Annotated in this window: 46 protein-coding genes, 1 tRNA gene and 3 pseudogenes (2 of these 50 running past the window's edge); 22 read left to right on the top strand and 28 right to left on the bottom strand. The window is 66.4% G+C overall.

The window, feature by feature from the left end; translation table 11 throughout:
- The 6 genes from CRP49_RS16700 to CRP49_RS16675 form a co-directional block, all read left to right on the top strand.
- Positions 1-233, top strand: partial view of a glutamate--tRNA ligase gene (locus tag CRP49_RS16700; RefSeq protein WP_097254080.1) — the 3' end only. It extends 1,408 nt beyond the left edge of the window; only the last 233 of its 1,641 coding nucleotides appear in the window; its start codon lies off the left edge, out of view; it ends in the stop codon at positions 231-233.
- Positions 234-833: 600 nt separating this feature from the next.
- Positions 834-1,295, top strand: a complete 462-nt coding sequence (locus CRP49_RS46470) for a hypothetical protein (RefSeq protein WP_143670000.1) — start codon at positions 834-836, stop codon at positions 1,293-1,295.
- A gap of 216 nt (positions 1,296-1,511) precedes the next feature.
- Positions 1,512-1,838 carry a hypothetical protein gene (locus CRP49_RS16690; RefSeq protein ID WP_097254078.1) on the top strand — a complete coding sequence of 109 codons (327 nt, stop codon included), beginning with the start codon at positions 1,512-1,514 and terminating at the stop codon, positions 1,836-1,838.
- A gap of 173 nt (positions 1,839-2,011) precedes the next feature.
- Positions 2,012-2,332, top strand: a complete 321-nt coding sequence (locus tag CRP49_RS46235; RefSeq protein WP_107487133.1) for a helix-turn-helix domain-containing protein — start codon at positions 2,012-2,014, stop codon at positions 2,330-2,332.
- Between the two features lie 371 nt (positions 2,333-2,703).
- The gene (locus CRP49_RS16680) at positions 2,704-3,093 is read left to right on the top strand and encodes a hypothetical protein (RefSeq protein ID WP_143669998.1); all 390 of its coding nucleotides are present in this window, start codon (positions 2,704-2,706) and stop codon (positions 3,091-3,093) included.
- Positions 3,094-3,118: 25 nt separating this feature from the next.
- Positions 3,119-5,659, top strand: coding sequence for an NACHT domain-containing protein (locus CRP49_RS16675; protein WP_179851646.1), 2,541 nt, complete (start codon positions 3,119-3,121; stop codon positions 5,657-5,659).
- Here the strand turns inward: CRP49_RS16675 and CRP49_RS47895 are convergent.
- From CRP49_RS47895 to CRP49_RS16645, 6 genes and pseudogenes are all read right to left on the bottom strand, one after another.
- Positions 5,565-5,894, bottom strand: a pseudogene (locus CRP49_RS47895) (ATP-binding protein); the annotation flags it as partial. The gene CRP49_RS16675 and the pseudogene CRP49_RS47895 overlap by 95 nt on opposite strands.
- 211 nt (positions 5,895-6,105) lie before the next feature.
- A complete protein-coding gene (locus CRP49_RS16665; protein ID WP_097254075.1) occupies positions 6,106-7,323 on the bottom strand; it encodes a hypothetical protein in 1,218 nt (405 codons plus the stop codon).
- A gap of 246 nt (positions 7,324-7,569) precedes the next feature.
- Entirely contained in the window at positions 7,570-10,836 is a 3,267-nt protein-coding gene (locus CRP49_RS16660) for a type I restriction endonuclease subunit R (protein ID WP_097254074.1), read from the bottom strand.
- On the bottom strand, positions 10,833-12,050 hold the full coding sequence (locus tag CRP49_RS16655) for a restriction endonuclease subunit S (protein WP_097254073.1): 1,218 nt from the start codon (positions 12,048-12,050) through the stop codon (positions 10,833-10,835). Before CRP49_RS16655 ends, CRP49_RS16660 begins: the two co-directional genes overlap by 4 nt.
- Positions 12,043-13,665, bottom strand: a complete 1,623-nt coding sequence (locus tag CRP49_RS16650; RefSeq protein ID WP_097254072.1) for a class I SAM-dependent DNA methyltransferase — start codon at positions 13,663-13,665, stop codon at positions 12,043-12,045. Before CRP49_RS16650 ends, CRP49_RS16655 begins: the two co-directional genes overlap by 8 nt.
- 17 nt (positions 13,666-13,682) lie before the next feature.
- Positions 13,683-15,857 (bottom strand): hypothetical protein, encoded by a 2,175-nt coding sequence (locus CRP49_RS16645; protein ID WP_097254071.1) that lies wholly within the window; start codon positions 15,855-15,857, stop codon positions 13,683-13,685.
- A gap of 262 nt (positions 15,858-16,119) precedes the next feature.
- On the opposite strand from CRP49_RS16645, the gene CRP49_RS16640 reads away from it, so the two are divergent.
- The 6 genes and pseudogenes from CRP49_RS16640 to CRP49_RS47890 all read left to right on the top strand — a co-directional run bounded on the left by CRP49_RS16640 (position 16,120) and on the right by CRP49_RS47890 (position 20,824).
- Entirely contained in the window at positions 16,120-16,710 is a 591-nt protein-coding gene (locus tag CRP49_RS16640; protein ID WP_257033421.1) for a hypothetical protein, read from the top strand.
- Between the two features lie 131 nt (positions 16,711-16,841).
- Positions 16,842-17,474 (top strand): ribonuclease HI, encoded by a 633-nt coding sequence (locus CRP49_RS16635; protein WP_097254070.1) that lies wholly within the window; start codon positions 16,842-16,844, stop codon positions 17,472-17,474.
- A 106-nt stretch (positions 17,475-17,580) separates the two neighbouring features.
- Positions 17,581-20,007 carry an AAA family ATPase gene (locus tag CRP49_RS16630; protein ID WP_097254069.1) on the top strand — a complete coding sequence of 809 codons (2,427 nt, stop codon included), beginning with the start codon at positions 17,581-17,583 and terminating at the stop codon, positions 20,005-20,007.
- The gene (locus tag CRP49_RS16625; protein ID WP_097254068.1) at positions 20,007-20,393 is read left to right on the top strand and encodes a hypothetical protein; all 387 of its coding nucleotides are present in this window, start codon (positions 20,007-20,009) and stop codon (positions 20,391-20,393) included. The genes CRP49_RS16630 and CRP49_RS16625 overlap by 1 nt, the downstream gene beginning before the upstream one ends.
- A pseudogene (locus CRP49_RS49110) lies at positions 20,377-20,577 on the top strand (DUF6119 family protein); the annotation flags it as partial. The gene CRP49_RS16625 and the pseudogene CRP49_RS49110, both read left to right, overlap by 17 nt.
- A gap of 61 nt (positions 20,578-20,638) precedes the next feature.
- On the top strand, positions 20,639-20,824 hold the full coding sequence (locus tag CRP49_RS47890) for a hypothetical protein (protein WP_097254067.1): 186 nt from the start codon (positions 20,639-20,641) through the stop codon (positions 20,822-20,824).
- Positions 20,825-21,069: 245 nt separating this feature from the next.
- Here the strand turns inward: CRP49_RS47890 and CRP49_RS16615 are convergent, their stop codons facing one another.
- The 11 genes from CRP49_RS16615 to CRP49_RS16565 all read right to left on the bottom strand — a co-directional run bounded on the left by CRP49_RS16615 (position 21,070) and on the right by CRP49_RS16565 (position 37,035).
- Positions 21,070-22,353 (bottom strand): hypothetical protein, encoded by a 1,284-nt coding sequence (locus tag CRP49_RS16615; protein WP_097254066.1) that lies wholly within the window; start codon positions 22,351-22,353, stop codon positions 21,070-21,072.
- Entirely contained in the window at positions 22,350-22,616 is a 267-nt protein-coding gene (locus tag CRP49_RS16610; protein WP_097254065.1) for a hypothetical protein, read from the bottom strand. Before CRP49_RS16610 ends, CRP49_RS16615 begins: the two co-directional genes overlap by 4 nt.
- On the bottom strand, positions 22,613-25,258 hold the full coding sequence (locus CRP49_RS16605; RefSeq protein WP_257033672.1) for an SUMF1/EgtB/PvdO family nonheme iron enzyme: 2,646 nt from the start codon (positions 25,256-25,258) through the stop codon (positions 22,613-22,615). Before CRP49_RS16605 ends, CRP49_RS16610 begins: the two co-directional genes overlap by 4 nt.
- Positions 25,259-25,263: 5 nt before the next feature.
- A complete protein-coding gene (locus CRP49_RS16600) occupies positions 25,264-26,040 on the bottom strand; it encodes a class I SAM-dependent methyltransferase (RefSeq protein WP_097254063.1) in 777 nt (258 codons plus the stop codon).
- A 162-nt stretch (positions 26,041-26,202) separates the two neighbouring features.
- Positions 26,203-27,207, bottom strand: coding sequence for a hypothetical protein (locus CRP49_RS16595; RefSeq protein ID WP_097254062.1), 1,005 nt, complete (start codon positions 27,205-27,207; stop codon positions 26,203-26,205).
- Positions 27,204-29,531: a hypothetical protein gene (locus CRP49_RS16590; RefSeq protein WP_097254061.1), complete on the bottom strand. Its 2,328-nt coding sequence runs from the start codon at positions 29,529-29,531 to the stop codon at positions 27,204-27,206. Before CRP49_RS16590 ends, CRP49_RS16595 begins: the two co-directional genes overlap by 4 nt.
- A 42-nt stretch (positions 29,532-29,573) precedes the next feature.
- Positions 29,574-30,005 carry a hypothetical protein gene (locus tag CRP49_RS16585; RefSeq protein ID WP_097254060.1) on the bottom strand — a complete coding sequence of 144 codons (432 nt, stop codon included), beginning with the start codon at positions 30,003-30,005 and terminating at the stop codon, positions 29,574-29,576.
- A 1-nt stretch (position 30,006) separates the two neighbouring features.
- Positions 30,007-31,311 carry a type VII secretion-associated serine protease mycosin gene (gene mycP, locus CRP49_RS16580; protein ID WP_097254059.1) on the bottom strand — a complete coding sequence of 435 codons (1,305 nt, stop codon included), beginning with the start codon at positions 31,309-31,311 and terminating at the stop codon, positions 30,007-30,009.
- Positions 31,312-33,116: 1,805 nt separating this feature from the next.
- On the bottom strand, positions 33,117-33,668 hold the full coding sequence (locus CRP49_RS16575; protein WP_097254058.1) for a hypothetical protein: 552 nt from the start codon (positions 33,666-33,668) through the stop codon (positions 33,117-33,119).
- A 507-nt stretch (positions 33,669-34,175) separates the two neighbouring features.
- Positions 34,176-35,234 carry a CBS domain-containing protein gene (locus tag CRP49_RS16570; RefSeq protein WP_097254057.1) on the bottom strand — a complete coding sequence of 353 codons (1,059 nt, stop codon included), beginning with the start codon at positions 35,232-35,234 and terminating at the stop codon, positions 34,176-34,178.
- On the bottom strand, positions 35,218-37,035 hold the full coding sequence (locus CRP49_RS16565) for a DUF262 domain-containing protein (protein WP_097257400.1): 1,818 nt from the start codon (positions 37,033-37,035) through the stop codon (positions 35,218-35,220). Before CRP49_RS16565 ends, CRP49_RS16570 begins: the two co-directional genes overlap by 17 nt.
- 910 nt (positions 37,036-37,945) lie before the next feature.
- On the opposite strand from CRP49_RS16565, the gene CRP49_RS16560 reads away from it, so the two are divergent.
- The 5 genes from CRP49_RS16560 to CRP49_RS16540 all read left to right on the top strand — a co-directional run bounded on the left by CRP49_RS16560 (position 37,946) and on the right by CRP49_RS16540 (position 42,220).
- The gene (locus tag CRP49_RS16560) at positions 37,946-38,419 is read left to right on the top strand and encodes a hypothetical protein (RefSeq protein ID WP_097254056.1); all 474 of its coding nucleotides are present in this window, start codon (positions 37,946-37,948) and stop codon (positions 38,417-38,419) included.
- Between the two features lie 279 nt (positions 38,420-38,698).
- The gene (locus CRP49_RS16555; protein WP_143669996.1) at positions 38,699-39,376 is read left to right on the top strand and encodes a hypothetical protein; all 678 of its coding nucleotides are present in this window, start codon (positions 38,699-38,701) and stop codon (positions 39,374-39,376) included.
- Positions 39,377-39,647: 271 nt separating this feature from the next.
- Entirely contained in the window at positions 39,648-40,511 is an 864-nt protein-coding gene (locus tag CRP49_RS16550; RefSeq protein ID WP_143669995.1) for an integrase, read from the top strand.
- Positions 40,504-41,931 carry a hypothetical protein gene (locus tag CRP49_RS16545; RefSeq protein WP_097254053.1) on the top strand — a complete coding sequence of 476 codons (1,428 nt, stop codon included), beginning with the start codon at positions 40,504-40,506 and terminating at the stop codon, positions 41,929-41,931. Before CRP49_RS16550 ends, CRP49_RS16545 begins: the two co-directional genes overlap by 8 nt.
- Before the next feature lie 216 nt (positions 41,932-42,147).
- Positions 42,148-42,220 (top strand) — tRNA-Arg (locus CRP49_RS16540).
- 90 nt (positions 42,221-42,310) lie between these two features.
- Here the strand turns inward: CRP49_RS16540 and CRP49_RS16535 are convergent.
- From CRP49_RS16535 to CRP49_RS16515, 5 genes are read right to left on the bottom strand one after another with little or no spacing between them, the layout of a single operon-like run.
- Positions 42,311-43,435 (bottom strand): tyrosine-type recombinase/integrase, encoded by a 1,125-nt coding sequence (locus CRP49_RS16535; protein ID WP_097254052.1) that lies wholly within the window; start codon positions 43,433-43,435, stop codon positions 42,311-42,313.
- Positions 43,435-43,653, bottom strand: a complete 219-nt coding sequence (locus tag CRP49_RS16530; protein ID WP_179851645.1) for a helix-turn-helix domain-containing protein — start codon at positions 43,651-43,653, stop codon at positions 43,435-43,437. The genes CRP49_RS16535 and CRP49_RS16530 overlap by 1 nt, the downstream gene beginning before the upstream one ends.
- The gene (gene repSA, locus CRP49_RS16525; RefSeq protein ID WP_373560352.1) at positions 43,647-45,071 is read right to left on the bottom strand and encodes a replication initiator protein RepSA; all 1,425 of its coding nucleotides are present in this window, start codon (positions 45,069-45,071) and stop codon (positions 43,647-43,649) included. Before repSA ends, CRP49_RS16530 begins: the two co-directional genes overlap by 7 nt.
- Complete coding sequence (locus tag CRP49_RS16520; RefSeq protein ID WP_097254051.1) at positions 45,068-45,298, bottom strand: hypothetical protein; 231 nt, start codon at positions 45,296-45,298, stop codon at positions 45,068-45,070. Before CRP49_RS16520 ends, repSA begins: the two co-directional genes overlap by 4 nt.
- Positions 45,295-45,669, bottom strand: coding sequence for a hypothetical protein (locus CRP49_RS16515; protein ID WP_097254050.1), 375 nt, complete (start codon positions 45,667-45,669; stop codon positions 45,295-45,297). Before CRP49_RS16515 ends, CRP49_RS16520 begins: the two co-directional genes overlap by 4 nt.
- A 228-nt stretch (positions 45,670-45,897) precedes the next feature.
- Between CRP49_RS16515 and CRP49_RS16510 the strand changes: the two genes are divergently transcribed.
- Positions 45,898-46,632 (top strand): GntR family transcriptional regulator, encoded by a 735-nt coding sequence (locus CRP49_RS16510; RefSeq protein WP_097254049.1) that lies wholly within the window; start codon positions 45,898-45,900, stop codon positions 46,630-46,632.
- Positions 46,633-47,139: 507 nt separating this feature from the next.
- On the opposite strand, the gene CRP49_RS16505 is transcribed toward CRP49_RS16510, so the two are convergent.
- On the bottom strand, positions 47,140-47,949 hold the full coding sequence (locus tag CRP49_RS16505; RefSeq protein WP_097254048.1) for a DUF6551 family protein: 810 nt from the start codon (positions 47,947-47,949) through the stop codon (positions 47,140-47,142).
- Positions 47,950-48,230: 281 nt separating this feature from the next.
- On the opposite strand from CRP49_RS16505, the gene CRP49_RS46465 reads away from it, so the two are divergent.
- Both CRP49_RS46465 and CRP49_RS16500 read left to right on the top strand, forming a co-directional pair.
- A complete protein-coding gene (locus CRP49_RS46465; RefSeq protein WP_143669994.1) occupies positions 48,231-49,541 on the top strand; it encodes a hypothetical protein in 1,311 nt (436 codons plus the stop codon).
- Positions 49,542-50,202: 661 nt separating this feature from the next.
- Complete coding sequence (locus CRP49_RS16500; protein WP_097254047.1) at positions 50,203-50,643, top strand: hypothetical protein; 441 nt, start codon at positions 50,203-50,205, stop codon at positions 50,641-50,643.
- On the opposite strand, the gene CRP49_RS16495 is transcribed toward CRP49_RS16500, so the two are convergent.
- Positions 50,640-51,194, bottom strand: a complete 555-nt coding sequence (locus tag CRP49_RS16495) for a transposase (protein ID WP_373560392.1) — start codon at positions 51,192-51,194, stop codon at positions 50,640-50,642. The two genes, CRP49_RS16500 and CRP49_RS16495, sit on opposite strands and share 4 nt — an antisense overlap.
- Complete coding sequence (locus CRP49_RS16490) at positions 51,191-51,733, bottom strand: winged helix-turn-helix domain-containing protein (protein ID WP_097254046.1); 543 nt, start codon at positions 51,731-51,733, stop codon at positions 51,191-51,193. The genes CRP49_RS16495 and CRP49_RS16490 overlap by 4 nt, the downstream gene beginning before the upstream one ends.
- Before the next feature lie 315 nt (positions 51,734-52,048).
- On the opposite strand from CRP49_RS16490, the gene CRP49_RS16485 reads away from it, so the two are divergent.
- Entirely contained in the window at positions 52,049-52,339 is a 291-nt protein-coding gene (locus CRP49_RS16485; RefSeq protein ID WP_257033420.1) for a CPCC family cysteine-rich protein, read from the top strand.
- Between the two features lie 1,689 nt (positions 52,340-54,028).
- Here CRP49_RS16485 and CRP49_RS46460 read toward each other — a convergent pair.
- Both CRP49_RS46460 and CRP49_RS16475 read right to left on the bottom strand, forming a co-directional pair.
- A complete protein-coding gene (locus CRP49_RS46460) occupies positions 54,029-54,544 on the bottom strand; it encodes a hypothetical protein (protein WP_143669992.1) in 516 nt (171 codons plus the stop codon).
- Between the two features lie 1,023 nt (positions 54,545-55,567).
- On the bottom strand, positions 55,568-56,161 hold the full coding sequence (locus CRP49_RS16475) for a TetR/AcrR family transcriptional regulator (RefSeq protein ID WP_097254045.1): 594 nt from the start codon (positions 56,159-56,161) through the stop codon (positions 55,568-55,570).
- 226 nt (positions 56,162-56,387) lie between these two features.
- Here CRP49_RS16475 and CRP49_RS16470 point away from each other — a divergent pair, with 226 nt between their 5' ends.
- The gene (locus CRP49_RS16470) at positions 56,388-57,533 is read left to right on the top strand and encodes an NAD(P)/FAD-dependent oxidoreductase (RefSeq protein ID WP_097254044.1); all 1,146 of its coding nucleotides are present in this window, start codon (positions 56,388-56,390) and stop codon (positions 57,531-57,533) included.
- On the opposite strand, the pseudogene CRP49_RS16465 reads toward CRP49_RS16470, so the two are convergent.
- Positions 57,530-57,671, bottom strand: a pseudogene (locus CRP49_RS16465) (transposase); its annotated part runs 310 nt beyond the window's last position; the annotation flags it as partial. The gene CRP49_RS16470 and the pseudogene CRP49_RS16465 overlap by 4 nt on opposite strands.

Here is a 57,671-nt window from a genome sequence, read left to right as displayed (position 1 = left end):
ATCCCCAGGCCTGGTTCGACCAGATCCGGACCCTCGCCGCCAAGCACGGCTTCGCCGCCACGCCCAAGGAGTTCAAGAAGAACCCGGACGCCTACCCCGGTTCGATCCGCGAGGCCTCCCAGCTGATCCGCGTGGCCCTGACCGGCTCGACCCGCAGCCCCGACCTCTTCGCCGTGGCCCGCACACTGGGCCGCGAGGAGGTACTCCGCCGCGTGACCGCGCTGACCTCATAGCCCGAGTTCGGGAGACGAGCGCTGCGCCCTGTGGCGGTCGGAGAGTGCTGCAGGGCCACCGAAACGGGTTGTGGTGGCCGGTGACGGCATGAACGCGGACACCGCACTACTGCGTGTTCTCCCCGGTGCGAGGCGAGCACGTCGACCTGGTGGCCGAAGCACGAGGCATCAGCCGCGGCCCCACCACCCCGACCTGATCCGCTACCCTGTCAGGGACCGTCGTCAGTGGCGGTCCCCGCCTTCGTGGGGCTTGCACGGAAGTCCTCCACCGCAAGTCAGAGCAGGGTTGCTGACCTCACCCAAAACGCGCCGAGTGCGATCTGGGAACGCCCAACGCATCCGCGCAGGCCAGCGGCTGTTGCGTCGTCAGCAGCTGACACCGGCACGACTGGCGACCTCTTCCTCCTTCGGACCGCTTGATCGTCTCCTCTGGCAACAGAGCCTGCATCCATGAGTCGACAGGCGTGCCTCATCATGTAGGCCATAGGTGGTGGACACCTCACGGTCTCTCCGCTTGAGCGCATCCAGTCATCTTTATCGGTTTCATTCGCTTGCAATTGAGCGGAGGCGCAGCAATTGACGTTGAAGGATTCTCGACCCATGAGGAGCCTTCGCAAGAAATCGCCATCCACCGCACTGGCAGTGATCGACCACCAGGAACGCGTGCTGCTATGTCGCCCGCACGGCGAGCGCACTTGGCGGCCGGTAAAAGCAAGCGTGCTCTGCGTCCGCCCTGGCAAGCTCTCTGTCGTTCACGTGCTGGACCCGCTCTTCTCTCATTGGTTCCTTGCCACCACTCCAGTGATCGGCAGGTTCAATCCCGCGGCAGATCGAGACTGCCAGTCGGATTCGATGCGCATCTTCGTCGTCCGTCACCGCAGGATGCGTACGATCAGCCTTCGCGCTCGCACCGGCGCTTCTCCGGACGCCGACTTTGTCTGGCATCCACTCTCCGATGTCGAGGACGAGCAGTTTAATGTGAATCCGCGCGAGCTCGGCCCCTTCCTGCGCGGCTATCTCGAGGGCTGGATCCCCGATGGCGTCATCACCCTCGTGGAATAACAAAGCACATTCACGAGTCGAGACAAGCATCGAGAGCAGAGCCCGCCGCGGATAGATACCCTTCCCTCTCTGAGGAGTAGGCCAGTGACAAGTGCTCAGCACCGACGGCGACCGCCGCATCGCGGTCCGCTGGTATTGGAAATTCGGACTCTTCTGGCAGCCGCGGGCCTACCCGAAGCCAACAACAGCGACCGTTATCGCGCGCACGGTGTTGTAGTGACAGACCTCGGCGAATCGGTCCGCGTGGAGTGGTTCGTTCCTCGCAGCCTGCGCCGCACAGCCGCCGACGAGCAGATGCGGGGCTTGCCCATAGCCACGGCGGACCGCGCACACGAATCCGCTCGACGCCACTTGCACGCCGCGCTGTTCGGCATCCTGTCGGAAGTCGGATACCTGGTGGAGACCCATCCCTCGGACGCCCTCGGCGCTCTGTCCGTTCGCGTCGGCCGGGTTTCCACGCCGACGACTCTGGTCGCGGACCTTAAGCGGATGCTGGCCAAGCTCCGTGACCATTGGGAAGAAACGGAAGATTCTTCCCAATGACCTTGAGGTCCCTCTACGCCGGCAGCCGACACGAGCGCCTGAAGACCTGCTACCGCAACACAGCCGAGCCCTCCATCCTCTAATCTGGTGTGTACTTGCACCACTACGGAGGCGTGTGCCGACTCACTCGGCACGGAGGGACGGGACCCATGGGGACGTGGGATCATCTCGGCATGCCCCGGAGCAACAACGACCAGCTGCCTGCGACCTATGTCGCGTCCGGCAATTGGCCGTATGCCCGGCTCGTCGAGGACGCTCCTGTCAGCGCGCACTACGGGCAAGCGTTCGCGCGAAACCTGGCAGAGGCGATGGAGACGTCCGACATCGGGTTGAGGGCACTGGGTGACAAAGCGGGGGTATCGCACGCGACCATCAGCCGACTGCTACGAGGCATGGTCCTACCCGACATGGGAACCCTCGCCCGCCTTGAGGTGGCGCTGGGGACCAGTTTGTGGCCAGGCCTGGCGGCGTGGACCAAACGCGAACTCTGCTGAGAGGCCGTTCTCTCCGAACCCCATGTGGCATCGTCGCTGGTCAGGCATGAAGTAACTGCTGCCGCGGGAGCCTCGCCGAGCCACTCTGCACCCCCGCATCAACAGTCCCGAAGTGATCCAACCACCTCGAATGATCAGTTTCATTGGAGTTCTAACAACGACTACCACAATGAGGTGTATCGCTCCTGGCCCGCCTTCACCACCTACCTCCAGATCCGCCGCGACCGCCGCCTGTCCGCCACGCACCTGAACGGAGGCCGCCACGGCCGCTCTCAGCAGGAGGCGGCTCTGACCGTTTCGCTGCCGGAGCGCGCTTCGCGTCGGTAGCGTGGGGCAGGACCGTGGCGTGGGGACGCGTGGGGGAGGCGAGCATGGATCCGGCTACCTTGAGTGCCGTGGCGGTGGCGCTGGTTGCGACCAAGTTCGGGGAGGGCGCCGCGACGGAGGCCGGGAAGGCCGCCTGGCTGAAGATCCAGAGCGTCGCGCATGCCGTCCGGCAACGTTTCGGCCGTTCCGATGTGCAGAGCGCCGCCCTGGCCGAGCTGGAGGCGAGTCCCGGGGACGAGGGCACGCGGGCCACCGTCGCCGGCCATCTGCGGCACGAGCTGGAGAGCGATGCGGAGTTCGCCGCCACCCTCGAAGCCCTGGTGACCGCCGCCCAGAGTGACCCCGCCACGCAGACGCTGATCGCCCACGCGAGCGGGAACGCCAGGCAGGTCAACATCAGCGGAAACAACAGTGGTCCCATTTCGCTTTCCTAGACGCCGGCCAGCCCGGCCCGGCACCGTGGCGCTCGCCACCGACCACGCCCGACAGGTCAACGTCCTCCGCGACAACTACGCACCGATCTATTTCACCTCCGCGCCCACCCCCACCCGGTCCCTGCACCAACTCCCGCAGGGGCCGAAGGACTTCAGCGGGCGCACTGACCACATCACCGCGGTCGAGTCCCTGACCGGCGACGACGGCCCCGGACCACACGTCATCGACCTATACGGCACCCCGGGCGTCGGCAAGTCCGCCCTGGCCGTGCACATGGCTCACCGGCTCGCCGGGCGGTTCGACGAGGCCCAGCTCTACGCCGACCTGGGCGAGCGGAACGGCGAGCCGCCCACCGCTGCGCAGATCCTGCAGCGCTTCGTCGGCGACCTCGACCCCGCCACCCTCAGCGTCCCGGTCGGCACCCAGGACCTCCCCCAGCGCTACCGCTCCCTCCTCGCCGGGCGCCGCTGCATGATCCTCCTCGACAACGCCCAGTCGACGGATCAGGTCGCGGACCTGATCCCCGCCACAGCGACCTGCCTCGTCCTCGTCACCTCCCGCGTTCCCCTGTCGGCGATCGACGGCGTCCTGCTCCACCACGTGGATCTGATGAGCGAGGCCGAGTCGCTGACCCTGCTCGCCGAGGTCTCCCAGCGCCACTGGTCAGGCACGCTCGACGAAAACGCCGCCCGCACCCTCGTCCAGCAGTGCGGCCGTCTCCCGCTGGCCCTGCGCATCGCGGGCGCCCTCCTCAAGAGGAAGCGCCACTGGACCGTCGGCAAGCTCGCCGACGTGCTCACCGACGAACGCACGAGGCTCGCCAAGCTGGCCGACGGCTCCCTCGACGTCCGCGGCAGCTTCGAGATCAGCTACCGCGGTCTGCACGAGGACGAGGCCCACGCCTTCCGCGTCCTCTCTCAGCTCCCGCTCAGCCGCTTCGAGGCCCGGCACGCCGGCGTCTTCCTCCAGGTGCCGGAGGCGCGGGCGGATGAGCTGCTGGAACTCCTGGTCGACGCCCAGCTCGTCGAGACGAGCGACGGCGTCCACTTCCGCTACCACGACCTGCTCAAGCTGTTCGCCCGGGAGTACTGCGAGACGGCGGGCGACGACTGCGACGGCGAGCACGTCGCCCGCTTCCTGGACGTCTACACCAGTGACTTCCTCGAGAGCTACCGCAGCCGCCTGCTGGGCAGCCAGTGGTCCGGCGTCGACCCCGTGGCCTTCCCCGGCCGTGAAAGGCGGCTCTCCGCCCCCGACGCGCTGTACATCCCCCAGCGCCTGACTCCCACCGAAGGCACCTGGTCCGGTGCCAGGCACGCCCCCTGGCAGGAGGTCGCGGCCGAGCACCGCAAGGTACTCGTCCTCGGCGGCGCCGGAACCGGCAAGACCGTCCTGGCGGACCGGATCTGCTACGAGGTCGCCGCGAGGCACGACGGTGGTCGGCTGGACGTCGCCTTCACTGTCCCCCTGCGCCAGCGCGCCGGCCGGCCGCGGCCCCTGGAGCGGCTGATCGCCGACTCGGTCGGTCTGCGCCATGACCTGGAGCTGTCGTACGAGACGCTCGAACTCCTTCTCACCGAGCGCCGCACGCTGATCATCTTTGACGGCCTCGACGAATTGTCCGTACGCGAACGCGACCGCGCCCAGGCCGACGTGGCCAGGTTCTGCGCGAGGTACCCCCGGGCCGAGGTCGTCGTCTTCAGCCGCCCCGGCGCCTCCGTCTCGGGCCTGGTGGCGAGCGAATTCGCCCCGCATACGATCGACGCGCTGGCGCCGGGCGACGTCCGCACCTACCTCTCCCAGTGGGCGCGAGCGACCCACATGCCCCCGTCGGACGCCGAACGATTGCTCACCGAAGTCACCTCCTCCCCGGAGATGACCGACTGGCTCGCCACCCCGCTCCTCCTGGCCCAACTGGCCGCCGTGTACGAGCGCCACGGTCATCTCCCGCATCGGCTGATCGACCTGTACGACAGCACGTACACCCTGCTCTTCGGCGTCCGTGAGCAGTACCGGGGCATCTCCCGCTCCGCTCTCCGGCCCGAGGAACTCGGCCAGATCGTGTGCCGCCTGGCCTACCGGTTCGTCATCCGGCCCGGCGGCTCGCCCGACATGGCCGGTCATGAGTTCGTCGCCGCCCTGCGCAGCGCACTGCGCCACACCGTCCCCGAGTCGTACGGCTCCGGGCTCGCCGACGAACTGCTGACTCTGTTCTCCGAGTCGGACTTCCCGGTCCGTCCGGCGCCGGCCACTGCCTCCGACACTGAGCCCCGCTGGACCCTGGTGCGGGACCCCTTCGGCCAGTACCTCGCCGCCCGCTACATCGCGCGGTACAGCCGCGAGTGGGAAGTCGCCGACACGGTACGCAGGAGGGTCATGAAGGCGGTCGGTGCCACGGGTTTCGTCGAAGGCGCCGTCCATGCCGTGCGCCTGCTCGACGAGCGGGTCCCGTCCGCTGCGGGCCAGCTCGTCACCGCCCTGGAGTACGAGCTCGGCCGGACAAGGGACCCCGACGTCCGCAAGTCCCTGGAACAGATCCTGAACGAGCTGCGAGCGGCCCCCTAGGGCCCTGACGACGGCGCAGAGGCTGCTGTTCGGTCCAGATGATCATCTCGCTGCCGGCCCACCGGGCACCATAGCGGTCAGCGCACTGAGCCACCAGGAACAGACCCCGGCCGCCCTCGTCCAAAGTGCTGGCCAGGCGCAGATGGGGCGAGACGCTGCTGCCGTCGGGCACCTCGCAGATCAGGCTGCGGTCGCGGATCAGACGCACCCGGATGGGCTCGGTGGCGTGCCGGATCACTTCGGGGCCCGGGGCAATGCCTGAGCACCCACCGTCACCACGTCGGAGTGCCTCTACCACCACTCCCTGTCCGCCGCCATGATGCGAACGCATTGTTCGAGCGCCGCGCACAGAGGCGGTACAGCGGCCCGTAGAGGCATATCCAGTGAGAGAGAGGCGCTTGTCCGGTCCAAGCCGAGAGTCCACACGGCTGACGGCCTGCGCTCGCTCACTCCTCTTCGCCGTGTTCTTCACGGGCAAGGGCGACGCGGCTCGCCAAGACCGCAACCCCCACGACCGCCACACCCGCTACGGCGGCTTTGCGCCCCGCCTCTGCGGCCGCGTTCTTCAATTGCACCGGGTCCCGGGCCGCGTCCCACCATCGTGTCGCCTCCAATGAACGTCGGCCAGACCCGATTCCGAGCGGCCTATGGAATTCATCGACGGCGCTGCCGACATGGTTGATCGAGCCCACTACAGTCCGGTGCGCGGGCAAGTGCAACAGCACATTGGAATTGGCCGTGCCGGCAGCCGCATCCATGCGTGCCATCAGGTGCTCAATCTTCTGCGAGATGAGTTCCCGGCGCTTCTGCCGGTCATCCTTCAGCACTAGCCGACGCCCGTCCAGCTTGTCCGGAGACTGGTCCAGTACCCGCTGCAGTCGCAGCACGTCGAGCGCGTCTTGCAGTTCGAAGCAACGAGCCACAACGGCGAGCAATTCCTGAACCTCGGACTCTCCTTCCTTGGCCATCTTGGCGAGATCACCGATCTTGGTCGTGCTCTCCACTCTCTCCGCGAGTGCGTCGAGTCGACCCAGCGCCCAACCCAAGGCGTCCGTGATCGTATGGGTCCTGCCCTGCACGGTCGACCACGTATCGTCGTCGACCTGGCCCTCCCGGTCCAGAACGGTCATGGCAGACTCAATGTCGAGGCCCGCTCCGAACACCTTCCCCAGCTCGACGTTCTTCTGGGCGCGGAGCACGTCGTCGACCTTCTTGTCGATCGTAGCGAGATAGCTCTTGATCTCGTTCATCTCATGCTGCCTCGCGAGCTGCGCCATGATCCCTGCGGCACCAGCAAGAATTGCCGGGTTGGTCAGGAGTGAGCCTGACCGCTCCACCACCTGGAGCCATGACTCGATTGAGCCTCGTTTCCCCACCATCGCGTAGCTGATGCCAGGCGTCTTGGTTTCCATCAGTCCGTGCTTCTTGTAAAGATGCGTAGACTCCTCGGTCAGCTTCAACCAGCGACCTGAGTTGGCGGCAATGTCAGAACCCGCCTGTGCGACTCCAGCCGCAGCACGGAGGAGAGGGCCGAGCCGTCGCAATGCGAGGTCCTTCGACAACGACAACAGTCCCTCTGATGCGAGGAAGCGCTCGACATCCGTCGGGTCCCCGATGACCGCAAGTCCATCGCCGTCACTGATCAGCTGAATCTCGTTATCCATCGCTCGCTCCTGTAGTGACTCCTCGCAGTTGAAGGTAGGTGGGGTGAGCGGTGCAAGAGCTTCCATCATCGAAAGGCGTCGTCCCCTACCCGGCCACCGACGGGCGCACCGCACGTCCTGCGGCTACACCCTCAACTGCGAAGAGCCGTTGAAACCCAACACCTGCCAGGGGGTCGAACCCTTGGCCTCTTCGGCCCGGCGAACCTTCCCGTCAAAGCAAACGGACACCCTGACAGCCAACCCCAATCAGGCAGCCGAAGAGCCTTTTGCTGACCACTCGTTGGCGAAGTACTCCATCTGCTTGATGACCAGGTCGATGGCCGCCTTCTCCCTGTCCGGCGGGTAGTTGTTGCGGACCAGGAGGCGCTTGATGGCACTGCGGAGACGGGCTCGCACCGGTTCGCGGGCGATCCAGTCCGGCTTCAGCTTGCTGCGGACCTCCGCAACCAGCTCACGGGCGATGCCGGCCAGTACCTCGTCGCCCATCAGCTCCCGTGCGGTGCCGTGGTCGGCGACGGCGTCGTAGAAGGCGAGCTCGCGCCAGTCCAGCGGCGGGTTGAACTTCTCGCCGCGCCGGGCGTCCTCCATGACCTCCTTCGCCATCTCGACCAGCTTGGCGATGAGTTCGGCGCTGGTGTACTGCTGTCGCATGTACCGCACCATGAGGTCCTGAAGCCGTTCGGAGAACGTGGTGCGGCGGACAACGTTGTGACGCGTCACCTCGCGCATCTTCCGCTCGATGAGCCGCCTCAGTGCCTCTGCCGCAAGGTGCGGGGTCTCGCTGTTCTGGAGCTGCGCGACGAGCGCGTCGTTGAGGTGGGTCAGGTCGGCGGTCTCCAGGCCGGCCTCGGCGAACAGGTCCGTGACCCCGCCGGTCTCGACGACCGAGGACGTCAGCTGGGCGAGGTACAGCTCGACGTCACGGGCGATGGGCAGACCTCGGGCCTCGCGCTCCATCGCGTCGTACTTCGCCATGTAGGCGCGGACCTCGACGAAGAACTGGATGTCCCGGCGCCAGGTCGGGGTGTCGGGGAAGCGCTCGCCGATGTTCTTGGCGCTGGCGGACAGCGCGTAGAAGCGCTCCAGGCGGTGGGCATGCTCGCGGTAGCGGCGGCCGAGCGTCTGGCGAGGGTCGTCGAGCTTTTCCGGGTCGTTGCCCGGCGTACGCGGATCCCTCAGGTACGCGGTGGCCTTGCGCGCCGCGTCAATGAAGGCCGTCTTCGTCGGCTGGGCCAGCCGCGCCCGCCAGTCGAGGCCGCGCAGCATGTCGTTGAGGATGTCGTACTCGTTGCGCAGCTCGTCAAGCGCCCGGTCCAGGTCGTCGCCGAGCGTCCGGTCGTCCTGGTCGGCGTCGGTGTACTCGGCGATCGCGCGCTGGAGGTTCTCGGTGAGGGGGGCGTACCCGACGAGGAGGCCGTCCTCCTTGCCGCGGAAACGGCGGTTGACGCGGGCCAGGGCCTGCATGAGGTTGGCACCCTTGAGCGGCCGGTCCAGGTACATCGTGTGGATCGGCGGGGCGTCGAAGCCAGTCAGCAGCATGTTGTTGACGATGAGGAGCTGGAGCTCATCGTCGGGGTCCTTGGCGCGGTTGATGACGGCCTTGCGGCGGCTGTCGCTCAGGGCGTGCGCGAGGAGGTGCTCCTTGTCCTTGCGCGAGTTCGATGAGAAGACGATCTTCATGGCACCCTTGTCGATCTCGTCGCTGTGCCACTCCTCGCGCAGCTCACGCAGGGCGTTGTACACGCGGACGCAGATCTCGCGGGTCGCGCACACGATCATCGCCTTGCCGGTGGCGCCGCCCTCCTCGGAGACGCCGACGAACGGTTGCATGGCCGTGCGCCGCGCCTCCCAGTGCGTGACGAGGTCCTGGACGAGATCCCTTATGCGGGCGGGGGCGCCGTACATCGCGTTCATGGTGGCGACGGCCTGCTCGACGCGCTGCCGCTCGGTTTCGTCGAGCCCGTCGGTGATGAGGTCGGCCTCTTCGTCGATCTTCGTCGGGTCGACGTCCTTGTCCAGCACGAGCTGGATGACGCGGCCCTCGTGGAAGACCTTGACCGTCGCGCCATCGTCGGCCGCGCGCTTGAGGTCGTAGATGTCGATGTAGTTCCCGAACACCTCGCGGGTGTTGCGCTCGGCCTCGGAGATCGGGGTTCCGGTGAAGGCGAGCAGTGTGGCATGTGGGAGGGCGTCGCGCAGGTGGCGCGCGTAGCCGTCGAGGGAGTCATAGTGGCTGCGGTGCGCCTCATCGACGACGACCACGATATTGCGTCGGTCGGAAAGGAGGGGGTGGTCAGCGCCGGACTCCTTCTCCTCCTTGGTGCGGCCGAACTTTTGGAGGGTCGTGAAGAGGATGCCGCCCACACGCTTCGCGGCCAGCTCCTCGCGAAGCTCGGCACGAGTGAGGACCTGCTTGGGAGCCTCCGGGAGGATCTCGCTCTCCAGGAAGGTGGAGTAGAGCTGATCGTCGAGATCGGTGCGGTCGGTGATGACGACGACGGTCGGGTTGAGCAGAGCCGGGTCGCGCATCACCAGGGTGGTGGTGAGGACCATCTCCTCGGACTTGCCTGAGCCCTGGGTGTGCCATACGACGCCGGCTCGCCCGTCGGTCGCGGCGGCGTTGCGTACCTCCTCCGCAGCGCGTGTCACCGCGTGGTATTGGTGCGGCTTGGCGATGCGCTTCATCCGCTTAGCCGGAACGAAGTTGATGAAGGACCGGACGAGGGAGAGGAACCGCGGCTGAGTGAACAGGCCGTGTAGTGCCAGGTTCTGTCCCGAGTCCCATATGCCTTCGGCGTCGAGCAGGTCGACTCGGGCGCCGAACTCGTCGGTGTTCCAGGGCGCGAAGTGCTCGTACGGGGTGAAGGGGGTGCCGTACTTGGCGGTGATGCCGTCGGAGAGCAGGACCACCGCGTTGTACCGGAACGCGGTCGGGAACTCCTCGACATACCGGGTGACTTGGGAGTGGGCATCCTGAAGTGTGGCGTCCTCGTCACCGGCGCGCTTCAGCTCCAGGACAGCGAGAGGGAGACCGTTGATGTACAGGACGACATCGAAACGACGGTTCTTCTCGCCGTCGATAACGGTGACCTGGTTGAGGGCACGGTAGACGTTCGCGTCCGGGTCGTCCAGTTCGACGAGGCGGATGGTGGGGTTGTGTTCGGCACCGAAGGCGTCCGTGTACGTGACGGAGCGGATACCGGCGGTCAGGTAGGCGTGGGCGGTGCGGTTCTCCTCGTACGTGTCCTGGGAGGACGGGGTCACCGCGGCGGTGACAGCGTCCCGGACGGCATCCGGAGGCAGCTCCGGGTTGAGCCGCTCGATCGCCTCACGTAGATCGGGGTACAGGATCAGGTCTTCCCAGGACTTGCGGTGCCCGGAGCCGGGGGCGAACTCGTTGCCGGGAGACGGCTGCCAGGCAAGCTCGGCGAGTTCGTCGAGAGCGAGGAGTTCCCAGTCGGCCTCATAGGGGCGGTGCTGGTCGTCTCTGTCGTGGTCTCCGGCTTTGGTCACGTGTGGTCCTCGACAATCTTCTCGGCCTTCTTGACACGGAGGCGACCGGACATGAGCTGAGGGAGGAGGGTGTCGCGGAGGCTGGCGAGGTTTCGGTTCTCGCTCCCGAGCGACCTCATGTGGGCGAACGCCGTCTCGGCCTGACAGCCAAAGGCGGCGAGCACATCGGCGCCAGGGCGGTTCACGACGTAGTTAGCCACGTCTGCTGCGCTGACCCTCTGACGCCCAGAAGAGCCAATCATGTTGCGAATCGCGTGTTCACGGAATCTGTCGTCACGTGCCAGGAAGTAGCTGAGTTCAGCCGGCACTCCCCGGCGGGAGCGCATCACGATAAACTCGGTCGATCCGAGCCCCACCTCACCATCCTCCATGAAGTCGACATATCCAGTTTTTCCGTTCTCCAGGCACGGAGTGATGCGCGCCAGAAGTGTGTCGCCATTCATGAACCGTGGACCAGATTTTGGTGGACGCCGGGTCCAGCACGGAATGCTGGCCTGATTAGTCGGCAACGCAGCCATGTCCACGTATACCGGTTCCTCGGCCGAGGGTTTGGCCATCTTCGGGTTGAACTCGACGAGCTCCGTGACAGCGACGCCAGCGCCCCCGTTGGGCTCGCGGGATAGGCCCAGTTCCGCGAATTTCAGCTGAAGCAACAGTTGGTATGTAGCCGCGATACGCTCGTTAATGGCGATCTTGCCGTCTAGCGCTCGGAGAACCGCCGCAATCGCTTGCTGCTCCGTCACAGGCGGCAAAGAAAGAGTGTACTGGCCGATTCTCGTGGGGCTTGTGTGTTTTACTGTGGTACCAGTTGCTCCGCCTACAACATGCTGACGGTATTTATCCGTTCTGAGCGCATAATGCAGAAACTCCTTCTCCACCCGCCCCGGCTTGAGGATGACCACCTTCCCAATTCGCTGATTGTGAAGATATGTTTTCCCCCCGGGGATCAGGCTTGCATATCCGAGGGTGTCAGCCGCCTTACTCAGATCCGTCATTGTAACGACTAGGTCACCCTCGGAAAGAATGAACCCCTCCGGAATGACACCTGAGTAACTTTTCGGCTTCCCTTCCTTAAATCCGCCGCCAATGGCAAAGTTTCCTGGAGTTACAAGGATGGGACCATCTGGATCCTCGCCGAAGTACTCGCCTTTGAATGCGAACCCGTGCTTGATGTCGATAAGCTCCGCCAGCTTGTGGGAAGTCCACTCAGACATCGATCCTCCCCAACTGCTGCCGAACCGTCTCCTCCAGCTCCGCCGACCTCTCGAACAACCCGTACAACTCCTCCGTCAGCGTATCGATCCGCTTCGCCACCGCCTCCGCGTCCTCTTCCTCCGCTTCGACGGCCCCCACATACCGACCCGGGGTCAGCACGTACCCGTACTCCCGCACCTTCTCTAGATCCGCCGAGAAGCAGAACCCAGGCTCGTCCACATAAGTGAGCCCTTCGGCACGCGCCGACGCCGTGCCCCGCCACGCGTGATACGTGCCCGCAACCTTCACAATGTCCGCGTCAGTGAGGATGCGCTCGGTTCGATCAACCATCTCGCCCATCCCCCGGGCATCGATGAACAGGATCTCCCCGCGCCGGTCGTCCAGCCGACGTGCGCCCTGCGGAGACTTATCCATAGACAGAAACCACACACACGCCGGAATCTGCACCGTCCGGAACAACTGCGGCGGCAAGGCAACCATGCATGCCACCATGTCCGCTTCTACCAGAGCCTGTCGGATCTCGCCCTCACCACTCTGCTGAGAAGCCATCGACCCGTTGGCCAGGACGACACCCGCCGTCCCTTTCTCCCCCAGCTTCGAAATCATGTGCTGGAGCCACGCATAGTTGGCGTTGTTCCGTGGCGGCACCCCGTACTTCCACCGCGCGTCACCCTCGTCCCGCGCCCAGTCCTTGATGTTGAACGGCGGGTTGGCCATCACGAAGTCGGCCTTGAGGTCAGGGTGCTTGTCGTCGGCAAACGTGTCGCCCCACCGGGAGCCGAGGTTGCCGTCGATGCCGTGGATGGCCAGGTTCATCTTGCCCAGCCGCCAGGTGCGCTCGTTCAGCTCCTGGCCGTACACCGCGATGTCGGCCTTGTGGCCCCGCCCTCGGTGTGCCTCGATGAACTTGCTGGCCTGCACGAACATGCCGCCCGAACCACACGCCGGGTCGTACACCCGTCCCTCATACGGCTCCAGGATCTCCACGATCAGCCGCACCACCGACTGCGGCGTGTAGAACTCGCCGCCCCGCTTGCCCTCCGCCCGCGCGAAGTTGCCGAGGAAGTACTCGTACACCTCGCCCAGCACGTCCTGCGCCGGCTTGTCCTCGTTGCCGCCGAAGCGGGCGTCACTGATGAGGTCGACGAGTTCGGCCAGACGCTTCTGGTCGACGTTGTCGCGGTTGAAGATCTTCGGGAGGACGCCGGTCAGCGAGGCGTTCTCCCTCATGACCGCGTCCATCGCCTCGTCGAGCAGCTTGCCCACGCCCTGGCTCTTGGCGTTCGCGGCGATCCACGACCAGCGGGCGGTCTCCGGAACCCAGAAGACGTGCGCGCCGGTGTACTCGTCGCGGTCCTCGAGGAACTCGTCGAGGCGCTCCTCGGCGATGCCGTCCTCGGCGAGCTCCTTGGCCAGCTCAGACCTGCGCTCCTCGAACGCGTCGGAGACGTACTTCAGGAAGATCAGGCCGAGGACGAACTCCTTGTACTGCGCGGCGTCGATCGAGCCGCGCAGCTTGTCCGCGGCCTTCCACAGGATCGCCTGGATCTCCTTGGGCGTGGAAGCGGTGAACAACTCCGCCTGATCCGTGGGCTTTTTCGTGCGCGGAGGCATGGAGTGGATCGTCTCCTTCAGTCGTCGGTGCCGGATGAGTCAGTCAGATCAGGAAGTTCAGGAAGCGTGTGCATCGTCAACGTGCCGTCGGCGAATCCGTCGGCGGCGACGCGGGCGAGGTCGTCGAGCGCGTCGCATTGCTCCCGCAGCAGCGCCGCCCGCCGGGCGACCTCGGCGAGCACGGCGTCGAAGCGCTCCGCCTCCTCCCGCGCCAGGTCGGGGATCAGCAGGTCCTCGACAGCCCGGGAAGCCCGCACCGCGCCGCTGGTGCGCTCGTGCTCGGAGGCCGCCGCCCGCAACAGCGCGGCCAGCGCTCGCGGCCGTACCGGCGGATCGGCATCGGGGTGTACGCGCAGTACACGAGCCGGCGCCGCGACGACGGACAGCCCCTCCTCATCGACGTACACGCCGAACCGTGGGTTGGCCGTGACGACCACATCTCCCGGCTCGGTGAACTGGGCGTGCCCGTAAGCCGTGAGAAGAACGCCACGGTCGATACGACGGCTGCCCGACCGTACATCGCCGAGGATTTCCTCCGGCGTGATCACGCGGTAGTGGCCCTCGGGCGTGAGGTGCTCCACGGCGATGCGGTGGCCGGGGCGTCGGCGCAGTCGGCGTTCCTTGAGGAGCCTGCGGACCGTCGTACGCCGGACGGGCTTGTCCTCGGGCCGCAGTACGGCCTGGACCCGCAACGCCGCGCGCAGGTCGGCCTGCGCTCGGGCCCGCTCGTCGAGGTCCGCCAGGCGCTGCTCCAGGTCGCCGATCAGAGCCGGGCGTTCCATGACGTCACGGGTGTAGCGGGCCTCGGCTGTCCGATGCTGCGGCGTGAACGCGATACCGGGCCGGTCGTCGAGCACCTTGGCCGGGATGATCACCGCGTTGCGCGGCTCGTGTCGGCGGTCCCCGCGCCAGCCGGCGGCACGCCAGATGGCGATGTCCTCGGTGAGCGTGTCCAGCACGGGTTCTGTCAGGGGCTTCGCCGAGTAGTCGGCGAGGAAGACAAGACCCGTGCGCTCCGAGTCCGACGTACGGGAGAGCAGCCACACGGCCGTGCGGTAGCCCGGGCGGTACGGGAGCGCCCCGTCGGGCAAGCTGATCGCGGCCTTGAGCAGGCCGTCATGGAGGAAGGACCGGCGCAGGCGGTCGGCATCCCCGTGCTGGGGAAGTGACCGTACGAGGACGTCGGCCGGGCCGAGGACGACGGCCGTGGAACCAGTGGCCAGGTAGTCGGTGAGGGTCTGTACCCGCTCCAGCACGGCCCGCGCGTTCCGAACCTCGCCCGCCTGGTAAGGCAGGACGCAGGCCAGCAGGTCCGGGTACCCCCAGTCCTCGACGGACTCAAGGGACAGGTCCTCACCCTCGGTGACGTCGAGGTGGAACTCGTACACCTCCCGTACGAGCATCCGGCGTCGCACCAGGCGGACCCGGGCCGGGTCCGGGTCGGCGGCGAGGTAGGTGTGTCCGGAGCCCTCGGGGGCGGCGGCGTGAAGGGCGGCGAGCAGGTCGCCCGCGCCGGCGTACGGCGTGGCGAGTACCGCGTCCTCCTCCAAGGCCGCCACTCCGGTGAGGGCCGCGAGAGCGCGGACCAGCGGTGGGGCGGGTACGTCGGCGGCTAGTTCGGTGGAGCCGAGGCGGCGCCGGGCCTCCAAGACCCAGTCGAAGGCCTCGGCGGGGGTGTAGGCGGCCTCGGCCAGCTCGTCGGCGAGGACGGCCAGCGCGGCGCCGGTGCGGTCGGGGTCGGGTACGGCCCGCAGCTCAGCCAGCAGGAAGGCGTCCTCAGTGTCGAGCGCAGCGGCACGGTCCAGGATGTTGTCCCAGCGGCGACCGGAGACGGCGGTGTCCAGCTGCTGGCGCAGGCAGATCAGGGCTGTCAGCGCCCCAACGAGTACGGGAGCGGGCAACGCGGGGGTGCGCCAGGCGGCAAGCGTGTACAACGCCAGTTCCGCACGCAGCCGTCGGCGGTCGGCGTTGCCGCGCCCCGTGTCAGCCAACCAGTCGACGACCTCCCGCGCATCGAACAAGGGGCGTCCGTCCTCGTGGGCGGCGGGTGCAGGGAAGTCGGGGTGCCGTCGGCTCCAGGTGGTGGGTACGGGCCGTTGGACGCGGGCGAGGGCGGCGATCTCCGCATAAGTGATACGCCAGGCCGGCAGGTCGGGCAGGATGTGGGACACCGCATCGAGCGCGGTACTCACCGGTTGTCACCCCCCGTCTCTTGTGTACCGGTGTTCAGTGGTCCCTGTGACTCTGGGCGGAACGCGTCAGCGCCTGGGCAAGTAGCAGCACCCTACCCCTCTGCGGGTTTCTAGCGGCCCATGCCACTGATAACCGGGGTTATCAGGATCTCCAAAGATAAACACGACGGATTGCGGCACCTTGATCCCTGTCGGCCACGCCGCTCAGGAGCGGACGGCCGCTCACTCACTGGACCAGACACGACGCCCCGGAGGTCCCGCCATGTCCGACGCACCCTCGACGCCCCCCACCGCCCAGTCCTACGGCTCCAACGGCCCTGTTCAGGCGGCTGGCCGGGGCGCCATACCGCCCCTGCCCCCGCTGCCCCCGACCGGCAAGCCGTCGCGCCGCAGAGCATGGCTGACGCACGGTGCGACGGCGTTCGTCGCCCTGGTCATCGGCGCCGCGATGGGCGGCGGAGGCGGGTCCGGGTCCACCACGGATTCCGCGCACCCCGCTCCGGCCGTCACCGTCACCAAGACCGCCGACGCGCCGGCGCCGGAACCGGCGGCGACGGTCACCGAAAAGGTCACGGTGACACCGAAGCCGGCCAAGGAGCCCGGCCCGGCGGCCTCCGTGGCGGGAGACGGCACGTACCTCGTCGGCGAGGACATGAAAGCTGGCACGTACAAGACGGCAGGCCCGGCGGACAGCGCCATCCCCAACTGCTACTGGGCCCGCCTCAAAGACGCGTCCGGCGAGTTCGACGCGATCATCGCCAACGGCAACGCACAGGGCCAGGCGCGCGTGACCGTACGCAAGGGCGAGTACTTCCAGACGTCCGGCTGCGAGACCTGGAAGAAGGTCGGCTGACAGGCCGACGCGGGCCGTCCCCCCTTCCGCTCCCACGACGCTCTCGACCGTCTGCCGGCGCACCCGCCCGTCATCCGCTGCCACCACCCCCGTCCGGCGCTCGCCGTCCGGCGCCAGTCCAGGAGGATCCCGTGAGCCGCCGTTCCCCGCTCGCCCGCGCACCCCGCCCCGACACCCGCGTGCGACGCGGGGTGCAGTTCAGCGACACGGTGAAGGCCGTGCCCGGGCCGATCGTCCTCGCGACCGACGCGTCCGTGGGCAAAGATCACGTCGGCATCGGTTTCCTCTCCACCACTGGTCACGCGGGACTTCGAGCCCACCTCTACCCGGTGCACCTCGCCCGCCCCCACACCCGCGTCGTGGTGACTGAACTCCGGGCCGTGTACTGGGGCTTGCAGCCCGTGCTCGCCGCCCACCCCGGCCGCCCGGTCGAGGTCCGCGTCGACAGCCTCGACGCCCTCGGTCACCTGTGGGCCTGGCGGGAAGGCGGCACCCGCATGCCGAAGGGCTACGACACCCACCTGCGGTCCCAGGGCCGTACGCCCACGCTCACGCGTCTCCAGATGCTCGTCGAGTACACCCCGAGCCTGACGTTCGTCCACGAGAAGGCCCACGTCGGAAACCCGCTGAACGAAGCCGCCGACTCCCTGGCCAAGCTCGGCCTGCGCGCCGTGGGCGGCAAGGTCCCCGTCGATGAGATCCCGCGCCTCCTCCCTCTGTGGGCCACCGGCGCCCTCGGCGACTACCGCAGCAGCCGGGCCTGACCCGGCCGCCTGGCAACACACGCAGGCCGGGGCCCTCTTCTCGCACCGACACAGCCCCCAGTCCCCCATCGCCCCGCATTCCGCGACAGACCACAGGAGCCACGCCATGTCCCACACGGAACAGCCGCATCCGACGGACCGCCCCGCGACCGTCGCCGAACTCGTGCAGACGCGCCTCGCGGACGCGCCGCTCCCCGAGCCCGTGAAGGTGCTCCTCAAGGAGGCCCTGGGCGACGGACCCACACGGGAGACGTCCTCCGTCAGCCGTATCTATCTCGAATCGGTCGCCGTCACCCGGTTCCGCGGCATCGGCCCGCGCGCCTGGCTCAAGCTCAGCCCCCGGCCGGGCGTGAATCTCGTCGTCGGCCGCAACGGCTCCGGCAAGTCCAGCATCGCCGAGGCGATCGAGACCGCCTTCACCGGGACGAACCCGCGCTGGGAGGGCAGGAACGCGGTGCGCGGCGGCAACTGGCGCAACCTCCACGACAGCGAGGGCAGACCCGAGATCGAGGTGAAGGTTGCCATCGGCGGTGACGGCGGCCGCAGCACCCTGACCCGGACCTGGACGAACGACGAATTCGCCGTCTCGCAGGCCGAGTTGAGGCGGCCCGGACACAGCCGTACTCCCCTTGACGACGTCGGCTGGAAGCAGGCGCTGACGGACTACCGGCCCTTCCTGTCGTACGTCGACCTCGACCGCATGATCAGCGGCAAGCCCTCCGAGATGTACGACGCGATCGCCACGATCCTCGGCCTGGAGCAGCTGAGCGACGCCTACCTCTCCATCGGCCGGGAGGCCAAGGTGCTGAGCGACGCGAAGAAGGCGGTCGAGGACGCGCTGCCGGGTCTCAAAGAGGCGCTGTACCAGCTGGAGGACGACGACCGCGCGGTCCAGGCACTGCTCGCCGTGGACACTGCGGGAGCCCCGGACTTCGAGGCCCTCGACTCCCTGATCACTGGGCTGCCCGCCGAGAGTGACGAGGGGCTGCTCGCCGGACTGCGTGCGGAGGCCGCCGTACAGGGTCCCGACACGGCGCAGGTCGGTGCGGCCGTGGACCGGCTGCGTACGGCCCTTGCCGATGTGGAGGACCTGCGCGGCACGGGCGCCGATGACGCCCTGCGGCGCGCGGACCTTCTGGAGCGCGCGCTGGTCCACCACGACCGGCACCCGGACACGGGCTCCTGCCCCGTGTGCGGCACCGGCGAGGTGCTGGACGCCGCCTGGGCCGCCGACGCTACCGTCCAGATCGCCGCTCTGCGGGAGGACGCCGCAGCCGCCCGAACCGCGCGCGACGCACTGCGGTCCGCGGTGTTCGCCGTTCAGGACCTCGTCCACACGCCCTCGCGGATCCCTGAGCCGTTGAGGGACCCGTGGAAGGCCTGGACGGCCTGCCGGGCCATCAGCGATCCGACCGACCTCGCCCAGCGTGCCGCGCAGGCCGCGACGGTACTGGCCGACGCCTGCGACGCGGTGCGTACGAGGGCCTTCAGGGAGCTGGAGAAGCGAGACGAACGCTGGCGTGCGCTGGTCATCCGCCTGGCGGGCTGGGCGGAGAAGGCTCGCGGCGTGGACGCGAACCGGCAGCGGCGCCGCGACCTCACAAAGGCTCAGAATTGGGTCAAGACGCTGGCCGGGGAACTGCGCGAACAGCGCATGGAGGACTTCGCCGACCAGTCCCAGCGCGTCTGGGAGCGGCTTCGTCAGGAAAGCAACGTCGACCTCAAGGCCGTAACCCTGAAGGGCAGTGAGAGGGCCAACGTCCGCAAGCTCGTCATGGACGTCTCCATTGACGGCAAGGAGGCGTCGGCGCTCAGCGTCATGAGCCAGGGCGAGCAGCAGGCCCTCGCGCTGTCCCTGTTCCTGCCCCGGGCCACCACCGCCGACAGCCCCTTCGGTTTCGTCGTCATCGACGACCCGGTGCAGTCCATGGACCCCGCCAAGGTGAACGGCCTGGCTCAGGTCCTGCACGAACTCGGGCAACACCGTCAGGTCGTCGTGTTCACCCACGACACGCGGCTCCAGCGGGCGTTCACCAGCCAGGAGCTTCCGGTGACGGTGTTCGAGGTCGAGCGGGGCGAGGCGTCCCGGGTGCGGGTCCGGCCGGTGACGGACCCGGTACGTCAGGCACTCGACGATGCGCGGGCTCTCGCAAGCACCCCCGACCTTCCCGCAGCGGCGCGGACGCACGTCCTGCCCAGCCTGTGCCGCATCGCTCTGGAGAACGCCTTCCTGGAAGCCGCCTGGGTCCGGCACCACCGCGGCGGAGGGCAGGGGGAACTTCTGCAGGCCATCGTGACCGACGCCGACCGGTTCGCGAAGTTGGCGGCCCTGGCCCTGTTCGGCGATGCCGCACGGGCCGCCGACGTATACCCGGAACTGCGCGCCCGGCACGGGCGGCACGCCACGGACCTCGTCAGGCAGTGCCAGGACGGTGCCCACCCCGCCGGAGCGCAGATCACCGACCCGCACCGCTTCGTGGACGAGATCAAGTCCATCGCCGAGAAGGTACGCAAGCCCGAGGAGACCGTCTGATGCGCGCCCATGCCACCTCGATCGACGAACTGCTGCTGACCACCGACCGGCTGCTCACCGGGCAGCACATCCGCACCACGTCCGCCAGCCGCCACCGCGGCGCCTCCTTGGCGCTGCGCACTGCCCTGGAGATCGCCGTTGACCGTCGGCTGAACGCGGCCCTGCCCGGACTCGGCCGCCTCTCCGGGCGGGCCAAGCTGCTCTGCCTCCGCTGCTGCACCGGTGCGGAGACCGCCCGCCGTACGAAGGCCGTCTGGTCGCACCTGTGCCTGGGGTGTCACTACCACCAGTACGAGATCGGGCCCTCTCGCGACCAGGTGCGTGCCTGGCGGGCAGAGGTCGGCGAACTGGTCGAGGAACTGAGCGCCGATCCCGCCCAGCGATGACTGCGCGAGCGCGGCATCCGTCATCGCATCACCCACAAAGGCAGCGACACCCGACAACACGCTGGTGATGGTCAAACACGCACACGGCAGGCCTGGCCCTCTCAGCCACCTCTTCAGTCAGGGCCTCGTCGCGATTCAGCCGCTAAGGATGTCGGCGGAGGTGCGCAGCCAGTTCGCCCGTCGAGTTCTTTGCGGAGAGCAAGGGGAAGCGCTCGCTGCCGGAAGACTTCGCGCCCAGGCGGGGCGTGTTTGCGATCCTGCTCAAGCGGGGCACCCAGCTGACCCCCGAGACGCTCTTTCCCTTCTCCCAGGTCACTCTCGCGCAGACCATCAAGCTGCTGGTGCCTTGGAAGGGCACGGTGGAAGTCGTCGGCAGCCCGGAGGTCGAGACCGCGGCCGATGCTCGGCCGGGGCTCAGCCCGGCCGCGTGAAGAACTGGCGAGGCTACCTGACCGAGCGCCGCGTGGCTGGTGCGGCCCCAGGCCAGTTGTCCGGTCGCAACCTGGAGCCGAGGTGCTGGTACGGCGCGGCCCTGGCTTGGGTCGTAGGGCGGGTCAGGGCTGTGCTGCAGCCCATCTGCTGGGATCGGTGGAACCCTCGTGCGCACAAGAGCTTTCGTCCGATCCGAGTCCATACAACGTTGACATGCTGGTGCTGCGGCTACCAGACGCAGCACCTACGCCCTGTCATTCCCACCCCGCAGAGATGACAGGACCAAGCGCCCGTACCGTGTGGTGAGGGCTCCGGCTGTTGCGGCGACCGACAGTGTCAGCGCGATGAGCAGGTCTGCGACAGAGTTGTCACCGAGAACTTGCAGAATGCTGAGGGCCGTACCGAGCGGGAGGCCAAGAATGGTGAGGACGCCCAGGGCACCGCTGATCTGCTGGCTTTCCTGTGTCTGTACGAGTCTGCTGTAGTCGGCCGCTTCAGCGAGGATTTCGTGGAAGCGGGCGGGCAGCCGGTGCTGGATCTGGAAAGCGAGCAGCAGATCGTTCGCCGCCCCGTGTGCCGTGAGGTGCTGTCGCCAGTAGGTGCTGCGAAAGACGGCGATGTTCCTCTCCAGCGCGGCAACCCGACGTGTCAGCTGTGATGAGTCGAATACCTCCGAGAGTTCGTCGGTGAGCTCGTCGATGTGATCGCGCTGGAGCGCGCCGAGGAGCAGGGCGTCGAGGTAGACGGTACGGGAGTGCAGTGCGGCAAATTCGAAGAAGTCGCCGGCGCCGGTGTCGGCTCGGTGGCCGAGGAAGGCGGCTCCTTGGCGTAGTACCAGGGCACTCCAGTCTGCGGAGATCCTTACAGTGTCCTTGAGCTGTTCGCCGGCGGTCTCTGGAGGCAGGGGGAAGTCCTCCGGGGTGGAGCGTGACGCCAGTTGCCATAGCCAGCGGTCTGCGCTCGCCGGCAGTGTCCCTTCCAGGTCTGAGCGGAGGGCCGGGGTCTGCTCTGCCTTTGGGGTCATGAAGGCGATGGTGTAGGGCTGGGCTGTGGCGAAGGGGGCGTCGGGGGCACGGACGTCGGCGATGCCGACGAACAGCTCGGCCGGGTTGAAGGGCCCGGTGAGCGGCTCGTCGACGGGGTTTCGCCGCCGCCCGGCCAAGGCTCTCAGTAGGGGCAGCAGTGGTCTGTCCACGCTCAAGTGCAAGACGGCGAAGGCGTGTTCCGGATTGCGGGCGGTAGCTGCACGGAGGAGCTCTATGCCCAGCAGATGCAGCCCGTCCTGTTTGACGTCCAGCGCTAGGTGCCAGCGGCGTGGGCGCCCGGGTGCCCCGTAGAGGGCGCGGGCGGAGGCAGGGGCGAAGTAGGTGGACCGGGTGGTGGCGTCGGTGCGGCGGCTGCCCAGCTCGAAGGGGAAGGGGCCTTCGGGCCAGTCGGGGACGCGTAACAGCCGCACGGGCAGGACGACGGTCAGCTCTTGGCGGGCGCCGGTGACCTCCTCCAGCGGCGTAACTCCGTGGGTGCTCACCGGTAGTACTCGGCTGGGTCGGGCTGGTCGAGGCGAATGACGAACTCCGCGCGGTCGGGGCTTTCGGTGCTGACGTGGAAACGGACCCGTTCGCCTGTGCGGATGGTCCGGAAGCCCTCGGTCACGATCTGCCGGTAATCAAAGCTGTAGTACCGCTCGTCCTCGTCATCCCGTACAACATAGGAGCCCAGTGCGCCGCTCAGCCCTCCGCCACTGGGACGCCTGTCCACGATGGTTCCGTGACGCGGCCCGCTGCCGCTCATGCTGCCGTCTCCTCTGTCCGTGACATGTCGAGGACTTGCACGCAACGGAAGCCGACCGCGTTGCTTGCGCCGCGCTTGCGGTAGATGCCCTTGCTGCTGGTCTGCACCGCCCGCATCGGGTTGTCGTAGCTGCCACCGCAGATGACGGCCTCGCCGGGGTCGTCCAGGCTGGTGGATGTCCATTCCCAGCAGTTGCCCACCATGCCGACGACGCCGAACGGGGAGCAGTTGCCCGGACATTCGTCGACGGGTGCCGCTCCGGCACGCCGAACGGCGTCGCCTGCGAAGTCCCGGTACCACGCCTGATACGTCACCACGGGCTGGCCAACCCAAGTGTCGGCGCAGTTGATCCGGGCGCGGTCGGGCGTGTCACCCCAGGGGAACAGGCGCCCATCGGTGCCACGGGCGGCGGCTTCCCATTCGAGAGAGGTCGGCAGGCGCTTACCCTCGAATGCGGCGAACGCGTATGCGCTCCACCAGCTGACGCAGATGGCCGGGTGGGCGTCGTAGCGCGGATTCTCGTAGTAGTCGGGCCGTCGCAGCCGGTCGGTCCAGGGGCGGTGTGTGAGGCCGGCCGGCTGGTCGGGGTGGTCCCACTGCGAGGTGCCGTCCGCCTTTAGCGCGTCGAGGAAGCGGCGGTAGCGTGCCACGGTCACGGCATGGCGGTCGAAGCGTACAGGGCGCTCGACGCGGCGGATCAGCAGCCGTTCGGCTGGCCCGACCAGGTACGCCCCGGCGGGCAGCAGGCAGTCGTCGGTCTCCGGGCTGGTGGGCATACCGGCGAGAAATGCGCGCACTTGCTCGGTGAGGAAGGCGCCGCCGGGAAGGTCGGCTGCCAGGTCCTGGTTCGCCGGCTCGGTCAGAAACCTGGCGGCCAGGAGTTCCTGGTACGCCGTGTGCACAAAGGCGACGTGATCGAGCCCGGCGGGCCGCAGCAGTGGAGCGAGGACACAGGCGTCGAGATCGAGACGGCCGTCCTTGAAGGCGTCGGCCCCCAACTGCCGGTGCAGGTCGACGACGGAGAAGACGGTGCGGTCGGTGAGGAAGGCATGTCCGAACGCAGCGGGAAGCCGCTGCTCCAGATCGGGCTGGTCACGCTCGGCCAGCGTCCGCGTGATGTGAGCGCTCAGTATGTCCTCGAGCGGCTTCCCCGCGGGAAGGTTCAGCGCTGCCGTGAGGCGCTTCTCAAGAGGAGTTGCCTCGGGTTCGGCCAGGCGTACGACGTGGAAGTGCGGCACGCGGGAAGGGTCGAGGCCGTTGGCGTACATCTGCTCGACCAGTTGCTCGGAGCGGCCCGCGCCGCTGTCCAGCAGCTGACGTACCTGGGGTGAATCGGCGAGGAAGGACACCCGAGAACTCATGACCACCGTCGATTCGGCGGACAGGACAGCAGCGAGATCGGTGAAGAGCCGCAGGAAGCCGGCAGAGCTTGGTTCGTCAACGCCTTCGTCGACGGCATCGAGCACGCAGAGCGCGGTCCCGGAACGGATGAGGTAGAGGAAGAGCCCGTACGCTCGCGAGCGGTCTGACGTCATCGCCGGCGCGAGGAGGCGGGCCGCGTACTCGGAGAATGGTTCGTCCTTCGGCTTGAGACCGAGGTCAAAGTAGAAGCGGAAGCGGCGGATCTCCGGGTTGGCAGCCAATGAGCGCAGGAGTGTGCTCTTCCCGCTCCCCGGGCGGCCGGTGACCAGGACGTTCGCGCTGCCGTGCGCCAGGCGGGTCACGAGTTCCGCGGCATCGCCTGACTGCTCCATCTTCGACTCGCCGGTGCGCGGGTCGACGGTCAGTGCCGCCGCTGCGACAGCGGCCCGCGGCTCCGCTGGGTTGCCGACAGAGGTGAGTCCGGCAAGGTGGGCATCGATGTTGATGATGGTGTCGACAAAGCCGTCGTATCGAACGATCCGGAAGTCCAGGCCCAACATCTGGTGGAGGGCACCGGGCTCCGCACCGCCGTCGTCGTCCAGGACGACGAACCGCGTGAGCTTGGGCAACCGGGTGCGCAGCAGTTCCCCACCGCTGGCGGCAAGGACGGTACTCAGGTCGCCGGTGTCCTGGGAGAGCATCAGCTCCACGTACTCCAGCCGCATCCCCGACTCACGGCAGAACAGTTGATACACGGTGTTAGGGCTGAGGACGAACCGCTTGGCCTGCCGGTAGCCGAGGGTGACGTACAGGCCGGCGAGGAACTCGCAGCGGCGGGCCACCTCGGGTGCCATGTCGGGCTCGCCGCCGAGAAGAGCCGGACTCCCGGTATCGGTGAACCAGACCAGCACGTCGACGAGCCTGCGGACCGCCAGCAGCCCGTCCTCGTCGCTGATGTCGTACCCGTCGTGTGTGGACCGGTTACGGAGCCGTCGAATGTCGTCGAGCGCGTCCAGAACCGTGCTGCTTCGAATGTAAGGACGGCAGCGCTTGACCAGATCGTTCAGCGCCTTCGTCGAAGGATCGCCCTCGACACCGTGGTGGCGCCACAGCTCCTTGAGCAGCTTCTCGGTCAGTTTCCCGACCAGAGCGACCGCGTTCTCGGGATAGCCGTCGTTGAGGGACCGTAACGGCCGTTCCAGATCGAGCCCCAGTCGATCAGCGATCCGCGAGTGGTCGTCAAGTTCACCCCGCAGGCGGCGCAGCCGTTCGTCGACCATGGTGCTCACGCGGACTCCCCACGTCGTCGTCCGAGGGCGAATGCGAACCGGTCGGGAAACGCCAGCACGGGCTCAGGATGGGCGACGCGCATCTCTTCGATGCCCTTCTCGATCTCGCTGTCGCTGAAGGTGGAGAGCAGGGACATGTAGCGGGAGCGCACCATGCCGAGGTACTTGTCCCGGTCGATGCGCAGCTCATGCTCGACGTAACTGAGACTGGCTTCCAGCCCAGCAGCTCGCAGATGCCCCTCGATAACGGCCGGGTCCGGCTGCAGCTCCTCGAAGCGCGCAAGGGCCGCCTTGAACAGCGGGTACTGGATGGTGGCCGGGAGCATCACCACAAGCAGCCGGCCTCCGGGCGCCAGCCGGTCGGTCAGGCCGCGAAGCGTGCGTTCCGGATCGGCCACGTGGTGCACCGACTCTTTCAGCCACATCGCGTCGAGCTGCTTGTACGGCAGACGAGTGCGCCCTTCGGCGATGTCCTCCGCGGAAGCGACGATCGGCGTCAGGTCGGCCGGAGCCGGCGTGCCGAGCTGACTGAGCATCGCCTCGGAAGGGTCGACACACAGAATGGGATGGCGAGGCTGGACCTGGTTGGCCACTTCTCTGGCGAACAGCCCCGTCCCGGAGCCGATGTCGGCGATCCGGTCGGTCGGGGCGAGCCCCAGAGCCTCGGCGATCCGGCCGGACATCCAGGGAACGTAGTGTGGACCGTAGGCCCAGTGCTCGTCGTACTCGGCTGCCAACTCCTCGTAGTGCCCTCGCACGTCGCGCCGCTCCACGATCCCCCCGGATTCCTTGGTGTGTCGCCGGTTGTGCCGCACAAGGCACCGGACAGGCTATCGCGGGTGGTTACGTGGCAACAGTCCGTAATTTGCCGTCTGCCGTTCCGACTCGCGCATCACCATTGCCACCGACGAACTGCGGTGAGTAGCCGCGGCCGACTACCTATTCACCAGTTCGTGGGGGCTGCTGCAGCTGTGCCGCTTGGCTGACTGCGTGGCGAAGGTAATGAGCGCCTGGCGCTCGGAGGCGCTGGCTTTGGCGTGGGAGGTGAGGGGCTCGAGCGTATATAGCGCCGTGCCGGTGGGACACGAGGCGGTCGTCCAGGACTTGCCTTCGTTGCTGCCTGACGTGCCGACATAGTCGTCGGGGCTGCGGAAGGGATTGCGGCGGGGTGCGTTCGTGTAGGGGCCGTAGTAGGCCGCTATGCGGAAGGTCGGTTCGCCGTTGCTCGTGGCCAAGAAGCACTGCTCGATCGGGGCCACCGGATCCGGCTGAGCTTCATACGAGGCGGAGTTCACACCCTGGCAGGTTCCGGTTGCCGCACCGGACTTCTTCAACTTGTCGAAGACACCGGCAGAGGGCGCGGCGGTCACCTTCTTGGTGTCGGGGAGCGCACACCCCTGATCCTTGGCCGCCTGCTTGAGAGCCCGGGTGACCATGACGGCCATACCGTTGCGTCGCTTCTGCGGGTTGGCCGAGGCATTGGCGTTGGCTACAGACATGCTCAGGACGAGGTCGTCGTTCGCGTTCTTGCCGCATGGTAGGTACGCGGTGGCATACGGCTTGGTCGTCGTCCCGGATGAGACCAGGGCCGGCCAGCCGTTGCTCACGGGTACGAGGGCCTGTTCTCGGTCCGTGGTGAGGATCTTGGTGGAGTTCGTGCGAATCGACGCAGCGTCCTGACCACGCTGCACCATGATGACCAGCTCCGTGTTCGTGTCCCCCGGGTCATACACCCTGCAACCCGGACGGCCGATCGCCTTGCCGCTGACCCGGTCCATACCCAGGGCCTTCCGTGCCTCCGCTGCGCTGGCCAACCCCTTGCACGCGTGGTCCAGCGCCTGCCCGTCACGCCAGGTGTCATAGGTCCCCGACGCGTAGACGACGCCACCGGCGGCCACGATGACGGCGGCCACGGTCGTGGCGGCGACGGATTTCTTCATCCGGACAGTCCCCTGTGCAGGTCGGCGAGGGCTTGGTTGCGGGAACTGCTGTAGTGCAGATCCATGTAGTCCGAAAGATAGTTCGGTCTGGACGCCGTCTTGTCCAGCCCCCTGTCCAGGTACCACTGGTTGAGGAGGTCGTGCGCGCCTTGGGACTTGGCCTGCATCTCGTCGCCAATTTTGACGTTGGCCACCTGGTCGGCTTCGGCCTTCACGTCCTTGGACCACTCATAAGTCGCGGCATCCACCATGCGCTGTGCCGTGTCGCCGACGCCGGGGATGATCGTCAGGGGTGCGCCCACCGCATGGTAGGAGTACCGCGCCACGTCGTCGGCCCATCCCTTGCGGGCGTCGCGGTCGTCGAGGATGGCGTCTGCGCCGATGGCGTTGAAGACACCGGTCCCCATGCCCACGTCGGCGACCCGGTTCTCCCAGTCCTTGTTGTCGCTGTACGTCGCGTCGGCCCCAGCCAGCGTGTGGGCGGCCTGGGCTCGTTCGGCGTCGTAGAGATGGGCGAAGTTCTGCGGGTTGTCAGAAACACCACGTAGCACCCTGGTCAGGGAGCTCTGCGACACATTGAGGTGGCCTCCCGCACCGTCCTCGATGACGGAGCCACCGTGTATGTAGCCGTAGCTGGGGTCGTGGGTCAGGGTCCTGTGGGTGTCCGGGGCGTAGTCCACCAGGGCTCGGGCGATCGGGTCCCGCAGGTTGGCGGTGATGCTGTCGCCCTTTGTGTCCTGGTCGAGGAGGTTCACGGTCTGCTGCATGATGCGAGCTTGGGCAGCGGTGTGCCTGCCGTCGCTCTGCTGGGACGTGTCGCCGGCGGGATGCCCGGTGGCTCCCGCCTCGATCGCGGCACCGAGCCCCACACGATTGTCGCCGTCGACGGTGTCGCTCACGTCGACTTCCCGCTCACCGTGCCACTCAGTGGTATTGACGACGTTCCAGTCTCGCTCCTTGAGGAGGTAGTGGAGACGGTCCTCGGTGCCGCCAACGTGCGGATCGAGATAGCCGGTGGCCGCCTCCGGGTCACGGCCCATGATGCCAAGGGCACCGTCAACCGGGTCATTGGCGAACCAGCCGTCGTCCTTCTTGCCGCTGAAGCCGCCGTAGAGGTCCCAGACGTTCGGGTGGTCCTTCTCCGCGGCAATCGCGCCATCGGTGACGTCGGAGAGGAACTGCGGTGAGTAGCCATGTCCCTGCCGCATCAGCGTGACCAGGCTCTGGTAACCGCGCACCTGTTGGCCGTGCCCCTTGGCGACCGTGTTGACCTTCTCCCCGGCAGCCTTGAGATCGTACTCGTCAGTGCCGTGTTCCCGCAGGTCGTTGCCCCACTTGATGTAGAACTGGGCGTCGTCGGTCCGCAGCCAGCTGTTGAAAGCGTCGTTGTACCCCTTTGACCCGAAGGGCAGATGTTTGCCGTTCGCGTCCTTGAAGTCGGGGACACGGGTGGCCGTCGCCAGCGAGTCGGCTATGCCTCCGTTGATCTGAAGGTAGGCGTTCTTGTCCTTGGTGTCGTCGAAGTACGCCAAGTCGTCGATCTTGTTGGTGAGCTTGAGGGTCTTGTCAGCACCGAGGGAGTTGAGGAGGGTCTGGCTGAAGGCCTTGTCGTGGGAGTTGTCGCGCATGAGGCGCTGCCACTCCTTCAAGTCATCGCCTTGCAGCTTGTCGCCGTTCAAGATCTGGTTCGCGTACTGCTTGGCTTCGCGGGCCTCGTACACCTCGATGTCGCCGACGGCGGAGCCGTTGAAGGTGTGGCCGCTCTGCCCCATCGCCTGGTCGAACGCGCGCTGGAACCAGCTCTTGATGCCGGCCGCCTCGTGGAGAGCGAGCTTGACGCCCTGGTCGGCGTCGTCCACTTTCTGTACAGCGTCCTTGATCTTCTGCGTCCAGCCCGCCTCAGCTTCCTTTGCCAAAGAGGCGTGTTTGGGATAGTCAGGGTCGTGCCGGTAGGGAGCGAGCTTGCTGAAGTCGTAGACAGCCTCGCCCTGGCTGTTGACGGACATCTGGTCCGCCTTCGCCTGCTCGACGACGTCGTTCACGTGGCCGATCAGCTTGGAGAACTGCTGATGGGCGTCCCGCAGGATCGAGGCGATGGCGCGGGCTTCTGTCTGCGCTCCCTTGAACTGCTCACGCGTGGCCGCGAATTGCGCGGCCATGGCAGCGGCGGTAAGGCCTGACGTGCCCTCGGTCGCGGCTGACTCCACCTTCGCGGCATAGAGGGTCTCCAGATCCTCGAAGCCGCCGGCCATGTCCTCCCAGTCGGCGGCCGCCGTCGTCAGAGTGCCGAGCTTGATGGTGACCACGTCCTGATAGCTGAGCATGCCGTTCCTCCCCCCAGTCCCCGTTTCCCCGTTTTCCTAGATCTAGCGCCGGGGGTGGGGCCCGGCATCGATCTGCGCTGTCCGGCTGCCGACGCCGTAGTCGACGTACTGGAGATGCTGGTGGCTGTCCTCCAGCGCCGCCTGGTCCTGCCCCAGGCGACCCTTCAGGTTCTTGACCTGCAACTCCCACTCTGCGTGGGCGTCCTTGAGCCCGGCCCCGGTCTCCCAGCCGCTGAACTCCCGCACGGCCGTGGCGGAGGACTCGTCGGCGTGGCTGCCGGCCTTGTCCGTTTCCCGCGGTATTTCACCCTGCAACGCCTTGACTGCGGCGTCCTTCCCCGCCTTGTTTGTCTTCAGATCAGGCGCGCCCCCAGGGCTGCTCCCTCCGGTACCCGCAGCACTGTCCAGCCGCATCTGGTTCTGTCGGCGGGCCTGCGCGTCAGCCTTCAGCTGCTCCCACTCGTCCCATGCCATCTCAGGACCTCTCCCGGTAGTTGCTGTCTCCGTACCACGTGGTCTGCCCCGGTCCCGGTGGCATGGCCACCGGAGCATGGGCTACCGCCGCTGCACGTCGGCGCTTACGAAACGCTGCGGCGATGAGGACCCCACCCGCAAGGACGACAACTCCGGCGCCCCCGAAAATCCATGGCAGCGCAGAGCCGTTGATCTTGGACGCGGATGCCGTCGAGCTGCCCTCATCCCTCGTCGACGCCGTGGCTGTCCCCTTGGGCGTCTTGGACGCGGCCTGCTTGAAGTCAGGAAGCGGGTACACGTCAGCAGGACCCGGGACGCCGGGGCTGGTCAGCGCGATGCGGGGGCGGACGGCGCCGTAGCCGAGGGAGTCGGTGCGCTCTTTGCCACTCGTTGGCTTGCTCGCGGTATTGAGCATGACCCGCAGGACCTGGTTGTTGGTCCAGTTCAGGTGCTTGGACCAGATCAGGGCGGCGGAGGCGGAGGTGAGAGCGGTGGCGTCGCTGGTGCCGTGTGAATTGCACAGCTCCGTGCCTCCGAGGCAGGCGGAGACGATGTCCTCGCCCGGCGCGACCAGATCCACCTGAGGGCCGTGCTCGGACTCCTTCGTCGCCGTGACGTTTCTGTCGATGGCTCCGACACCCACCGCACCCGGAGTCGCCGCCGGGTACTGCAATGCGTTGAGGGTGTCACCGTCGTTGCCCGCAGCTGCGAAGATCAGCTTCCCTTTGGACAGTGCGTAAGCGACGGCATCTGTCAGCTCCCGGGATTGCGCGGTACTCCCCGCCGAGATGTTGATGATCCGGGCATCCGAATCGGCCGCGAACCGGATGGCCTTCGCCGCCGCAGTAGGAAAGTCGTCCTGATTGCCGTCGGTGCGGTTGCGTTCGATGAAGCCCGGGATTCGGATCGGCATGATCTTCGCGCCCGGGGCCAGGCCGTACGAGCCCGTGGTGGCGCCCTTGGCGCCCGTGCCGGCGATGAGGGCAGCAGTGGTGGTGCCGTGGCCGTCGTAGTCCGTGCGTTCGTCACCGGCCCGCTTGGAGAAGTCCTTGCCCGCCACGACCTGGCCGCGCAGATCCGGGATGTCGGCCTGCACGCCGGTGTCGATCACGGCGACCGTGATGCCCTTGCCCGTACTGATCTTCCACATCTGCTCGGCGTGCATGGCGTCGAGGTACCACTGCCGCTCGCGCACGCTGTCTGCGTGGGCGGGTGTGATGGCAAGGCTCGCCAACAGGGCCCCGACGGCTACGGACGCGGCCCGGCTGCGCCATCCGGCCTGCTTGCTGCGGCTGCGCATCGTCATCCTTCTCGTCCTATATCTCCATCGGGCCCTTTGGGTAGGGGCGGCGGCTTCAGCCGGTTGTCCCTGCCTTCTGCCAGGTGATCCCTCTCCTCTGCCTCATGATCCCTGTGCTCTGTCCGGTCGGTCGTGCCAGGGCCGGAGCGCTTGTCGCGAGCGGAGCGGTCGTCGCGCTTCGAGGCGGTGGAAAAACCCCGGGATGCTCCACCTCGTCGCAGCAGCTGCTCGTCTTCGGGTGCTCCCTCTCTGGCTCGGATATCGCGTGTGGTGAACCCCGTCCGACCGCGGCCTCGGGATGGTTTGGGTTGCCCGCCGACGATCCCATTGGACGGGGCAGGCATGCGCCCTCTTGCCGTGCCCTCCCGCTCCGCTGCGGGATTCTCACCGCGGGTAGGCGTGGCCCCTGCAGCAGGACGGCCCGGCACGGCACCGCGGCCCCTGAGAGGCTGCTGTTGGTTCGGAGTGCCACCGATGACGTTGCCGCGTGGAATCGCACCAGCAGACCGTCCTGCCGTTGGCGAGGCGGGACGACCGCCCGAGATACCGCGGTTGGCTCCAGTGGAGGGGGAGCCAACCGGCCCGCGTGCAGTGCCGGACTGACCGCCGGTCTCACCAGGACCGAAAGGACCGGAGAATGCGCGCCCTGGGGGACGCGGATTCATGGACGTGCCTGGTCCAGTCGGTGAGACCGGAGGGCGTCGGCCCTCGTTCAGGGGACGCTCACCGCCTCCCCGGACCCCTGACGGCGGCGTCGGTCCAGTCCCGAATACAGGGGGCAGCGGCCCTGTTGCCGAAGGTAGCCGACCGTCCGGGCCGCTTGGAGCGACGGGCGGTGACGAAGGGGAGGCAGGACGCACCGGCGAGGACGGCAGGTTCTTTACGCTGTCGATCGCCGTGTTCGGCGCATCCTCGTGAGTTCGTGGCGGTGTATCCGACACGTCAGCCGGGTTTGTCGGGTGGTTTGGGGTCGTCGGGTGGTGTGGGGCTGTCGGGTGATGTGGCAGGGACGCCCTCGGCACCGGACTTGACTCTTTCTTGCCGGAGCCAACGGTCGGCTGCCGCTCTGGTACCGCTGTTCGCGCGGTCGTCCCCGGGGTTGCCTCGCCGCCAGCTGTAGGGGCTGAAATGTGGGTTTCGCCGCCGCGCGAATCCGGCACAAACCGCTGAGGCAACTCCGGAAACTTCGGCGCCTCCAGCGCGTTGATCTGCTCCGTCGATGCCGTGTACGACTGGGCGAGCTTCATCATCAGCCCGCCGGCCTCGGCGCGGGAGTTGGTGTACGAAGTCTTGGCCTTCGTAACCGCGGAATCCGACGGACCGCCGTCGTGACTGCCGACATCCGTCGCCTTCGCCGCGTGCGCGTCCAGCACCGAGCGCGCGCTGACACTCTGGTTCCGCAGCATTTCCAGCTGCGGCTTGACCTCGTGCAGGGTGTCCGCCGCGTGCCCTAGCCACTTGCCCGCATTCTCGCTGTAGTCACTCAGGCTCAGTGTGGCCAGCGCGGCCTGGTTGCACCAGATCCGGAACGCCTCACCGCCCTCACCTTCCCACTCGACGGCCAGGCTGTGAGTCAGCAGATCGCCGCCGATCTCCTCGATCGTCTCAGCAGCCTCCGTCAGGAGCGTACCGAGGCCGCTGACCGTCGGCCCGTCGGCGGGCTCGACCATGGCCCACAACTGTTCAGGGTCCTGGGCAAAGAACCGGGTTTGACTGATCGACTCCCACATGCCGCCGACAAAGTCAGACATGGAGCCGTACCGCCTTTCCCGTTGTGGACGCCCCACCGCACTGCCACGGCGCTACAAACATCACAGATCACCGGCCTGCGAGTCCGACTTGGAACCGTGCCGGCCCCGGCTGGGCCCGCCCACCCCACTATTAGCGTGTCCCTCCGCTCCCGGCCGAGCCCCATCAACGGCCAGCTTGTCGGCCTCGACGCGGATTCGGTGAAGGCGAGCGCGAACGCCGTCATCGAGATCGTGATAGTTGCTCTTCGACGCGTCCACCGTGACCATCAACCCCTCGATCTGCAACGCCAGCATCCTGGACAGGTGCTCCAGTCGGGAATGCACACTGCTGTAGGCGTTGTGGAGCGCGTTGGCCTCCCCGAAGTTGCCCAACCGTCCCGTCGGCAGGGCTCCGTCCGAGATCCTGTGCGGGGCAGCCTTCGACTCCTCCAGGCGGGTCAGGAGGTCATCAACCCGGTTCTTGAAGGTCGTCAGAGTCTCGCCCTCGACACGCAGCTGGGCCATGGCGGCACCGACGGCTGCGATCGGCACGATGCCAGACGCGGCAAGCGCACTTGCCGACGCTTCCGCCGCAGCAGCAACTGCCTGCGGGTCCTCCCCCTTGTCGGCCACCACACCCTCCCCCGGACAACCGGCCGCCAGCAAGCACACTCAACCACTCGCTGTGTCGCACCCCTGTCGATTCCGTGAGCAACAGAAGTAACTTAGGTACGATAGCTGCGATCTCAGCTCTCGGCGGAGTCCTGACGTTCCAGCAGGTCACTGCTGGCTGAAAGATGACCATGGCTTACATCACAGCTGGCCTTTTGCTCCCGTATAAGGCCGAGCTGCTTAATTAGGTACAGAGCGGCCTCCCTGGTGGTCCTCACCCCGGAGCTCACAGTCCCCGCCCCTCGTTCCACACCTCGTACTCGGGGCCGATGGCGCAGCCCTTCCGCCGGGAGCCGACCCTATTCGCGGGGCTTTCCTGCTCGCCGCAGGTTGCGTCCTTGGAAGTGGCGTACGGGTTCGGAGCGGTTGTCAACCCCACCCTTGCTGCTGAGAGTGGGGTCAGCCGCGCGATGCACCCTTGCTACGGGCAGCAGCATTGCCGCCCTCGGCATTAACAGCGCTCCACCTTCAAGCGCCGGTGGTCGTTCCGTAGTCCGGATCGTAGAGCCGCAGCATGCCTACGAAGCGGTCGAGCAGGTCCAGTTGTTCAGATCTGAGTGAGGGTGCATTGAAGTGCATGACCGTGTTGCGGACGTCCTTCACGCGGCTGAGTAGTCCGATGAAGTGGGCCCTGTCTACACCGGGCCAGCCGAGTTTGTTCCAGCGTTCCTCGTTGTCCAAGAGCCGGATGTACTCACCGAACATCATCTCGTCGACGGAGCTCTTCTTCTTGTGTACCTTCTGGACGTCTGCCTCGCTGTAGACCCGACCCAGACAACGCCGCAACCGTCGTTCGATCTCCCCCAGAGTGAAGAAGGGCCGAGCGACCGTACCGAACTCGCCAGCCAGATCAGCTGATGTGACGATGCCGCTCACCCTCCCGTCCGCGGCTCGGACGAGAACGAACTCATGGGCACGGATGAGTGGCAGCACCGGCAACAGGTGGGCGGAGGCGTTGACGATCTCGTACTCGCCGCTGATTGCGCTGGTCAGGCAGGGCTTGCGTCCGGTCGCATGCATGTGGGTGATCGACGCCCAGGTGACGACCCCGTGCAGAGTCCCTGACGCATCGATCACGGGGAGTTGTGAGTAGCCGTGCTCGGCCATCCTCCCTATCGCCAGCGGTAGCGGATCGTCAGGCGCGATCGAGGTGACGCCGTGAGCGCACGGCAGGTCGTGGACCCGCATGGCCGCCTGCGGGAACATGCCGACCGGTTCCTCAAGATCCTCGAAGTCCTCAGGGATCTCGGTGCCGTCGGCCGACTTCGGTTCAGTCCCGCTGTCCGCAGCGCCGGTGCCGGCAGCCGTCTCCTGCTCACGAGGGACGGGGACGATCACAACCTCGTCATCCAGAGAACCGGACCCGAAGTCCGGCACCGTGGTCAGACCGAAGCCCTTCAGATCGAGTTGGATCTGCGGGACGGACGCGTGGTCTCGGATCCGGAAACCCCACAGGTTCAGCAGGCTTCGGATCGACAGGGCAGCACCTTCAAGCCCCTTGATAGTCGCGTCATCCGGCGTCGACATCGCCTGCCCCCTCGCGGACCGCGGACTTGCCCATCTGCCGTTCCACGAGTTCCAGAAGCCTGGCCGTCCTGTCCCGGTAGAACGCCTCGAAGTCGTCCGCACGCAGCGTCTTGGGGTCGATGAGATGGGTGCCGACAATGTCGTCGAACCAGTCGCCCGGACTGCCGGTATGCCGTTCGAAGGACTGCAGGTAGACCGAGGGCGCACTGGTCCCCATGGTCTGTTGCGCCCGGTAGGACAGTGGGGTCTTGTTCACGATGCTGGTCATCCACGAGCCATCCACGCCGTTGTGCTCGAACCAGGCCTTCGGGAAGACCTGGCGGATGTCCACGTACTGCCCGATCAGGGACTGCTCATTGATCGGCTCTCCGTGGAAGAGCCAGTCGATCGCCCCCTCCTTGAGGAGCAGCGCATGGATGCCCTTGTAGGCGGCGCTGTTGCGAGAGGTGAGCCGGTGCAGGCGCTGTTCCTGGAAGGTCGATTCCGTGATGGTGTCGGGCTCCTGACCGCCGTCCCGGATCCAGCCGACCACCTGCTCCACGTCCCGGACGAACCGGGTGTCCGTGACACCCCCGTAGAGTTCGCCGAGCACACCGCACCAGTACCAGCGTGCGAGCCTCTCCTGGACGCCTGGTTCTTGTACCGCGTCCCCGAGAATGACACCGATTGCCGCGAGGGGCACTACCTGGGATCCGTACGGCAGGTCGCGTTCGCGGAACACGTACTGTGAGGCCAGGAACCGACCGGCCCAGGACAACGCCTCCGCCGTCTTCGGTGCGATCTGCGTGTAGTCGGACAGCGGAAGATGCAGTAGATCGCGGCGCTTACAGCTCACCGCCGGCGCGTTCGTCGCCCCGGGATTCGCCGTCAAGAACTCGTGTTTGCGTCGGTACGTCCGCACTAGCGCGATGGCCTGAAGGAAATCGAGGCTCGTGAGCCCGGTTTCCTGACCGCTGTCCTTGTCCAGAGTCCCGAACACCGGGTGGTCCGAGCACAGTTTGCCCTTGATGGACCGCCAGTCCTCGATGAGGCTGAAGTCCTCACCCCCGTTGCGCTCCGCAAACTGCGTGTCCCCCGCATAGGTCGCCGTAAGCAGCTCAAAGACGTTGAGGACGACGCCACCGGTGTTCACCCGCTCGAAGACCGAGCACACCGCTTCTTTACGGGTCTCCTTCGGCAACCGGATCAGCGGCACCTTGAATCCTTTGACGGTGTCGATGACCCTGGCCTGGAACGCCGACCACAAGTCCCAGCGATCGTCGCCAGCGCTGACATAGATTCGCTGCCACTTACCGGTCTGCTCCGGCTCGAAGATCAGGTTCAACGGGAACAGGCCGCCCGCACACTCTTTCTCCCGAGACGTGAGGTCCCAGGCCGTGCCACGACCGAACGCGCCTCGCACGATCCTGTCCTCTGGAACAGACAGGATCGCTTCATCCCGGTCCGCCGTGTCGTCCACCGCCTTGGCGATGTCGATGTAGTACCAGCGCTTGAACGGCTTGTTCCGCGCACCGGTCGTCTCCACGGGACGGTCCGACTTGAGCGCCTGGAACAAAGACGTCAGCCGTTGCTGCCCGTCGAGCAGCAACTGCTCTGGGACGACGAGCGGGCCGACCTCGGTGCCATGCAGCGGGCGAGCCTTGAACTGGGCCTCGCCACCAGTCTCCAGCGTCATGGCAACACCCAGCGGATAGTCGAGTGTCACAGTCGCCAGCAGAGCACTGATCCGATCGTCGTCCCACTTCCACTGCCGCTGGAAGTCCGGGAGCTGGATCCTCCCCGCCGCAACATCGTCCAGCATCTTGCCCAGGCTGGGCCCATCGAGCGCCACCCCACACCCCCCAGTGACAAGGACGCTCCTCTGCGTCACAGGGGAGACATGCTAGTAGCAGGCGTTCAAGGGACGCACGGTCGTGAGGAGACTCGGGGCCCATCCGCGCGGATGCGTTCTACGACGGTAGTGCCGACTCGACTTCCAGAGGCCTGAGCGTACGGATTGCTGCGGCTCCAATCACGGTTGGCAGACGCCGGCGAGGCCGGATGGTTGGATCTCCGCACACACCCCAAGCCAGTGGAGGGCGCGCCTCAGCAAGGTGGCTCGCTCCCTCGGTCCGTGGTGTGCCACTCGGCTTCGAGTCGGCGGCGGTACGGCCGGTTGGGTCCACGGAAGGGTCTTACGGGTTCGACCTGATCCGTGGGTTGCTCCGGCGTCTGGCTGATGCCCGCATAGACGAACGGCCACCGGCTGATTTTCGGGGTGTCGAAGCCCGAAGGAGATCAACTCCTTGAATGCGCAGCCCCACCGCGCCTGGTCACATGCATAGCCCCCGCTCCTCAGGAGGCCCCACAAGTCACACGTCCCTCCCGCCTGCCCAAGCATCTCGCGCACCTGAAAGGCGCGCGGCGACAGCGACCGCCCGCAGCCCGAAGTCCGAGGCACCACCCCCATCTCGTTCCAGCGCATCTGCATCAACGAGAGCGCTCGCTTGGCCGCAGCCCGAGTGCGTTCCCTTCGCGGTGCGAAGTGCATTCAGACGCATGCATGTTCATCTTCCCTGGTCAGCGCACGTGCATCCAGAGCGGTCAGTCGCGCGCACCTAAGGCTGAATGCACATCCAACAGTCTGGAGGACAGCGGGAGTTGTTGTTGTCTATGCTGTCGCCGCAGATCATGAACTCCGCAGCTGACGTCGGCAGGGAAGGGGAGGTGCGGTGACCGACATCAATGCCTCCACGCACGACTTCCTAGATCAACTCAGCCGCCAGACAGATGAGTTCAGGAAGGAAGTCGAGGAAGCTCGGCGTGAGCGCGACGAGGCAGCAGCACGGCTCGTCACCCTCGAGAAGCGGCTGGCTGACAGCGCAGAGGCGCTGCGTGCCATGCGGTTCTACGCTGGCGACATCGCACAGGACACCACGAGCGACACGGAAGCTGGCCCCGCCAACGGCCAGGGCGACGCCCGACCGCGTTCGATCGAGGAAGCCATCCTTCAGGTGCTGCGCACAGAAGGCGCCCTGTCCCCGCTGGACATTTCGCTGGGGGTCAACGCGCTCGGCCTGGCGAGCCCTGCCTCCAGCGTCCGGGCCCGCCTCAGCAAGCTCATCCAGCGAGGAGCCCTCCAGCGCGACGACAAGTCCAGGTACTCACTCGTCGCGGCAGGAATGGAGGCCACCCGGGCCCCATAACGACCCCCACCACACAGATCGGCCGCCGCAAGTCGCGAGCCCACGGCGGCCGATGGCGCATGCCCCAGACAAGGGTTCACACACCGGCGGCCAGCCTAGGCCATTCCGTCGGACCGACGTGAGCCCTTTCCGAAACAGCCGCCGGTCTTCCCGGCGACCAACGGAACAAGGACCCACAAAGTGAGCACTTCCCCATCCGGGTCAACCGGACGCTCCGGCGGTAAGAGCGCCCGAAGCCGCAGCGCAAAAGCGGCTTCTGACACCAAACCTTCCTACCGCATGCCGGCCGTCGGGATCCAAGCCGACCGACAGATGGACCTCCTGGCCGCTGCGGTTGCCACGTGCGCAACCGGCCGTTCGGCCGTCAAGATCCGCGACTTCGTCCGGGAGACCGGACTGGAGCAACGCAACATCACCCCCGCTCTGCGCTTCCTGACCGACACCGGCCTGCTGACGTCGGGCCCAGCCGGATGGACGCCGACCATCGCCGGCGTGCGCGTGGGGCAGTCGTGGACCGCCAACCGCGAGGCCGCCCGGACAGTCTTTGGGGAAGTCTGGCGTGACTCCTGGGTGTACCGACTACTGATCAGCTCCGTGCAGCCGGGCGTCGCATACGGCGTCGAGGACATCGCCAAGGCCATGAAGCCCTACCGGACCTCCACCCTGTCTCCGTGGGTCCACCTGGTGGACTGGCTCGAGCTCGCTCGCTACGTCGAGCGCGACGGCGACGGAAACCTGCGCCTGTCGAAAACCGCCGACGTCGACGCCGAAGAGGCGACTCACAACCAGAAGCAGGACCAGCCGCAGGGTCCGGCCACCGACCCGTCCGCCCCGCAACTGGGGCTGGTGCTTCCACTGAGCATGGATCAGCTCGTGAAGCTGACCGCGGACGACTACGGCGCTGTCATGCGCTCGCTCGCGACGATCTACGACGTGCTGGCCCGCCAGCGGGCCTGACAGCTCCGTCGCCGAGCCAGCGCCCCTCCCTCACCTTCATCACCTCTTTGCGTGCGAGCGTTTGCGCACCGTGAGGGATCTTCTCAGCCTGGTGTGTACTTGCACCATGCCTGGAAGGTCACCACCCATGCCCGTCTCGCGCGCGCCCAGACCCGATCGAACCTCGCCCGACGGCCCCAGCACGCCCGCGATCATCGCCGCGGACGTGACACTGGCGCATGCCGTCGAACGGACCATCACCGTTTGGACCGCCATGACTTCCCAGGGACAAATGTCCCCACAGACCAGCCGCTCCTTCGGGCAAATGCTGGAGCGCTACCAGTACTACGCACACGCCCGCGGCATCCTCCTCATCAAGGACGTCACCGTCGACTTCGCGGAGGACTTCGTCTTCGCCCAGGGCCGCACCCGGCACGGACGGATCGGCGAGTCGGCCACCGCGACCCAGCACCAGCGCCGCGCTGTCCTGCGCTCCTTCTACCGGACCCTGCGCGAGCTGGGCCTCACCGAGGCCGACCCCACCCGGGACCTCCGTCTGCCCGAGCGCACCAGAACTCTGATCCGCCCACTCGACGAGGACGAGGCCATCGCCTTGCGCCACGCCGCGGAGTACGTGACCAGACCCAGCCGGCACGCCGCAGCGGCAGCCCTCGCTCTCTCCGGCGGGCACACCGGCGAGATCGGCCACACCCGCGTGCGCGACCTCGACCAGGACGCCGCGGCCGTCTGGATGCACGGCTCCACCCGCACGGACCCACGCTGGTGCCCCCTCGACGCATGGGCGCTGCGCGTGCTCCAGGGCAGAGCCGCTTTCGTCACCCGGCAGCAGCGCAGCCCCGAAGCGGCACCCGACGCCCGGCTCGCCGTCTCCTCCGCCCCCGCGCCGGACGAACAGCTGCAGGCCCGCGCCTGTGTCGCCCTGTCCGACCTCATCCGCCGCATCGGCCTGGGCGCCGACCCACGGGTCAAACCGGCCTCCCTGACCGCGTACGCGGCAGTACGGATCTTCGACAGCACCGGAAAGATCGAGAACGTCGCACGCGGACTCGGGCTGCGTTCCCTGGACCGGGCCGCCGACCTTGTCGGCTACGACTGGGCCCACCGCGCGCCTGAGGGGCAGGCCGCCCGTGCCTGAGGACATCTTCGGAGACGCCGTCCCGCCGGCCCAGCGCACACCACGCAAACGGGCCTTCAGCGACCAGGATCGCCGCACTCTCCGCGAGCGTCTCACCGACTGCGCCTTCAACCCCGACCTCTACGAACTCGCCGAAGCACTCCCGCCACCGGGCAAGGTCGGCAGACCTCGCGACTATCCCGACGTCGCGTTCCTCTACTTCCTGGCGGCCCGCAGCGTGCTGGCCTCCGCTCGCCGTACTGCGGCGCACCTCGAAGACCCGGAAGTGTGGGCGATCCTGAAGACCGGGGTACGCGCAGAACTGGGCCGCACGGCAGCTGCGCTCCTCCCGGAAGCTGGCCCGAGCCGCTCCCAGTGGCTCCGCGCCCAGCAACGCTTGCGCGAGCACTCCCACGAGCTGTGGGACTTCTACCGCGGGCTCGCCCTCGATCAGGCGCTCGAACAGGGCATCTTTCCCGAGAACGAAACCCGGTCCTGGAGCAGCCCGCAGCGGCGCCAGCTGATAGCCGCCGACGGCACGGTCCTGAAATCCCCGACCCTGGCCCGAGCCAGTGAAAGCGTGGACATGACGACCGGCGAAGTCCGCTATCACCGCGTCGACCCCGCCTCCGTCTCGCAGAAGGAAGGCGGAGGAAACGAGGTCTACGGTCCGAAATACGTATTCTTCTCCGCCCGAAAGGATGAAAACTACCTGTCCCGGGTCTTTCTGGACTCACGATACGTGCCTCATCTTCACCCGGGCGGAGAGGCCGCCGTCGCCGTCGAAGGAGTCATGGACATCATGTCCGCAGCCCCTGGCTGCATGGGTGTCCTGTACGACGGCGCCATCCGCGGCGTACACCGCGACGCCATCGCCCGATTTGGCGGCCTCATTATCAACAAACAGCACAAGGGGAACGAGCCGCAGTTTTACGAATCGCTCCGCCCCGGTCGCTGTATCCACGAATTGTGGGCGGCCGGCGGACGTATCGCGGAGAAAGTCCACTACGCGGACGGCACCGCAGAACTCGTCCCTGCGCCGATCAAGCGACTGGAACGGCGCGGATCCCGGACAATCCGCTGGTACCACGTTTTAGCCATCCCCTGCCGCCACGGAGTCCACGAGCACAGAGTCGCTGTCGGAACGACGAGCCGAAAGGGAGAACGGTCACCCGGTCAAAGCGACGAGGAACGCGGCTTCCACCGCGCCGAGCACTTGCAGCAGATTCCGGAATTCACCCGCACCCATCAGCTGGTCTACCCCTACCGCAGTGACGCGGAGTCGGGTCACTCACAACTCGACGCCTCCCTGTGGAACGGACGTCTCATCTCCTACGGAGTGGAAGCCCAGCAACTCCTGACCCTCGGATTCGTCCTCGCCCAGAACTCGACCAGCCGCGCACTGCACGAGAGAGGCCTCCTGCTGAGCCACACGGCCTGACCCTCCCCCTCCCACCCAGCTCCTCAACACCAGCGCCTGCCCGAGCCCCGATCCGGTACCCTGTGGATCGAGCGCCCTGGCGGGCGCTGCGCCGTACCGCGCGGTCTCCGCGCGGCCCTGCGGCGTAGCAGCTTGCCCCAGGTCGCTCAGGGCTTGACCAAGAGACCTGGCCGCGACTCGTACAGCGAGATCCGCGCAAGGTTTCGCACAAGCCCCGCCTTCGTAGCTCAGGGGATAGAGCACCGCTCTCCTAAAGCGGGTGTCGCAGGTTCGAATCCTGCCGGGGGCACAAGACAAAGGGCCAGTTCAGAGGCATGATCCTCTCGAACTGGCCCTTTGCTGTGATCACGGCCGTGCCACACCCGTGCCACAAGGTCCGCTAGGACTCCGCATCACCCCGCTCTTTGCGGATCATCGAACCGAGCCGATCGGCAATCTCACGGTCACGGCCGTTGACCATGTGCTGGTAGATCAGCGCCGCGCGAGGCGTGCTGTGCCCCATCCGGGTCATCAGCTCACGCAGACTCGCACCGGACGCGGCGAGAGTGTTGCCCGTGTGCCGCAGATCGTGGAAGTGCACGTCTGCCGTGATGCCTGCCTCAGTCCTGGCCCTGATCCAGTCGTCCCGAAAGTTGCTCCTCCGCAGTCGACCGCCCCTAGGGCCAAGGAAGACGTGACCGTCACGCCCAGGACCCGCATAGGCGTCGAGGTGCTGCGTCACGTCCTGCAGGAGTTCACTCGGAAAGGCCACGGGGCGAACACCGGCGTTGGACTTCGGCGCCTTGTCGAAGAGCGATCCTGTCTGCATCTCGGCCTGCGAGCGCTGGACCACGACCACAGCACCGGCCAAGTTCACGTCCCGCCGGCGGAGCGACGCCAGCTCACCGAAGCGGAGCCCAGCGAAGGCAGCCAGGAGAACGAGCAGCCTGTAGCGCGGCGCGATCGCCTCAGCCACGGCATACACCTCCGCCACGGTGAGGACTGGCCGTTCCGGTACGTCGTAGCGGTCCGCCCCCTTGATCCGGCACGGGTTGCGTCGGATCAGCTCGTCGTCAACGGCCGTATTCAGGATCGCTCGCAGGACCTGATACGCCCTGACCACGGTCGGCTCACCCGTCCGCTGGAGGCACTCTGTACGCCAGGCCCGCACCTGAGCCGTGGTGATTGAGGACAACGGCCGCTCGGCGAAGGTGGGCAGGAGATGCAGCCGGATCGCCGACTCATGACGCTCACGCGTACGGTCCTCAAGCTTGCGGTCCTTCAGCCACGCCGTGGCGTACTCACCGAAGCGAACCTTGCCTGCATCAGGGTCGGACCACTGACCGCGGGTGATGTCCGACTCGATCAGAGTCAACGCGACCTCAGCATCGGTCTTGGTGGCGTACGTCTCCTCAGCACTCCGGAGCTGGCCCGTATTCGGGTCACGGTAACGAACCTGCCAGCGACCAGACTTGAGTTGCCGGACCGAGCCGAAGCGACGACGCTTGCCCTGCTTGTTCGCCATCAGGCAGCCCTCCTAAGCACGCCGGGTCGGACAATCACCGGCTGAACCGTGTGCTCAGCGATGTAGGCGGACACGGCGCTCTCGGGAATGCGGACGTGCCGCCCCACCTTGACGAAGACGATCCGCCGTTCCTCGATGAGGCGCCGGGGAAAGCGGACACCCGTGCCGAGCAGCTCGGCGACCTGTTGAACAGTCAGAAGTCGGTCCACGGTCACCACTCCCCCTCGGTCTCCAGATCGGACAGGTCGGCCAGGGCTTCACGTGCTGTCTCTCGGTTCAGGCGGATCTCCCTTGCGATCGTGGAGGCGAGCCAGGACTCGCCGGGGGTGTGGCCCTGCCCGGCGTAGGTCCAGTGGGCGAGCACGAGCGTGGAGCCCTCCGTGTCGTCAAGGTCTTCGGAGAGCCCGCGTTCGCGGCGTTCCTGCCGAGCGCGGTAGTCGGCGCGCACCTGGCGGAGGGCGCCGAGGGTGGTGGAGTAGCGGCGGGACTTGGTGGAGAAGTGCCCGCGGAAGCCGAGCATGTGAGCCCAGCGGGCCAACAGCCGTCCCGGATAGGCGTCGTCCAGGTCCCAGCAGGCTTCGATCAGGCGCCGGGTATGGGCGGGCAGCGGCAGCTTGTCGAGTTCGGCCAGCTCCCCGATCCGCTGATCCACAGTTCCCGTGGTCTCGGCCGCCTTCGTGGCGTACTTGGCCACGTAAGAGGCGACCGCCTGCTCGGTCAGCTCCTCCTGCCCGAGGGCACCGATCGGCTGCACGTCGACCTGCGATCCCCACCGCAGTACGCAGGCGGGGAAGTCGCCGGAGGCGGGCACCGGCACGGAGACCCGTCCGGCAGCCGCCCGGATCGCGCCATCCAGGTGAGCAGTCGTGGCCCACGTCGGCGGGGCGGTGTCGGGCCCGCCGGGACCATCGAGGCGCACCACGGCGTGGAAGTGCACGGCACCCCGCTTCTGGAACTCGGCGACCTTGCCGAAGGAGACCCGGCACACCTTCTTCAGCGCCGACTGGGTCAGGCCCGCCCGTGCCGCGATCTCCCGGCGCAGGTAGATCGTGAACCGGCGCCACAGGTCTCCGGCGAAGTTGTTCCACAAGACCGCACCCGCGTAGTCGTAGCGGCCGGGATCGAGCGCCGTTCCCAGCACCGGATCGTCGTCGGCGTGGGAGCTCCCGCAGCGGCAGCGGCCGGAGTCCGGCCGGTTGTGGACCGGGCCGAACGACGGCGCTGTGAGGGTGGCGAAGACACGGGGGTGATCCCGGACGGTTTCGGGGACGTCCTTGTGTTCGTCGCCAGTGATCCCCGCGCGGATCAGGTGGTAGGTGTCCCCGGCGTAGGTCCAGGCGCAGGCCGGGCAGCGGGAGGCCCGCCGGTTGCCGCAGGCGACCCGGAGCATGCCGCCCGGCTCCTGCTCGGTGCTGTAGGAGTAGAGGACGCCACCGGTCTTGGCGTCGCGGGTGACGGTCTGGCCTTGCAGGCGGATCGGGTGGGCGCACCCGCCGGTGCGGCGGATCTGTTCCTGCCAGCGGTCGAAACCGGGCGCGTTGGCCACGCGCAGCAGGTCGGCGAGGGTGATCGGGTCAGTGCCTAAGGAGGCCGCAGCACCGGCCACGGCCTCAGGGGCGACGGGGAAGACCGTCACGCAGCCACCTCCAGGACAACCGGGGGTGAGGCGAGCGGTGGGGACACCGGGGTCGAGTCGGGCGACGCACCGAAGGCGGCGTCGGCCGGGCAGATCAGGTCACCGTCGTGGGTCAGGACGGTCAGGCCGTCCTCCGATACCCGGCTCCAGCGGGGTGCGTGGGCGCGGCAGCCGGGGCACACCGTCGGGCGGTCCAGCAGGTCCAGGCAGGAGGCGAAGAGGCTCATGCCACCACCGCCTCAAACGCCACGGCGCGCAAGTGCCGCCGGACAGCCGCGAACTGGGCCTTCGTCAGGCTGCAGTGAATGATCCGGCGATTGTCGAACCTCTTGTAGTGCTCTGCCCAGGCTTCCGACGTGGAGGCGTCGTCGGCGCACATCTGCCAGAAGGCCACGAGATGACAGGTGCTGTTCAGCAGCGCGGGGAGGCCCCATCGGTTGGCCCCTTCGACCATGAAGGCCGCGAGCTTCTCCGGGTTGGGGCGGGGCTCGTGTACGTAGTCCGACGCGTAGAGGGCGAGCACCAGCGCCACGGATGGCAGCTGGGCTAACGCAGCCGGAGACAACGTCACGAGTGTGCCGGTCGGCTTTGCGGGCATGATGGAAGCTCCCTTCGAGGGACACGAGGGGCGGCGCGTCTGCTTGGCGGTAGGGCGCCGCCCCTTCCTGCTGCACCAGGGAGTTCAACCTCCCTAGGGAGATTGAACTCCAACCTCCCTAGGGAGGTCAACGAGTGAGTCGACCGCTCGACAGCAAGCCAACGCATCTATGGGTGCGTTAGGGTGGGGTATCACGAACCACCCTAGGGAGCCTGAGGAGCAGAGGTCATGCCCGAGACTGCGCGGCAGATCGCCGACGATCTCCGGGCGCGGATCGAGTCCGGTGAACTGACACCGGGTGATCGGTTGCCCGGCGAGCCATCACTTGTCCGGACGTACGGCGTCGCCAAGATGACTGCTAACCAAGCGCTCAAGATCCTCGTCAGCGAGGGTCTCGCCGTCGCACGAGCAGGCTCAGGTACCTACGTCAGGGAGTTCCGGCCGATTCGACGTGTCGCGAATGACCGTTTGGCCAAGTCACGGTGGTCTGCAGGTCAGTCCATCTGGTCGGCTGACGTGGCCCAGCGGCCTCTAGTCACTGACGTGCAGGTCTATGAGACAGAGGCGCCCCACCAGGTGAGCCGCTGCCTCAACCTGGAGCCCGGGGCCGCCGTCATCGTCCGTAGCCGCAAGTTCGTGGTGGAGGACCGTCCCGTCCAGACGGCCACCTCGTACCTTCCTGCTGAACTCGTACGAGGCACCGCCATCGCGCAAGAAGACACTGGCCCGGGTGGAAGCTACGCCCGACTTGCCGAACTTGGTGCCGAGCCGGTGCGCTTCAGCGAAGAGCTGCGTGCGCGCATGCCCAGTGATGATGAGCGAACCGCCCTTGGGCTTACATCAGGGACGCCCGTAGTCGAGATCTGCCGCATTGCGTACACCGCAGAGGACCGACCAGTCGAGGTCAACCAGATGCTCCTGGATGCCGGTTCCTACGTCCTTGAGTACCGACTGAGCAGCTGAGACCAGCGGCCGGTTACAGGTTTCTCTACCTCATCAAGCCCCGGCTGCGCTCCGCTCCGCCGGGCGCGCTTCCCGGCTCCGCTCCGGGCGACGCTCCTGCCTTCGGCCCGCTCCGCCCGCGCTGCGCCGACGCGCGCCCACTGGTGGATAGGGCCGGTGGCCATGAGTCGATCACCGCGTACGCGACGGTCAGAACAGTGCCTCCGGCGGGGGATCGGCCGGCACCGGGATGGAGAGGGCGCCGTCGCCGACTGCGGGTCCGTCGTGGACGATGCTGGGGGCTCCCATCCCGCACACCATCGACCCAGGCAGAGCCGAGCAGACGCGGCCCCTGGCGTCCAGGTCGTTCGTACAGTGGCGCGCTCCACCTGGACGCCAGGAACCACGCCCGCTCCACGGTGTGTGGGTCGACGGCGTACGGGATGGGCGCTGGGGAGGGTAGTGGGCTGAGGTATGAGTGAGGGCCCGGGAGTCTCCCAGGCCGTCAGCTATGAGTTTGTGGATAGATCAGGCAGCGATCCGATTCTCAGCGCGCTTGCCCTTGTTCCACTCGGAGAGGATGAGCTGGTAGCACGTGCTCACCCTCGACCCCGTTCCGCTGTGCTGCGTACCGCCCGCAGACGCAAGTGCGGTGATGTTGGCGCGCCACCGGAACGCAGGGTCTTTCTTGCCGATCTTCTCGGCAAGAGCATCGTCGTCTACGTGGTCACCATGCCGCCCCAGGAACATGCCGATGCCACCGAGCAGCATCCCGTCCCAGGTGTCCTTCGTACGCCCCCAAGCGGTCTCAGCGACCTTGAGCGTGCGCTCCAGGATCTCAGGCCCGTACTGATCGGTGATGCGGAGCACACCCGCAACCGCGCCCACGGTGTTCGTCCCGGAGGAGCCCATGGACAGGTTGCGCGCCACCAGTGCCGACTCCGTGTCAACGAAGAGGGGCAGCCCGGCGGTCAGGCCGATCCTGTACTCGTCAAGAGGCCTCGGCTTGCTCGACTCGCGGTTCTTGATCAGGAACAGCACGGCCTCTTCCATCAGATCGAGGTCATGGTGCGCTTCAGCCACCAGAGTGGAAATGCCAGAGAGCTTGGCGGCGTGCCAACGGTGCATGCCGTCGACGATGTAACGATCTCCGTTCGCGCGCTGCGACACCACGATGGTCCCGAGCGCCTCGGGAACCATGTTCTTGGCGATACCCATGGCGCGCGGTTCGTTCAGCGTGCGCTGGGCCTTGTCGTCGATCTTGAGCTCTTCGACGGGGATGCTGACCCCGTGGACGACCCGGTGCTGCGGGAGCTGGTACGGGTACTTCTTGGGCATACCTCTGCCCTCTCTGCGCCGCTCTTAGGACGTTGGCCATCTGCCAGTGAAGGGATGCGACGTGTCGTCAAGAGTGCTGGGCCAAAAGGGTGATGCAACACGTTTTACCATTTGACGCCAGATCAGGTTCCCAGTCCCCCAGACACGGACTGATCCGCCCCATCTGAGGGCGATCCCGGCGTACCTCAACAGTCGGAGCGCCGGCCACGGCAACCCTGGGTTTCACCCCCGCGGACTACCCTGAGTGGCCTACGCTTCACTCGCCCGCCAAAGTATGAGACATGAGTAAGCCAGGCTCGGTAATAAACGATCGAAAATTCAAGAGAATCCGGACCTTCGCGATTTTGACCGGAGTTGGCCTCTCTGTCAGCGTTATAGAACTGGGTGCGCTCGGCGCCGCTGATGCCAGTACAGCCATGACCTTTGGCGGTCGGATCACCGGAGTTGCCTTCCTTCTCTCGGCCTTGCTGGCGCTGGCAGCCGCATTTGCAATGTTCACCTACTCCAGCAGCACTCAAGGGCCCAGTTATTCAGCCGCAGCCATTCTGATAGGTGTCACTATCGCCGGACTCATGAACTTGGGTCTTCTTATCTTGCAGATCGAGGGAGGCGACTATACACCGTACCTATGGCTCTGGGCATCCCTGACGTTCTGGTCCTCCTGGACCTTGGTGGTGCTCCGCCGTCGAGGAGTATGGAAGAGAATCCCCCAACCAAAGAAAATCGCAGCCGGTATGGCCCTGACCGGCGTTCTAGCTGCAGCCAACTTCACATACACCCAAATTTACAAGCCTTACGCACAGCCAAGCAAAATAGAACTGACCACTTCGTTCGGAAAGCCAAGTATCACTCCGGATGGAAAGTCCGTCGCACTACCGCTGCATGTAAGCCTCGAGAATGCCGGTGACGTGAGCGTCTACGTCGCCGCAACGCTCTATCAGGTCACTGCAAGAAAAGCGCACACCTCAAAAGGGCGAACTATGCAAGACTGGCAAAGAGATATCGATGAAGATCAATTGGACCTCCGGAGGGATGTGGACGTAGACGGATACGACCTGATTCAAAGCGGCCCCATCGTGGACGCAGGAGTCTACATTGAACCTGGGGACAAAGAGGTGGAGATTAAGGTCATAGAGATGCCTTTGAGTGGCCTCTATGATGTTCTTTTTGCCAAGGGTGAAGCCGTAATTCTACGCAAGGATAAGATATCACTTTCTAGTGACTTCGGATATTCGGGGACGAGGTCATGGGATGAGAATGATCAACATGCCGTAGATGCCCCGGAATGGGTCGACCCGGCCCCCAAGAATGAGTTCATAGAATACCAGGCTCCAATTGAGGAAAATAGTGCAATCCTGAAAATGATCCGAGGCTCGAAAAATTTGACTGTTTGGTGGGTTCTAGACCAGCCGAAAAATGAGTCCGAGTTTGGCCCCTACCTGATGGGGACCATAGCCTCAATCAACGATGAGGACCGGGAGCCCTCTGCGCCTGAGAATGATCAGACGTCGCAAAGATATGGTTTGGCATTTTTGACGAGTGGAATAGTGCAAGAATCTTTTGGTGCGGTGACGAAATCAGTGACGGGCTAACGCGGCGAAGGAGGATTGATTGTGGTTGCCTGTCGAGGCTAGGGCGATCTACGTCCGACCTAGGCTTCGAGCGGCGGCCAAGTGGTCAGCTGTCGCTCCCACTAGATGGCGCGACCCTGCATTGGCTCTCACAGGAGCTAATGTCCGGCCCATCCGATGAGGCGCCGCAGCTCGCGGGTGAAGCCGCACGTCCAGGCTTGCCGTCCGACATCAGTAGCTGACATCAACAGAGGCGTACAACCACGTACGGAGGCACATTTGCAGCGCGTGGTCGAGCCGAGAGGCGCTAGTAGGAGAGCGGCTAGAGATCTTTAATAGCTGGGGTTACGAAGCATCCCCTTGGACGGGCCGTGGGTGCCGCGCCAAACCATCGATCTGGCAAGGTCGATCGCCAAGTCGGCGGCAGGCTGCTGATCGCTGCGACCGTCGCCTACGACGTCTACGATGTGGCGGCCGCACCGAGCGGACCCAGACGGCCATCCACGACGGTGTCAGCCTGGCGGGCGGCCTCGCGGGCGCAGGTTACGGCGCCAGGTTCGGGGCGGACCTCGGGTCTGTCGGCGGCCCTGTCGGGCCCGTGGTCGACGGGAACTTGGGAGGTGGCGTGGTCGGCAGCGGCATCGGCGAGGGCATTGTGGACGGGATCGGGGATCTGTTGTAGATGAGGACTTGGCTGGAGGGGCTGTTCAGAAAGGGACGGCCACGCACCGCGGATGAGACCTCGCTGGAGAGCCGGGCGGTGTCCTCGCCCGAGGATGCGGCGGTGGGCCGGGCGGAGATCTCGCCCGAGGAGCGGGCGGTTCTGCTCGTCGGAATCCTCGACGACCCTGCGGCACGCGAGGATGAAAAGGACGACGCGGCGGGGTATCTGGAGGACTTCTCCGGCCCGCTTGTCGAGTCGGGTCTGATCCGGACCATTCGCGCCGAGGACTTCACCAGCGTGCTGGCCCAGATGTGCGCGGAGTCCCTCGGCGGAATCTGGGCCAGGACGGGCCGCGTGGACCCCGCCTTCATGGCGGAACTGCGGGGGCCGGCGAAGGACGAGGTCTTCGGCATCCTCGGCGTCCGTGCCCCGCACCTGCTGCCCCCTAACGCCCTCTAGAAGATCTTTAACGGCTGAGGTTGCGGAAGTTGGAAGTCAAGCCCGGTTTTGGCGATGAGGCCCTCGATGAGGCGGGGTCGGTACTGCATCCGTTTCAGCCGTGTCTTCACCAGCGCGGTGAGCTGGTCGAGGCTGTGTTTTGTGAGGTTGGCCAGCGATCTCTTCAGGTGCGACCACACGCCCTCTACGGGGTTGAGTTCGGGGGCGTACGGCGGCAGCTGGTAGACGGTCAGCCATAATCGGGCGGCGATCAGCTCGCGCATGGTGCGGCTGACGTGCGTGTTCAGATTGTCCCAGACAAGGACGACGGGGCCGCCGAGCTGCTGGTGCGCGGCATCCAGCAGGCGGGCGTAGTCGGTCTCGGTGAAGCCTTTGCGACGGCCCTTGGCGGGACCGCGGTCGAGGTGGATGCGGTAGATCAGCCGAGGCCGGTGGCCGGCTTTGGTGCAGATCAGCGCCGCCATGGAGACACGTTTGGTGCCGGCGGCGGTGACCCGCACCGTCGGGGTGTGGCCTCGACGGCCCCAGGTGCGGCCCTTGGGCGGCCTCAGGCCCTGGCCGGCTTCGTCCTCGAAGCAGACCCAGGCGCCCAAGTCCGCCGCCCTCTTTTTATGACGGGCCACTGCTCGTCCTTCCAGGCGGCGATCTTCGCCTCGTCCCGCTCGGTGGCCTTGCGGGAGGGGACCTGCACGCTCCAGCCGATGCGGTGCAGCAGCAGGTCCAGCCCCGCCAGGGTGTACTCGACACCGAACCGGCGGCGCACGACCTCGGCGATCCTCGCCAGCGTCCAGCACTGGTCACTCCAGCCGGAGGCGGCAGGACCGGCATCCAACACCGTCTCCAGAAGGAGCAGTTGTTCAGCATCGAGCTTGCAGCGGGCACCGCCGGGGCCCTTGGAGGCCAGGGCCCGCCGACCACCCGAAGCCAACGCCCGCCGCCAGCGGTTCGCCGACATCCGGGTCACCCTGAACCGCCGGGCCACCTCCCGGTCACTGGCCCCGGCCTCGATCAGGTCAGCGGCTGCGAGCCGGACTTGCTCACGCCGAGCCCGTTCCCCGGCCGTTAATCCACCGCCATCGGGATACCTCATCCTCCCGGCATAGCGCCGCCCACGACAGCCGTCACGACCAGACGTAACCCGCGCCGTTAAAGATCTCTAGTGAGTGTCGTGCACCCGCCTACTGCTCACGTAGTGGCGGAGGCCTCCCGTGCCCACACGGCGTGCGTGCCCTCTGCGTGCCGGTCCAGCAGTATCGGACGGGGAACGACGGGGAGTTACAGCGATCGCGTCCGACACGTGCAGGTCAGAAACTTGGCAGGTCAACCCCCATCCAGTTACGCGGTCTTCCAAACTGGGGCTGCAAATCCAGATGCGTCAGCAGCGGGGCTTCGCCAGGATGCAGCCGTGGCCAAACCCTTCATCAACATGAAACGCGGCCCAGAGGGCGGGCCCTATCGGTGTCCGTGCTGCGGTTACCTGACGCTTGCCGAGCGCGGCCTCTACGACATCTGCCCCGTGTGCTTCTGGGAGGACGACGGCCAGGACGATCATGACGCCGACAGGGTACGAGGCGGACCGAACGGCCGGCTGAGTCTGGCTGAGGCCCGTCGGAACTTCCACACCATGGGTGCCTGCGACGAGCGGTGCACCCAATTCGTTCGGGAGCCGCTGCCACAGGAGCATCCGCTGTCCTGACCGCACCGGCCCCAAGCGACCGTCTGACGTGCCCAGCAGACCCGAGACCACCGTGCCCATGGTTCTGTATCCAGGGGCCGTAGCACGGTCCCCGGGGTGTGCCACTCTCGTGCCAGAACGGGCGGGGGCTCACGGGGAACTGAGGTTCAGAGGGGGACTCCACCGGGAACCAACCAGGCCGGGGAATCCGCAGGTCACGCCCGCTCTCCCCCACCTCGCTCCTAAAGCGGTGGCTTCCTGGCAACTAGCGGCAGGGGCCAGCTGGCGCAGGCCACCAGCGCGCTGCCGTCCTCGGTAAGGAAGAGCAAGGTGAACCGTGTCCGACTGCCAGGATCTATCAGTGCAGCGCGCACAGGCCGGTCATATTCCCTGATGAGCTGCACTGCTCGTTCCAGGCCAGGAGGTTCGAATCCGCGCATCCGCATGCGCTGAAGTCGGCGACTGAAGACTCCGGCATGCGCACCAGTGGGTTGTACCCGCTCCTCCACCGAGTAGGGGGCGCCACTGCGGAGGGCGGCCAGAGCTATCACGGACGCCTCGTCATCACCGATCAACAGCGATTCCAGCACATGCCGTTCCATGGTCACCCCGTTTGGATCGTGCGGTACAGCAGCCAGGTACCGCAACCCTAGTAACCGACCCCGCACGGTAGCGTCCCTCCGGGCCCGCCCAGCGGCCGGTATGCCCCCCCCCGCTGACCGATCGCGCTAGAGCTACTGCTCGATCACGTCGTCCCCGTAGGCGGTGCGGATGCCGGCGGATCAGAAGGTGGCCGTGCCCTTCCCGTGCCCGTTCAGCTGGGAAACATCGGGGAGCAGCGGTCACTGGCGGACAACGCTCATGAGAACGGCCCCTGACCGGGTTACCTGATCAGGGGCCGTTTCACCTGGCGGTGGGTGTGGGATTTGAACCCACGGTGACTCGGGCCGCTACGGTTTTCAAGATCGCTCACGGGCTGGCCTCGCCGATTGCCAAAATCCGACGACCGCATGTAAGGACAAAGGGCGGTCAGCCAGACACGATCACCTGGCTGACCAGGTACGACCTATGGACAGAGGACCGCAGCGCATAGTTAGCTCCCGGTCATGCTCCATGTCGGAAGATCCCACGTCGTTGACGTGCTCGCAGGTGCGCTCCTGCTGTTCTCCCTGCTCACGCTTGTGTGGCAATTGGACCGTCACAGTCGGGGACTGAGCATCAAGAAACCGTGGCTCGCCGCCGCCGTGGCAGCGTTGATCCTCTACCACTTCCCGCCCCAATGAGCGACCGTCTGACGAGCACTTCCCACGCCCTCCAGCGTCCACGACATCCACACGCCCATGCGGCGGTGATCAAGGTCAACGTCAGCTTCATGGTCGGACCCTAGGGTGCACCTACGGACTTGGGTACCGGGCTGCTGTATCAGCGAAGGCACGAGGGCCGTGACTGGCGCTCTCGGGGCCGTCTCTGGGCCGTCCGAGGGCGGCCAACGACGACAGTCGATGAATGTTGTCGACGGCTCTGCCCCTGGTCAGAGGTGGCGCATTGGGGACCACCGCAGGTGCACATCCGAGAAGCAATGTTGAGGAACAACAGATGAGCCTCAGCAATCGTCACTTCACTGCTGAGGCTCGGACGAGCCGATCTAGGTAAACGCCCGAAATCAATGAACTGCCCGCCGATGATTCCTACCCAGACTTTACAGACGCTTTATTGGGAGGGTGAATTTCCGCCAGAAGTGCGCAAATTGAGAGAGCGCAAGAAATCGGCAGTGGGGTTCGCAAATGACACCAGATAGAGATTCTCGAAGAAGGGGAGGAAGGGAGCATTCCTTATTTCCCTCTCCGTGCGCGCATACGGTTCCAGTGCTGTCCAAACTTGCCTGACGCGGAAATGCAAAACGCTAAGCGCCAGATCTGAGTCGACCAGGCCAAGGGCAACCATTGCTCCAATGTACTCATAGCTGAAGGCCACGTTGCGTGTCATCGTACGCACCGGCTCGGGCAGAGCATCCATGCCAACAACAGGCTCATGTTCCTGTGCAAGCCGCGTCAGAACATAATGCTGGTCTCTCTGGAAATCTCTGTCCCGAATGTTATGCAGGGCCACATCAAGCAGCATGGTCATGTGGCTGGTTGAGCGTGCCTGGCGTAGCTGCCAAAGCGTGGCGAATCCCGAGAGCCCTAATGCTACAAGCGAAATAACGAGTGACAAGGCGTTGTACATATCGAGCCCCTCCCTCCCCCAAAGGAGTGTCCCGGAGGAAAGGGCTCTCCACCAAGAGGCGAGATTCAGCTGCACAGCCCGTGGGGTGTACGCGACGCCAGTGAATGCTGCCCTCTTGCCGGCACCCCTGCTCCATGACCCCCACGACACGATCGGACCGTGCTGTAAAGCAGCGAAGTACTGCGCCCCCAACAGCGAGCGCCCCATAGCAGCTCTCACGATCAACCTGTATGACCTCCGTTTACCGATCCCCGTAGAGCTACGGATCAGAAGGCTTCTGACATCCAAGGGTGACATCAACGACACCGAACGGAGGCGCACACCGGCGGTTCTGCTCGACCGTGGCACCAGTCGACGGCCGCAGTCGCAGCTGGCTTGAATCGAACTCCTAAAGCGGGTGTCGCAGGTTCGAATCCTGCCGGGGGCACCAGGTCTGACCAGGCACGATGCACCAGAAACGCCCCTCGGAAGTGATCTCCGAGGGGCGTTTTGGGCTTGCATGGGAACGAATGGGAACGCGCCGTCAGGCAGCGTCTCCAAGCGAAACAGGGAGGCTGGTCGCCGAGGGAGTGCGATGGAGGAAACCTGCGCGTCCTGGCGCCACCGCAGGGCCTGGGGCACGAGACCGCCCGCAACTCCCTGGTTGATCCGCCTGTGAGTGGAAGCACGAACGACCCCAGAGGCCCCCAACCATCCCTCTCCGCAAAATGGATATAAGCCGCTCCCGCACCCCGCGGAGACGATACCGGCGATTCGGAGGCACAGGCGATGACCACCAGCCCGAGCCGATGGATGACGATCGGCGACTTCCTGCTTCGGCGTCTGGAGGAGGCCGGCGTCGGCCGCCTCCTCCCCCGCCGCCTATCCGCGTGAGCTCCAAGGACTGGGATCAGAATGAGCAGCTTGCCGTTCAGGAATGACGGGATGTCAGCTCTTGTTGCCAGGCAGAGGTGAGTGCGACCGGAACGCGTAGTGGGGCAAGCCGAGGCTGGTCGAGGGCGGGCCCAGGAAACGGCCCAGGTGCTACGGCGCGGGCGGCTTACTCGGCGGCTCCCAGCCGTGGGTGAGGATGTCGAAGATTGCCTCGATGGCGGCCCGGCGGTCCTGCCGGCCGCGAGCGAGTACCGGGATCTCGAGTACGAATCGGGCAAGAGCCACACATGCGAGGTTGTCGTGGTCCACGCCGAACTCGTCGGCGATGACTGCGCTGAGGCTGTCGGTGTACCGGGTCCACATGCGTTCGGCGTACGCGCGCAGCACCGGCGTGGAGTTCACCAGGTTGGTGAACTCGGCCGCCTGAGGATGTGCCTCGATCGATGGCCAGGTGTCCAGGACGTGCTGTCGAAGGGCGTCGGGGATGCTCTGACCGGAGGGTCGCTGCCGCACCGCGGCGATCAATTGTGACTCTCGGTCTTCGTCCTGGTCGAATACCAGCGCTTCCTTGCCGCTGAAGTGCTTGAACACCGTAGCGGTCGACACGTCGGCGGCGTCGGCGATGTCACGGATGCTCACCTGGTCGTAGCTGCGCTCCAGGAAGAGTTGCAATGCGGCGTCGGCGATCGCCTGCCGGGTGGCCGCCTTCTTGCGGTCGCGGCGGCTGGCAGAGGGCACGGTCATGGCTAGAGCGTACTCGATAGTCGAACCAGTCGCTAAGTAGAGTCGTTGCACTTTTCAACTCGCTCTGATTTCATGGGTGCCCGAGCGGCACATCCTTGTCGGCCTGGTCATCGTCTGCACCGCGCCGACCTGTTCATCTGAGAAGCCTCTCCGCGTGGCACACCCGATGCCGAAGCCGACAACGCCCGGCCTGCTCGCCCCTCTTCGCCGACTGAAAGGGACAACCATGAACTCCCCAGAACCCGCCCGGGCACGTATCAGCATCATCGGTGCCGGCCCCGGCGGACTGACCTGCGCCCGCATCCTTCAGCAGCGCGGCATAGCGGTCACCGTCTACGACCGCGACCGAGGCCCCGACGCGCGCAACCAGGGCGGCACCCTCGACCTGCATGCCGACAACGGCCAGATCGCCCTGCGCGAAGCCGGTCTGCTCGACGAGTTCTTCAAGCTCGCCCGCCCCGAGGGGCAGGAAATGCGCCAGATGGACCCGACCGGCACGATCACGTCCCATGAAGTCCCGGCGGCCGACGAACTCTTCAAGCCGGAAATCGACCGTGGCCAGCTGCGTAACCTGTTGCTCGACTCCCTGCAACCGGGAACTGTGCACTGGGGCCGCGCCCTTGACACGATCAGTGGACCCGACGACGGGCCGCGGCAATTGCACTTCACCGACGGCACGACCATCCAGACCGATCTGGTCATCGGTGCCGACGGCGCTTCCTCCCGGGTTCGCCCGGCCGTGTCCCCCGCCGTCCCCGAGTACACCGGGGTGAGCTTCCTGGAAGCATGGTTCTCAGACGTCGACAACCGGCACCCGGACATGGCCGAGCTGGTCGGTCAGGGCAGCGCCCACGCAGCCGACGGCGAGCGCGGCCTGTTCGCCCAGCGCAACAGCGGAAACCACATCCGCGTCTACATCATCCAGCGAGTCCCGGTCGACTGGATCAGCACGAGCGGCCTGACAGTCGAGGACACCGACGGCATCCGCGCCCTGCTCCTGGGCGAGTACGCCCACTGGTCGCCCCGCATGCGCCGGATGATCACCGAAAACGACGGCCCCTACGTCGACCGCCCGATCTTCGCCCTCCCGGCCCCGCACACCTGGGAACACAACCCGACGGTGACCCTGCTCGGAGATGCCGCCCACCTCATGCCCCCGCTCGGTGTCGGCGTCAACCTCGCCATGCTCGACGCCAGCGAAATCGCCCTCGCTCTAGCGAACGCCGCCACCGTCGCCGACGCGATCCGCACCTACGAGAAGACCATGCTCCCCCGCTCCACCGAGACGGCCAAGGCCCTCGATGGCGGCGCCGAACACCTGCTGTCCACCGACGTACCCGATCTCGGCAGCGACAACGACGCCCAGCACTAAGGACTGACTGAGGTCTTCAGCCGTCGCCGGCAGATGACGGCGCAGCCGAGGGCGATGAAGGCTTGGTGGATGTCGTCGCGGATGCCCCAGCGGATGCGCAGGCGCCGGAACCAGCGCAGCAGCGCGGTGGCGCCCTCT

The organism is Streptomyces sp. Ag109_G2-15 (genome assembly GCF_900215565.1).
Taxonomy (GTDB): Bacteria; Actinomycetota; Actinomycetes; order Streptomycetales; family Streptomycetaceae; genus Streptomyces; species Streptomyces diastatochromogenes.
Note: the sequence above shows the minus strand (reverse complement) of the source record. Positions and strands in the feature narration are given on the sequence as shown.

Bases quoted from the DNA above. Each gene is read 5' to 3' on its own strand.
- CRP49_RS46470 (WP_143670000.1), top strand. From the start codon at position 834: ATGAGGAGCCTTCGCAAGAAATCGCCATCCACCGCACTGGCAGTGATC.
- CRP49_RS46235 (WP_107487133.1), top strand. From the start codon at position 2,012: ATGCCCCGGAGCAACAACGACCAGCTGCCTGCGACCTATGTCGCGTCC.
- CRP49_RS16680 (WP_143669998.1), top strand. From the start codon at position 2,704: ATGGATCCGGCTACCTTGAGTGCCGTGGCGGTGGCGCTGGTTGCGACC.
- CRP49_RS16665 (WP_097254075.1), bottom strand. From the start codon at position 7,323: ATGGATAACGAGATTCAGCTGATCAGTGACGGCGATGGACTTGCGGTC.
- CRP49_RS16655 (WP_097254073.1), bottom strand. From the start codon at position 12,050: ATGTCTGAGTGGACTTCCCACAAGCTGGCGGAGCTTATCGACATCAAG.
- CRP49_RS16650 (WP_097254072.1), bottom strand. From the start codon at position 13,665: ATGCCTCCGCGCACGAAAAAGCCCACGGATCAGGCGGAGTTGTTCACC.
- CRP49_RS16640 (WP_257033421.1), top strand. From the start codon at position 16,120: ATGTCCGACGCACCCTCGACGCCCCCCACCGCCCAGTCCTACGGCTCC.
- CRP49_RS16630 (WP_097254069.1), top strand. From the start codon at position 17,581: ATGTCCCACACGGAACAGCCGCATCCGACGGACCGCCCCGCGACCGTC.
- CRP49_RS16625 (WP_097254068.1), top strand. From the start codon at position 20,007: ATGCGCGCCCATGCCACCTCGATCGACGAACTGCTGCTGACCACCGAC.
- CRP49_RS16610 (WP_097254065.1), bottom strand. From the start codon at position 22,616: ATGAGCGGCAGCGGGCCGCGTCACGGAACCATCGTGGACAGGCGTCCC.
- CRP49_RS16605 (WP_257033672.1), bottom strand. From the start codon at position 25,258: ATGGTCGACGAACGGCTGCGCCGCCTGCGGGGTGAACTTGACGACCAC.
- CRP49_RS16595 (WP_097254062.1), bottom strand. From the start codon at position 27,207: ATGAAGAAATCCGTCGCCGCCACGACCGTGGCCGCCGTCATCGTGGCC.
- CRP49_RS16590 (WP_097254061.1), bottom strand. From the start codon at position 29,531: ATGCTCAGCTATCAGGACGTGGTCACCATCAAGCTCGGCACTCTGACG.
- CRP49_RS16585 (WP_097254060.1), bottom strand. From the start codon at position 30,005: ATGGCATGGGACGAGTGGGAGCAGCTGAAGGCTGACGCGCAGGCCCGC.
- mycP (WP_097254059.1), bottom strand. From the start codon at position 31,311: ATGACGATGCGCAGCCGCAGCAAGCAGGCCGGATGGCGCAGCCGGGCC.
- CRP49_RS16570 (WP_097254057.1), bottom strand. From the start codon at position 35,234: ATGTCGACGCCGGATGACGCGACTATCAAGGGGCTTGAAGGTGCTGCC.
- CRP49_RS16565 (WP_097257400.1), bottom strand. From the start codon at position 37,035: ATGCTGGACGATGTTGCGGCGGGGAGGATCCAGCTCCCGGACTTCCAG.
- CRP49_RS16555 (WP_143669996.1), top strand. From the start codon at position 38,699: ATGCCGGCCGTCGGGATCCAAGCCGACCGACAGATGGACCTCCTGGCC.
- CRP49_RS16550 (WP_143669995.1), top strand. From the start codon at position 39,648: ATGTCCCCACAGACCAGCCGCTCCTTCGGGCAAATGCTGGAGCGCTAC.
- CRP49_RS16535 (WP_097254052.1), bottom strand. From the start codon at position 43,435: ATGGCGAACAAGCAGGGCAAGCGTCGTCGCTTCGGCTCGGTCCGGCAA.
- CRP49_RS16520 (WP_097254051.1), bottom strand. From the start codon at position 45,298: ATGAGCCTCTTCGCCTCCTGCCTGGACCTGCTGGACCGCCCGACGGTG.
- CRP49_RS16515 (WP_097254050.1), bottom strand. From the start codon at position 45,669: ATGCCCGCAAAGCCGACCGGCACACTCGTGACGTTGTCTCCGGCTGCG.
- CRP49_RS16510 (WP_097254049.1), top strand. From the start codon at position 45,898: ATGCCCGAGACTGCGCGGCAGATCGCCGACGATCTCCGGGCGCGGATC.
- CRP49_RS16505 (WP_097254048.1), bottom strand. From the start codon at position 47,949: ATGCCCAAGAAGTACCCGTACCAGCTCCCGCAGCACCGGGTCGTCCAC.
- CRP49_RS46465 (WP_143669994.1), top strand. From the start codon at position 48,231: ATGAGTAAGCCAGGCTCGGTAATAAACGATCGAAAATTCAAGAGAATC.
- CRP49_RS16500 (WP_097254047.1), top strand. From the start codon at position 50,203: ATGAGGACTTGGCTGGAGGGGCTGTTCAGAAAGGGACGGCCACGCACC.
- CRP49_RS16490 (WP_097254046.1), bottom strand. From the start codon at position 51,733: ATGAGGTATCCCGATGGCGGTGGATTAACGGCCGGGGAACGGGCTCGG.
- CRP49_RS46460 (WP_143669992.1), bottom strand. From the start codon at position 54,544: ATGTACAACGCCTTGTCACTCGTTATTTCGCTTGTAGCATTAGGGCTC.
- CRP49_RS16475 (WP_097254045.1), bottom strand. From the start codon at position 56,161: ATGACCGTGCCCTCTGCCAGCCGCCGCGACCGCAAGAAGGCGGCCACC.
- CRP49_RS16470 (WP_097254044.1), top strand. From the start codon at position 56,388: ATGAACTCCCCAGAACCCGCCCGGGCACGTATCAGCATCATCGGTGCC.